Here is a 57,671-nt window from a genome sequence, read left to right as displayed (position 1 = left end):
GTTCAGTTAATTTTACCTTTACGCCAGCATCTGGTACAGCTACTACTGCTGGTCCTGTAAACATTAATCCGGGTGTTTTAAGTAGAATTATTATCACAGGATCATCTACTCAGGTAGCAGGCGCCTCTCAAACCATCACCTTAACTGCGAAAGATTCTGGTGGAAATACGATTACAAGTTATACAGGAGCTAAAAATATCACCTTTACAGGTGCCACATCCACTACCTCGCCGGTTAATAATCCAACGGTAGCTTCAGTAGCTTTTGGTACAAGTACTAGCCTTAACTTTAGCAATGGTGTGGCTACAGCTAGTATGAATTTATTCAAAGTGGAGAATGCTGTGATTACAGCTACTGATGGAAGTATTACTTCTACAGGAACCGACAGATTATCTGTCGCTGTGAATCCAGGGGCGTTTGACACATTCACTCTTGCCTTGGCAAATACTCAAGCAAGTGGAGTAGCCTTTACAGGTACTAATACTTTAACAGCGAAAGACGCATACGGTAATATTGTGACGGGATTTAATGCAGCTACCAATAATGTAACAGTTACTAGCACATTGACTGGAACGATTTCAGGTTTATCGGGCACTAATAAGCTTACCGATGCCAACGATTTTGTCAATGGAGTGGCTAATTTGACTAGTCTGGGAATGAAATTTGCTGGAACTGCAGGAACAGGTACATTTACCTTTACACCTGCCACTGGTACGGCAGTGACAAGCTCCAATGTAACCATTACCAGTGGTGCGGCTACTCGCCTAGTGATTACAGGAACCAGTACACAAACTGCGGGTGTAGCCCAAACAATTACAATAACAGCTAAAGATGATGAAGGCAACATAGTAACAGCCTATACTGGAGCGAAATCATTGACATTCTCTGGTGCCAATGCATCATCCAGCCCTACCACTTTGGCAAAAGTAAATACTACGGAATTTGGTACAGCTACTTCCATTACTTTCACGAATGGTGTAGCAACGGCTTCTATGGAACTTTATAAGGCTGAATCGGCTGTGGTGGCGGTAGGAGACGGTACCATTGCTGCTGAGGATGCAGATCGCTTAAGCGTGACAGTCAATGCGGCTAGCTTTAGTAAATTGTCAGTTAGCTTAGCAAGTCCACAAAATAGCACGGAAACCTTTAAAGGTACAAATACCTTAACGGCTCAAGACGCCTTTGGTAACGTGGTGACTGGCTTTAATGCAGCAGGTAATAACATTACCGTTAGTACTACTTTATCGGGTACAATCAGTGGTCTATCAGGTACAAATAAATTAACAGCAGCTGGTGACTTTGTGAATGGAGTAGCAAACCTGACAAGCTTAGGTATGATGTATACCGGTAGTCCAGGCACAGGAACATTTACGTTCACTCCTGCAACGGGTACCGCAATTACCAGTGGAAACGTGTTAATTAATGGTGGTGAGGCTACCAAGTTTATCATTACTTCTACGGCATCTAGCGTCAACGCTGGAGTAGCACAAAGTCTTACTATTACTGCAAAGGATTCCAATGGCAATACATCAACTATTTACACAGGTAATAAGTCATTAGTATTCTCAGGTGCTAGTGCATCTAGTAATCCTGCGTTTATTCCAATAGCTGGAAGCACTGACTTTGGTACATCTACATCGGTGAACTTTGTCAATGGTGTGGCTACCTTGAATGTGACCTTATACAAAGCAGAAACGGCATTAATTTCTGCCACAGATGGTACTATTTCTAGCACAGGCTCTGATCGCTTGAGTTTAGGAGTTACTGCTGCTGCCTTCTCTAAATTGGCGGTGAGTTTGACTTCTCCACAAAATAGTGCCATAGCCTTCACAGGTACTAATACTTTGACGGCTCAAGATGCTTATGGCAACACAGTAACGAATTTCAATGCTTCTACAAATAACATTACCGTAAGCACCAGCCTAAGCGGAACTATTTCAGGTTTATCTGGGGCTAATAAATTGACAAGTGCTTCAGACTTCGTATCTGGGGTAGCTAACTTAAGCGGATTAACGTATACAGGTGCAGCTGGTACGGGTACATTTACCTTTACACCGGCCACAGGATCAGCTATTACGAGCGCATCTATCCAAATAAGAGCAGATGTTCCAAGTGCCACTAACTCTACCTTGACGCCTATTTCTGCCAGTGTATTAGCAAGTGGATCTACACAAACTCTGACCGTGACTGCGAAAGATGCTTCTGGAAATACCATTAGTAGTGGTGGGGCTACAGTAACAATTACGAAGCTTTCAGGTGTAGGTAACGTTTCAGCTGTAACTGATAATCAAGATGGTACTTATACTGCCAATGTTAGTTCTACAGAGGTAGGTTCTGGTGTATTTGTAGCAACGATAAACGGCTCTCCTGTATTAAGTGGCGGAGCTACCCAAACGCAAGCCACAATTAACTTCACCGTGGGAGCCATTAGTGCGGCTACCTCTGCTTTAACACCAATAACAGCTAGTTTAGCAGCTGATGGTACAACACAAACATTGACAGTTACTGCTAAAGATGCCAATGGAAATATTCTAAGTACAGGTGGTGCTACAGTGGTTATTTCTAAAACTTCTGGAGTAGGAACAGTATCCGCTGTAACAGACAATAATAATGGAACTTATACTGCTACGGTAAATTCCAACATCCCTGGAACTGGGGTATTCGTAGCTACGATAAACGGTAATCCAGTGCTTGGAGGCAATGTAAGTCAGGCGACATCTACCATCACCTTTACTGCAGGAGCCGCTACTAAGTTAGTGATCACGGGAACAGGTACTCAAACAGCTGGTGGTCAACAAATTGTAAGCATTACAGCGAAAGATGCAAGCGGAAATACAGCTGTAGCATACACAGGCTCCAAGTCTTTGACCTTTACTGGAGCAGCTAGTTCCACTAGTCCAGTTACAGCCCCAAGTATCGATGGCATAGCCATGGGTATGGCAACCAATATAAGTTTCAGTGCGGGTGTAGCTACTGCTGTCTTGAGATTGTATAAAGCTGAGACAGCTACCATTAGCGTGACAGACGGAACTATCAACTCCATTGGAACTGATCGTTTGTCAGTTGTAGTAAGTTCAGGTAGCTTATCCAAATTTGAATTGAACTTAGCAAGTCCGCAGGTAGCTGGTCAAGTATTTGTAGGGGAGAACACCTTAACGGCTCAGGATGCATTTGGTAATGCGATAACGAACTTCAATGCAAGCAGTAATAATGTGACGGTGACCACCAATTTAGTAGGTGCTATCTCTGGATTATCTGGAACTAATAAATTAACGGCTGCTACTGACTTTGTAAACGGAGTAGCTAATTTGACTGCTCTTGGATTGATCTACACAGGTGAAACGGGAACGGGTACTTTTACTTTTACAGCTACTACAGGTACCACTGTGACTAGCCCAAGCATAACTATTAGTAATGGAGCTGCGGCTAAAATTAAACTTAGTACCATTAGCAACCCGGTAGCTGGAATAGCTCAAACAGTTACTGCTACCTTGGTGGATGTTGTTAATAATCCGGTGGTGGCTACAGCTAGTGGCCTGATAACCTTATCCGTGAAAACAGGTACAGGTACTCTTGGTGGTACAGTTTCGGCTACATTATTAGCTGGTTCCAGCTCAGTGGTTATCAGCGGATGGACATACAGCAAGAGTGAATCCGGTGTAGTACTGTTGGCCACAGGAACTGGATTGTCCAATTCCAATGTAAATGGTAAAACGGGTGAGTCCAATGCCTTTGGTGTAGTTCCAGGATCACCAGCAAGTTTTGTATTGTTCTCAGATCAAACCAAGACCACAGCTGGTAGCCCAGTAACTATGCAGTTGAAAATGGTAGATGCCTATGGAAATGTTGTCACTGGATACAACTCAACCTTGAATACCATATTCACTGGCGCTAGTCCAGCTCCAAATAATTCAGCCAATCCTCAAGTTACTTTAAAACAAACGTCTACCTTATCGATTCCAAGTGATAGCAAAACTCAGAGTAAGGTAGAATCTAAGAAAAGTACAAGCAACTCAACAGTTAATATTTTGAGTACGGCTACTGGTGGGGCAAGTTTAGCATCTTCCAACAACAATACTCCAACAGCCAACAAGGTGCTGGATGGGTATACTCCATTAGGTACAGCCATTACGGTGAAATTTGTGAATGGAATAGCTACCTTAGAATTGATCTTATATGCGGCAGAAAATGCAAATATTGAGGTGAAAGCAGCAGATGGAACCATTGCAACGAAACCAGAAAATAAATTACCGATTCAGGTTGAGGCAGATAAGTTCAACTACTTGGACGTAAAACTTGATACACAACAAGAGTCAGGGAAACCTATTACGGGTACCATGAAAGCGGTGGATGAGTATGGTAATGTGGTGAAAACATTTAATGCGGCTGAAAACCCTGTTAAGATTGTGGTTTCTAGCATATCTGGAACAACTACTACCAATCAAACAACCTATGTCTTGTCCAAACCAACTGACTTTACTCAGGGAGTTGCTGATTTCTCTGTATTGGGAATAATATTCAAAGAGGCTACTTCCGGTTCTGTTAAGTTGACCATTAGTCCTACAGAAGGCCAAGCTGTGGAAACACCTGAAGTGGCTATAGTTTCTCCAGATACCGATGGTGATAGTGTGACAGATGAGCAAGAGTTGAAGGACAATACTGACATGAACGACCCTTGTTCATATGTAATGAGTTCTTTTGTGATGAGCAAAACCTCAGTTACTTGGAAGGCCTTGGATTGCGACGGCGACGGTTCTCCTAACGGAACTGACGTAGAACCATCGAATGCTTGTTCAGGTGGTGTAGCTGGCTATATTCCACCAAAAGGAAGCATTGGATATGCGAAATACTTCGCTGGAGACTGCGACAATGACGGAATTTCCAATGAAATGGAATGTAACGGAGGATATTTGGGAACTGGTTCTTGCCAAGACTTTGACTCAGATGGAATTCCTAACTTCTTAGATCCAGATTCCGATAATGACGGTATTTTGGATGTAATGGAAAAGAACATCGATAGCGATGGGGATGGGGATGCCAACTACCTAGATTTAGATTCCGATAATGACGGTATTTTGGATTCACAAGAAAGATCCTATGATACTGATGGGGATGGAATCATGAACTTCCTAGATACCGATTCAGATAATGATGGCATTATGGATGCTTGGGAAGGAACTGATAATAAACGTGGTACAATTGACGACAACTATGACGGTCGAGTGGATAAAAATGGAGCCTTCCCAGATGTAAATGGTAATGGTTTGGCAGACTTCTTAGAAGCTAATCCAGCTCCAGTACCTGATACAGATAAGGATGGAATAGCTGATTACCTAGACTTAGATTCTGATGGGGATGGTATACCTGATAAAGTTGAGTTAACCAATGACCCTGATAAAGACGGATATCCAAATTATCGCGATAAAGATTCAGATGGCGACTGGTTAGGTGATAGCGATGAACGTGATACAGATAATGACGGCGATCGAATTCCAAATTACTTGGATGATGATTCAGATAATGACGGTATACCAGATGCTTGGGAAGGAAAAGATAAGTGTAGGGAATGTAATACTTTAGACGATGGAAATAACAATGGATGGGATGATCGTGGAGAGTATAAGGCGGTTATTGATACGGATAAAGATGGTTCTCCTGACTTCTTAGATTTGGATTCAGATAATGATTGTATTCCTGATGGAGTAGAGGGTGGAGCAGATTGGGATCAGGATAAATTGGCGAACTTCCGTGATACTGATTCAGACGGTGATGGAATCTTGGATATCGTAGAGGTAGGGGATTGCAAAGCACCTTGGGATACAGATAAAGATGGCTTGAAGAATTTCGAAGACACAGATTCTGATGGCGATGGTATTCCAGATAACATAGAAGCAGGTAAAGATTTATCTAAACCAGTGGATACAGATGGAGATGGTATACCAGATATGTTGGAGTTAGATGCAGACAATGATACGATTCCAGACAAGGTAGAGGTAGGTCCTGATGTATGGAAACCATTGGATTCCGATCAAGATGGAAAATATGACTTCCAGGATACAGATTCTGATAACGATACGGTGGCAGATAAGATCGAGGTTGGACCTAATCCAAATATGCCAAGAGATTCGGACAAAGATGGATTGCCAGATTACCGTGATATTGATTCTGATAATGATACCATGCCAGATGGGGTTGAGGTTGGTATTATCAACGGCGTACCGGTAGATACCGATAAGGATGGAATGCCAGATATGTTGGATACCGATTCCGATAATGATACCATCCCAGATAGTATCGAGGCAGGTAAAGTACCAGTAGTTCCTTTGGATTCTGATGGGGATTTATTACCAGATTACCGAGATATTGATTCCGACAATGACGGTATCCTAGATATTGTCGAGGTAGGAGCAGACGTAAATAATCCTCTAAATACGGATGGAGATTTATTAGGCGACGGTTCCCCTAGATACGATTATCGTGATACTGATTCGGATAATGATGGTATTCCAGATTTCATTGAAGCGGGAGCTAATCCATTGAAACCACAGGATTCAGATGGGGATGGTTTACCAGATTATCGCGAATTAGACGCAGATAACGATGCTATTCCAGATAGCGTGGAGGCAGGTAAAGATCCATTGATTCCAGTAGATACTGATAAGGATGGAAAAGCAAATTATACAGATACAGATTCTGATAATGATACCATACCGGATCGAATTGAGGCAGGAGATAATCCTAAAGTTCCGGTAGATACCGACAGGGATGGAATGCCAGATTATGTGGATTTAGATACGGATGCAGATACGATTCCGGATCGAGTAGAAGTAGGTCCAGATCCAAACAGACCATATGATACAGACAAGGATGGTATTTATGATTTCCGCGATACTGATTCGGATAATGATACTATCCCTGACAAAAAAGAAGCGGGTCCAGATCCAAATAATCCAGTGGATACAGATGGGGATGACTTGCCAGATTATCGAGATACAGACTCTGATAACAACGGAATTTCTGATCAGGAAGAAGTTGGACCAGATCCAATGAACCCAATAGATACCGATGGAGATGGAATACCAGATTACAAAGATCCAGATGATGATGGCGACGGTATCCCTGATAAATTGGAAGATGATATCAACTATGGAGCATTACCAGATTGTGACAAAGATGGTATACCAAATAGTAAGGATAAGGATATCTGTGAGCCTTTTGTCACTCAAGGATTCTCTCCCAATGGAGATGGTATCAATGATAAGTTTGTGATACCAGGTATCATGAGTATGCCAAGTCACCACTTAACGGTCTTCAACCGCTGGGGTAATGTGGTGTACGAAACCGACAATTATAAAAATGATTGGGGCGGTGAGATACCAAAAGGCTTAGGTATCGTTCAAGGTGAAGGAACTATTACCGATGGTGTTTATTTCTACGTCATCGACTTCAAAGGAGCGAAACCCAATATCCAGTCGTTCATCTACGTGAACCGCCTGGATAAATAAAGAAATTGAAGTGATGCCTTAAACATCATTTCAATAAGAGGGAAACCTCAAAAACATTAGAACACGGATTGCAGAAAGTCGGGACTTTTTAAGTTTCGACTTTTTTTTGCCCACCTACTCGAATTTGAGTACAAATTTTTGACGGATAGCCCTCAAAATATCCTTCATTCTTTTCATATTTGTGTTGGCAATGAATATTTGCCCAGATTTTAACCACTAATAGACAAACTAGACACCTCTGGGTGTAGAGTTTGGCATATAATACGATGTGTTCTAAACTTTCTCCTGAGAAGGAAAGCGTACGCTTTCACTTATTTAATGGGCTATTTTATCAAGCCCTGCTCGTCTTAGTTTTAATGCTCTTGTTTGAACCATGTTGTGTTCAGGCCAAGAAGTTTGATTCATCCATTGAACTAAAAAAAGATTTATCTGCCTTTTCAAACATTCCTCATGAGCTAAATGACCATAGGAAAGTGAGGTCTGTGGGAACAGCCACCCGAATTAAAATTGTGGGAGATACGACCCAAGTTGCAGGAACGACCCAGACCATCACTTTGCTGGCATTGGACGATAATGGAAATGTGGATATTTCCTTTAATCAAAGTTTGAATTTGATTTTTATGGGTGCAGAAGCAAACATTTTGATTGATTCCTCAGAATATGTGTCTAATTCCACTATTTATAATTATACGTTTAAACCCAAGGTTTCAGGAAATGAATTTGGTGTTTTTTTCTTTACTGATCAATTTGAAAATGGCAAACTTGATTTGAACTTGCAACTATTTAAAAGTGGTCTAAATTATATATATGTGGAAGAATTAGGAAATTCTTTGCAATGTCTTGGTACTGACAGATTACTGGTTAATGTTAAATCGGATACATACAGACAAATTTATTTGCAAGGTGATATTATTCAATTCAATAGAATTCCTTTTCAAGGGAAATATACTGCAACTGTTTATGATTCATATTTTAATGTGATAAAAGATTTTAATGCAAAATATATGCCTGTTAGTTTTAGTTTAAACGGATTAAATGGAACATTGGTATTTACTGGCAATAGAAACGTACTGAATGATTCAACAGATTTTGTTAACGGGGTGGCAGATTTATGTAAATTAGGCTTAACATATTCAGGTAAAGTAGTAAGTACTGGCGCAACTTATCTAACTTCAAGCTTTAATAGTAGCACTATATTTACTGGAAGAATATATATATACGGAGGTAAAGCTGAAAAAATCCAAATAACTAGCAATAATTCATCATCAATTTCAAGAGTTTCAAATTCAAATTTTCCTATTAAACTTAGTGTTGAAGATGTTGACAAGAATCCAGCAGCATTTTCTTTAAATGGGACATGGCAAAGTGCTACTAGAAAAGTCGTGTTTAAAGCCAATGCCAGGCAGGCAATTACAGGTCAGTTACCCAAAATTGTCTTAAGAAATATAGGAGATCAAGTCCAATGTAATATTTCCTTGTATGGAGATATTAATACCTTTGGTCAAGGTAACTTATTTTACTTTCCTGAAACCTTCCGTATTGGTGCCACCATGGAGCTTGCCGATGGTTCCTTTATATCCACCGATTCTTCCAGCGCTTATGAACTTCAGGTGACTATCACCCCAGGGGCGGTGAGTAGTTTTGAATTGAAGTTACAAAGCCCCCAAACCAGTGGAGTCCCATTTACTGGTACTAATACCCTAACGGCTTACGATGCTTTTAAAAATGTAGTGACGAATTATAATGCCTCAGTGAATAGTAATAACATCAATATGAGCATCAGCAATTTAACTGGAACAAGTTCTTTTTCAAATGGAAGGACCGTTTTGAACAGAAGTACAGATTTTGTGAATGGAGTAGCCAATTTAACTTCGCTGGGTATACAATTTTTGGGCAATGAGGGTTCGGGTACTTTTACTTTTAGTAAACAAACTGGAAATATTTCAGTTAGCGCTTCCATGGTTATTTTGTCTGGTGACCGTGATGGAGATGGATTGAATGATACTTACGAACGTGGAGGGAATCCATTGTCTTTGCAAGATATCGATAGTGATGGAGATGGTATTCCTGATTATTTGGATACAGATTCTGATAAAGATGGTATTTCCGATAAAATGGAGCTGGGGAATGATGCGGATGGAGACGGTATTCACAATTATCTAGATACAGATTCAGATAATGACGGGATATCTGATTTAGTGGAGAAAAATATAGATACGGATGGAGATGGTATTGCCAATTACCAAGATTTAGATTCAGATAATGATGGAATCTTGGATGCAATTGAAGGAGAGGGTGATTTGGATGGAGATGGAATTCCAAATTACATCGACAGCGATAGTGATGGAGATGGAATTCAGGACGTGTGGGAAGTTACGGATCGAATTAGAGGAACCTTAGATGATAATTGGGATGGTAAATTAGACAAAAATGGACTATTTCCAGACGCCAATGGAAATGGTTTAGCCGATTTTCTTGAAACTGGTTTTGGAGGCAAGGCTGCCCCAAGGACGGATACGGATGGTGATGGTGTTCCGGATTACTTGGATCTTGATTCGGATGGTGATTCCATTATGGATCAAATGGAACGGACCTCGGACCCGGATGGTGATGGCATTCCTAATTACCGTGATTTGGATTCAGATGGGGATTGGTTAGGAGATAGTGATGAGCGAGATGGTGATAATGACCTAGATGGCAAACCTAATTACTTAGATGATGATTCTGACCAGGATGGTATTCCAGATGCTTGGGAAGGAAAAAATAAATGTGCTACTTGCCAATTTTTGCAAGATGAAAAAGGCGATGGTTGGGATGACCGAGGGCAATACCGAGTAGTAATAGACACGGATGGTGATGGTCAGGCTGACTACCTCGATGGAGACTCAGATAATGATACGATTCCCGATAGTGTTGAGTTAGGCGCAGATCGAGATGGAGATGAAAAGCCCAATTTCCGGGATCTGGACTCTGATGATGATGGATTGCCGGATGAAAGAGAAGTAGGCGCTGATGTATTTATTCCTAGGGACACAGATGCAGATGGAATAGCGGATTTTGAGGATGCCGATTCAGATAATGATGGATTATTAGATCAAATTGAAATCGGTTCCAATCCACTTCAACCAAAAGATTTTGATCAAGATGGTATACCTGATTACATCGATTCGGATGCCGATGGAGATGGTATTTTGGATATTTATGAAGTGGGTAAAAATCCAATTCTCCCCTTGGATTCTGATTTTGATGGCAGTCCAGATTACTTGGATTTGGATTCAGATAATGATGGAATAAAGGATGCAATAGAAAAAGGAATGGGAATTATTCCTGTGGATAGCGATGGGGACGGAAGACCTGATTTTATCGATTTGGACTCAGATTCCGATGGGATCCCAGATCAAAAAGAAGCGGGTAAAAATACTTCAATACCCGTAGATACTGATGGGGATGGCATTGCTAATTACCTAGATCTTGACTCAGATGATGATGGTCGAGTGGATAGTTTGGAAGCTGGTTATGATCCCAACTACCCATGGGACGCGGATGGAGATGGTTTATTTGATTTTGAAGACATAGATTCAGATAATGACCTGATTTTAGACAAAATTGAATTTGGACTGAATCCTTCTATTCCATTGGATACGGATTCAGATGGTTTTTATGATTATATAGATCGGGATTCCGATAATGATGGTATTCCTGATAAGGTTGAAGTGGGTTCAAATTCAATTTTACCAAGGGACACAGATCAAGATGGCCTACCTGATTATAGAGATGTTGATTCGGATGGAGATTTGATATCGGACGCTATTGAAGCTGGGCCAGATCCCATTCATCCTACGGATACCGACAGTGATGGAATTTTCAATTATTTGGATGTGGATTCAGATAATGATGGATATAGCGATTTTCAAGAGCGAGGTAAGGGTTTAATTCCCATTGATTTTGACCTGGATGGCTTAGCAGATTACATAGACATGGATTCTGATAATGACAGAATTTCAGATAAAATAGAGACTCAACCACTTAATCAAGCGAAAGCAACTGATACGGACCAAGATGGTATGCCAGATTATCAAGATTTGGATGCTGACAATGATACGATTTTAGATTCCATCGAATTAGGACCTAATGTCAATCAACCCGTAGATACAGATCAAGATGGAATACCAGATTTTAGGGATCTGGATGCTGATGGAGATGGAATACTAGATGAAATGGAAGTGGGCCCTAATCCGATTCAACCCATAGATTCAGATAAAGATGGAAAACCTGATTACCAGGACATAGATTCAGATAATAACGGAATAAATGATCGAGATGAGGTGGGGTCTGATCCTTTAAACCCATTAGACACGGATGGAGATGGAATATATAATTTTCAAGATTCCGATGATGATGGAGACGGGCTATCGGATAAGTTAGAAAATGATGTTAATTACGGTGGTTTAGCGGATTGCGATCAGGATGGCATTCCTAATCAATTAGATAAAGATATTTGTGATACTTATTTGACAAATGGCTTTTCACCTAATGGCGATGGTATTAATGATACATTTGTTATCCCTGGCATTTTGAGCTTACCAAACCATCACTTAACTATTTTTAATCGCTGGGGAGGCATCGTTTATGAGACTGATAATTACCAAAATGATTGGGATGGTACCAATAAGTCCTTATCAAGTCTGATGGTTCAAGATGGGCGTGTTGTAGATGGGATCTATTTCTATATTATTAATTTTGTCGACGGTAGGCCCAGTATTTCTTCCTATTTGTTTGTTAATCGCCTAAGTAAATAGTACAATCGGGTTAGTAGAAAGTCATGTTATTGTACTTTCTAGATTGAATGAGTGCAGAAAGTCGGACTAGATACAGTCCGACTTTTTTGTTGGAATTAATAGGGTTATCCTACTAAATTTTTGTCAATTTATATTTGAGAACAAAGAAATACTGGGCTTACATATTTTTTTGCTTGATTTTTTGTAATTAGAGGTAAAATTCCTTGTGTTTGACAATTCCCTTTGGATGGATTGTTATTTAAAATTATAAACTGTTTCCTTGTTCATGTGTTCTAAAGCTTTTGTAAGCTCAGGCCAAGTGTGCGCTTTGTGCTCGAATTGGGCCCATTCCAAACGAAGCATGCTCCTTCTTGTAGCTACTCTCGTTTTTTTTCAAACATTTCTATCATGGAGTCTGATAGCAGGTCCTGCTGTTAAATTTAGAATAACTGGAACTTCAACTCAAGTAGCTGGAAGTACTCAAACCATTACCATTGAGGCCCTGGATTTATCCAGCACAGTTGATAACACCTATCAAGGGAATAAATCTCTTGTTTTCATTGGGGCCAATAATTCTACCTCTGGGAGTAAGCCCACCATCAATAGTAATGACGTTGGAGTATCATCCACCGTTAATTTCACCAATGGTGTAGCAACAGTCAGTATGGTTTTATACAAAGCTGAGGAGGCTAAAATCAGCGCGGCAGATGGAACCATTACCACCAGTGATGCAGATAAACTCACGGTAACGGTCAGTCCTACTACCTTTGAATACATTGACCTTGAACTTTCAAATACGCTGCAATATGCGGGAAAAAATTTTACAGGTACGTTTTTATTAAGAGCTAAAGACCGTTATCAAAACCTCATTCCGACTTTCAACGCGGCAGTCAATCCCATTGATGTGAGAGGAACCAATAATTATACGGTAGGTTCATTTGTTTTGGGTTATGGAGGCAGTAGAATTAATCGATCCACCGATTTTGTGAATGGGGTTGCTGACTTAGAGGCCTTGGGGATAAAATATACCGGAAGTGTGGGAAACAGTAGTGGATCTATCTTGTTTCAATCAGGGTCTATAATCAATGACAAATTTATCACTTTGAGAGGGGGAGATGCTTCAAAATTTAAGATAACCTCCGTGAGTACCAATCTGACAGCAGGAGTTGCCAATACCATAACGATCACTGCATTGGATCAATATGGAAATGAATCCTACACTTTTGGTGGAACAAAATCCTTGGTATTTTCAGGAGCTAGTGCCTCTCCAGATGGTACTATTTCAACCGTTGCTTCCACTAATTTTGGATCCAATACACTCATAACCTTTAATTCATCAGGTATTGCCACTGCCTCCATGAGGTTATATAAAGCAGGATCTTCTACGATCTCCGTGACCAACGGTACCATTAGTTCAACGGGAACGGATAATCTTACTGTTAACGTAGCAGCAGCTGCCTTAAGTAAATTTGGGGTTAGTATTCAAAGTCCCCAACAGTCGGAAAAGGCTTTTACTGGGACCAATACCGTGAGCGCTCAAGACCAGTATGGTAATGTAGTTTCTTCATTTAATGCCTCTACGGATAATGTCACTGCCACCACCACCTTGCCAGGTACCATTTCGGGATTACCGGGTGTGAACAAGCTGACTTTGGCCAGTAATTTCGTCAATGGAGTCGCTAATTTGACCAGTTTAGGGATGATTTATACGGGTCAAGAGGGTTCAGGTACATTTACATTTACTTCAAATACCGGTAAAACAGGTACTAGCCAGCTTGTGGAAACTTCCTCTACGGATGAAGATGGAGATGGTATTCCCAATTCCATGGAATGTTACGGTACTTCATCCTCGGCAGGAACATGTGAGGATTTTGATGGGGATGGGAAATTGAATTCAAAAGATACCGACTCAGATGGAGATGGTATAGATGATTCCATCGAAAGAAATATAGATACCGATGGTGACAGACATGCCAACTATTTGGATTTAGATTCAGATAATGATGGCATACTTGATGCGATGGAAGGAGTTCAGGATAGTGATGGAGATGGAGTTCCCAACTATTTGGATTTGGATGCTGATGGAGATGGCATATTAGATGCTTGGGAAGGAACAGATACTAACCGTGGAAATGTAGATGACAATTATGACGGCAAAATAGATGTGAAAGGGGTATTGACCGATAATAATGGGAATGGACTAGCTGATATATTGGAGACATCGATGGGAGGAAAACCTTTGCCAGTGCCAGATACAGATCGAGATGGAAAAAGAGATTATATTGATTTAGATTCAGACAATGATGGTATTTTAGATCAGGTAGAAGGTACAGTAGATACTGATAAGGATACCTATCCCAATTACCGAGATTTGGATGCTGATGGAGATTGGCTGGGAGATCAAGATGAACGAAATGTGGATAATGATGGGGATGGGATACCCAATTATCTGGATGCTGATTCAGACGGAGATACCATTCCTGATTCCTGGGAAGGGAAAAATAAATGTGCGACTTGTCTTTCATTAAAAGATGATTTTCTGGATGGTTGGGATGACCGGGGACAGTTTATGGTGGTCATAGATGCGGATAAAGATGGCACTTCAGATTTCTTAGATTTGGATTCTGACAATGATTCTATTCCTGATTCGGTGGAATTGGGGGCTGATGTAGATGGGGATGAAATCGCCAACTTTAGGGATATAGATTCCGATAATGATGGGATTTTGGACAATATTGAGGCAATTAATTATACGAATCCGATCGATAGTGATGGGGATGGAAAGGCTGATTTTGAGGACATGGATTCGGACAATGATGGAATTGGAGACAAGATTGAGGCAGGTGCTAATCCATTAAAACCCGTAGATAGCAACGGCGATGGTAAACCAGATTACTTGGATATTGACAGTGATGGAGATGGGATTTCTGATGCCATTGAAGTAGGCAAAGACTTGAATAATCCTTTGGATAGCGATGGTGATGGAATCATGGATTTTAGGGATGTGGACGCCGATAACGATACTATTTTGGATAAAATTGAGGTAGGAGCTAATGTGAACAAACCCGTAGATTCTGATGCTGATGGAGTTCCTGATTATTTGGATTTAGACTCTGACAATGATACCATATTAGACCGAATAGAAGCAGGTCCAGATCCATCTCTTCCAGTGGATACAGATTTGGATGCGAAAAGAGATTATGTGGACATGGACTCGGATGATGACTCGATTCCCGATCAAGTGGAGGTAGGAGCTAATCCTTTGATCCCCTTGGATACAGATGGAGACATGAAGGCAAATTTTCGTGATAGTGATTCAGATAATGATGGTATTTTGGACAAGATAGAAGCGGGTATAAATCCTTCAAAACCAATGGATAGTGATTTGGATGCTAAACCAGATTATTTGGATTTGGACTCAGACGATGATACCATCGGTGATTTGATAGAGGCGGGCTTAAATCCATTTAAACCATTGGACTCAGACAATGATACTAAGCCAGATTATATCGACATAGATTCCGATAATGATGGATTATTAGATGCGCTGGAAGTAGGAAATAATCCTTTCTCGCCCATTGATTCTGACCGTGATGGATTTCCTAATTACAGAGACGAGGACTCAGATAATGATGGTATATTGGACAGATTGGAGGCGGGTTCTAATTTTTCTAAACCTGTGGATACAGATAAAGATGGCTTACCAGATTACATGGATATAGATTCAGATAATGATGGTATGCCAGACCGCCTTGAGGCAGGAGCTGATTATAGTCGACCGGTTGATACAGATAAAGATCAAATTCCAGATTATAGGGACTTAGATTCAGACAATGATTTAATTCCAGATAAGATTGAGGCGGGGCCAGATTCTAGCAAGCCTCTGGATTCTGACCGTGATGGGCTGTATGATTACCAAGATTTGGATTCGGATAATAACAGCATAGCAGATCGAGATGAATTTGGAAATGACCCTAATAATCCAGTGGACACCGATAAAAATGGTGCACCTGATTACCGGGATTTGGATAATGATGGAGATGGAATCAGTGATGTATTTGAGTTGGATATTAATTATGGAGGCTTGCCTGATTGTGATCAGGATGGAATTAGTAATATGAATGACAAAGATGTCTGCGAGCCATTTGCTCCACAGGGTATTTCGCCTAATGGGGATGGGAAAAATGATAAGTTGATTATTCCAGGTTTATACAGTATGCCCAAGCATCATATTACGATCTTTAACCGAATCGGAGCCATTATTTTTGAATCGGATAATTATAAAAATGATTGGGGAGGAGAATTTAATTTTGTTAGTGGACAGCCTAGTAATGGCGAGATCGTTCCTGATGGAGTATATTATTATGTTATCGATTTTGCTGGAGTAAAGCCCGCCATTCAGTCGTTTATATATATCAATAGAATGAAGCTCAATTGATTTCAATGAAAAGGGAGCTAATGAAGCTCCCCTTTTTGTTCTATATGGATTATCAATTTCTTGGACAACATAAGTGAAATCTCATTCGTTAAACGGCTGATTAAACCTGCTTCCGCAACGCTGTCAGGGTTTCAAACCCTAACAGCGTTAGGAGTTAGTTTCTCGCATCAAAAAAAGGTTTAATCCTGGCGTTTAAAAGCTTAATTCCTCCATTTTAACTTCGGGATTCATCATATAAGTGATCAGGGTGCCGTCATTCAACAACTCACCTACCCGGTATCCTTTATAAGATGTTCCCCAGCTACCACCAATATGTGAATCAAATAAAAATGGGGTATTGTTCATCATTTTAACACCATCCTGATCATGCTCATGGCCGTGAAATGCTGCCTTCACATTGGGGTATTTCTTCAGTAATTCAAAAAATTCCGGGTGGTCTATGCCATGTTTGGTCCATTTAGCTTGGGGTATGTGTAGGAACAACAGTATTTGTTTTTTCTTTTTATTGGCCTCCAACTGTTCTTTAAGCCAGGTTAAATCTGGGCATAAATATTTGCCCTGCTCATTAGAAGTGTCTCCCAGTAAAATACCGACATTTTTATGTGCTACCTGATGATTTAGGGGAGTGCCCCATACTTCTTTCCAAAAAGCTTCATTGACTAAATCATGATTTCCGCGGGTGACGTAATAGGGCATTTTTAATCCATCTATTTTTTGTTTGGCAACAGGCATCCAAGACTTATCGTCATGGACGATATCACCATTCATGACACAAAAGTCCAATGGGTTTTCAGCATGAAATAGGTTTATTTGAGCAATGGCTTTATCTAGCATTGCCTCAAAGGGCGTATTGGGCTGACCATAGTGAATATCGGAGGCTACGATAAAACGTAATTTTACTTTCTTCCGAAAGGCTTCTACTTCAATAGGATCAAGGGCTTTAACTTCGCCAGATAAAAGGAAAATGGAGGCGAAAGATACTTGTTGAATAAAATTCCTTCGACTAAGGGCAAGCTGTTCTTTTTTCGACATACAGGTTTAGATTGATGACTCAATTTATCTTTTTTTGTCCAAAATCAAATCTTTGACCGTAAATCTTAACTTATTTTTAATAGAACATGACTGAGTTAATTTTACTTCTTTCAGCGGATTTCCCTAATTCTTAATGCCAAATAGGGCTTTTCTGGTAATCTGATTTTTTTATAGCCTTTGTCGTAAAAGCGATAATCATTTTCTTTTCCTGTTTCAAAAATTTCAGGTAGCGTTTGAATGGTCATGCCATAAGTGTCTATGATATCTACCTTGAAACGAGTTCCTGTAGTCAATTTGCCAAAGGCACCATTGTTAATCGGCAAATTAAACGTCCAAAATTCTTGAATTTGTTTACCAAAATAGACTAAATATTGTCCTTTCCCACTCGAGGATGTAACATTATCTCGCGATACATCGGACAAACTCAAGGGGCCAGCTCCGTCTTCCAAGATTTGCCTAAGAAAGCCCACTCTTTTCCAACTTTCACCTTTAAAGCGTCCACCTTTTGCCCAAAATATTGTGTCTCGGTGGTCCTCGAACATATAGGATTCTCCATGAGTCACATAAGCACCCCCCATGATTCCATTCCAAATCAAGTGCGTCAAGGTTTCAGGACTGTAGCGACCCCAGCGTGATTTCAGATTGCCTTCATAGCCAACTTCGTCCAGTATGACAGGTTTATGATAGACATTGCGTAGCATAGCTGCAGCATTTGGACTTTGAGCAGGAGATTCATCTTGAACACTTACATGGGTAAAGGCAGGTTTCCAATAATCATAGTAAGTAGCCGTGGATCCATGGATAGAACATAAATGTCGATAGGGGTCAGATTTTATAAGCGTTGCAGTTAATTCATCCCAATCATCCACTGTTTTAGATTTGACATAATCCCATTCATTGGCCATAGACCACCAAACATTTCTAAAGGAAGAAATGCGTGCAAGCAAGTATTTGATATATTTATTATTGATCTCTTGGGGCATGGCATCGAATCCCCATCTGCCTTTGTCATAAGGATGAAACAATATCAAATCCGCTTCCATTCCGATCTTTTGTAAAGCTTCTATATGTGTTTCTAATTGTTGAAAAAACTTAGGGTTAAATTGGCTATAATCCCATACTGGAATCATGTTTCCTTTGTCATCTCTTTTATTTTCTTTTAGGACAAAGGGGAAATGTTCTGGTTCTTCCTTGACTAAATCATAGTTTTTAGGAAAGACACACATCCTGATTTTATTGAATCCTGAGTTTTTCAAGGAATTCAACGTTAACGATTGCAAGGCCTCCCCCATATGGTTCCAAGCATAGGCAGTTGTACCCAAAGGATAGTAATTTTTACCATCGGAATAGCTAAAATGAAGCCCATTTGTTTTAACTGGCCCATGATTTTGAGCAGATGGAGTCACACATTCTAGCGTTCCAGTCTTTTTGGAAAGTCCTGGCACATTACTTATGGTAGTGTATTTCCATGTTCCTAATCGGGTAGGCATGAACCGAAGCTTGAAGGTTTGATTACCATCAAAAAAACCAGGTATGATTAAGGTTGTATCTGAATGGATAAATATGGCCTTAAACTCTACATCTTGATATCCATTTCCTTTAAATGATGTATTCCAAACAAATTCCACACGATTCCAGCGTTCTACTTTCTCTTGGGCCTTTAGTCCAAATGAAAGACTTATTAGAAAGCTAATACCCAAAAGAAGTAATTTTTTCATCAACTGGATTGGACTTTTATTACATTTATAAATTACAATTTAATAATTTATAATTTATAATCACTCAATGGCCCCAGCGGGAATCGAGTCGCCCGCGACCCCGGCCCATCAAACGTTTAGAAATTTAATTAAATGCAGAAGGTGGAATGGAAAACGTAGAATTAGGAAATGAATTTTTTAGCATTCACAATCCCGTAATTTACAATTTATAATTTATAAGTGGCCCCAGCGGGAATCGAGTCGCCCGAGACCCCGGCCCATCAAACGTTTAGAAATTTAATTAAATGCAGAAGGTGGAATGGAAAACGTAGAATTAGGAAATGAATTTTTTAGCATTGACATGCCATAATTTATTATTCCTTAGTGGCCCCAGCGGGAATCGAGTCGCCCGCGACCCCGGCCCATCAAACGTTTAGAAATTTAATTAAATGTAGAAGGTAGAATGGAAAACGTAGAATTAGGAAATGAATTTTTTAGCATTGACATGCCATAATTTATTATTCCTCAGTGGCCCCAGCGGGAATCGAACCCACATCTAACGTTTAGGAAACGTCTATTCTATCCGTTGAACTATGGCGCCAGAAAATATGCCTGCAAATTAATCAATTTAGAGCAAAATACTTGCTTATATTTGAATGCATCGTCGCTGTTTTTTGTTTAAAATTGGAAGTGCTATTGAAACCCTTGTGCCCGATTTTTAAATCGACATAGTAAATTCTTTATTCTACAAGAATATGAAACACACTTATCCTATAACCGGAATGACTTGCCAAGGTTGTCGCAGTCATGTGGAAAAAGCTCTCAATACCGTAACTGGAGCAAAGGCCATCGTCAGTTTAGAAAAGGCGGAGGCAACCATTGAAATGGATCATCACATTCCTTTAGAAGTATTTGAGCAAGCTTTACATGCAGGAGGAGGTAATTACCATATAGGTCAAAAGCCCGAGCCGATGCTGGCAAAGCTTAAACCAATGGCTATCCCGGGAGCATTATACTATTGCCCCATGCATTGTGAAGGTGACAAAACTTACGATAAACCTGGTGCTTGTCCCGTTTGTGGTATGGACCTAGTGGCCCAAGCAGGTAGCGCTGAGGAGGAAAATAGTTCTTATAATAAACTGCTGTTCAAGTTAAAAATAGCTATCTCTTTTACCTTGCCTATTTTCATCATTTCCATGACAGACATGATTCCTGGGAATCCATTATTTCAATGGGCTACCATGAACACATGGAATTGGGTGGAATTAATTCTGTCAATTCCAGTGGTATTTTATGCCACCTGGATGTTTTTTGAAAGAGCATGGCAATCTTTGTTGACCCGTCATTTTAATATGTTTACCCTCATTGGAATAGGTGCTGGTGCAGCTTGGCTATTTTCTGTTTTTGCCATCCTGTTTCCATCAATATTCCCTCAAGAATTTTATTCGCATCATGGTACCGTTTATGTGTATTTTGAGGCTGCCACGGTGATTTTAACTTTGGTACTGCTGGGACAAGTCTTGGAGGCTCGTGCCCACGGAAAGACCAATGCCGCCATTCGAGAATTATTGAAACTGGTGCCCAATGAGGCTACTCTTCTCATTCATGGACAAGAGAAATTAGTTCCCATCGAGCAGATTCAGAAAAATGATTTAATCCGAGTGAAGCCAGGAGATAAAATTCCAGTAGATGGACATATTTTGGAAGGCCATGCTGCCATCGATGAGTCGATGATTACCGGAGAACCTATTCCAGTCGACAAACAGTCTGGGGATTTAGTGAGGGCAGGGTCTATCAATGGAAATACCAGTTTTGTTTTACAAACGGACAAGGTAGGAGCTGAGACTTTGCTTTCTCAGATTATCGATTTGGTGCATCAAGCTAGCAGTTCCAAGGCTCCCATTCAAAAATTAGCCGATACCATTTCTTCCTATTTTGTACCGGCGGTAGTGCTTTCATCTGTATTAACTTTTATTGCCTGGGCCATTTTGGCTCCAGAGAATGCCTATATATTCGCCTTTGTCAATGCCATCGCTGTATTGATTATTGCTTGTCCATGTGCCTTGGGGCTAGCTACCCCCATGTCTGTCATGGTTGGGGTAGGCAAGGGTGCTCAAAACGGTATTTTGATTAAAAATGCGGAGGCTTTGGAAAAATTAGCCAAAGTACATGTGGTGATTATCGATAAAACGGGGACCGTAACAGAAGGGAAACCCTCCGTAGAAAAAATGCTGGTGGCTTCTGAGGAAATATTGGAGAAGGAAGTTTGGCAAAAAATCTTTTCATTAAATCAGTTGAGTGAACATCCCCTAGCCAAGGCCAGTGTGGTTTTTGCTAAAAAACTGGGAGTCGAAGCTAAGGCTGTGGAACAATTTGAGGCTTTATTGGGTAAAGGAGTTAAAGGGAGCATCGATGGAAAGACTTATGTCATTGGCAACCAGAAATTATTGGAAGAAAGAATGATTAATATTCCGGTTGAGCTTTTTCGTCAAGTTATTTCGGAGCAAAAACAAGGTAAAACGATTTCCTATTTTGCGGATGAAAAAGAGGCTCAAGTGGCCTTGGTGATTAGCGATAAGATCAAAGAATCAAGTCATCAGGCAATACGAGATTTGCAAGCGGAAGGACTGGAGGTCATCATGCTTACAGGGGATAATCAGGAAACAGCGGATGTGGTGGGTAAGCAATTGGGATTAAATGACTGGAAAGCGCAGATGTTGCCCCAATCTAAATTAGATGAAATAGTTCGCCTGCAGTCCGAAGGTAAAAAAGTAGCCATGGCAGGTGATGGCATTAATGATGCGCCTGCATTATCCCAAGCGGATATTGGGATAGCCATGGGTACAGGCACTGACGTGGCCATCGAGAGTGCAGAGATTACCTTAGTGAAAGGAGATTTAAGGGACATTGCCAAGGCCAGAAAACTCAGTCAAATGGTCATACGAAACATTAAAGAAAATTTATTCTTTGCCTTGGGCTATAACGTATTGGGCATTCCCATCGCAGCAGGAATTCTTTACCCATTCTTTGGCACGCTTTTATCTCCGATGCTCGCCGCACTAGCCATGAGCTTTAGTTCTGTTTCAGTGATTTCTAACTCCCTGAGGTTGAGAGGGAAGGGATTGTAATGGACAATGGGGAATGGGGAATTGTAAGTGGTGAATTGTAAATTGTAAATTATGAATTGTGAATGTCTTGTCCTGTTATCATTTGAGAGTTGGGGGCATAACTTCATGGCAAATTAATACCAACTACTGATCTAAGCCAGGACTTTACATTCCTATTTTTACATTCCCCGCAACCTACTCCGGCACATATTCATCACTATGTCCCAGCAAGTGATTATCGTTCATCCAGTTAGGAAATATTTGGTAATGCTTTTCTTTGATAAGCTGCATGACGGTATCCCGTAATTCGTTGAGGTTACTCTTTTGGGCTGCCGAAATGAAAACGGTTTTAGGCTGATTGGTTTGCCAATGGGTCTGCTTCAAGAATTGGGTTACTCGTTCCATTTTGCTCAGTTCGAATTCTCCATCCTCATTTAAAGCGGAGCCTTCAAAGAACACATCTTCCACTGGAAATAAATCAATTTTGTTGAATACAAGAATGGTCGGTTTATCACCAGCACCCATCTCATTTAAAATTCCTTGCACTACTTCAATTTGCTCTTCAAAATTGGGATGAGAAATATCCACTACGTGCAACAATATATCCGCTTCTCTCACTTCATCCAAGGTAGATTTGAAGGATTCAATCAATAGGGTAGGGAGTTTGCGGATAAAACCTACCGTGTCGGTCAACAGGAACGGAATTCCTTCCCAACTGACTTTACGCACAGTAGAATCTACCGTGGCGAATAATTTATTTTCTGCAAAAACATCTGCTTTGGCCAATTTCTGCATTAAAGTAGATTTACCTACGTTAGTGTAGCCAACCAATGATACTCGCACCAAACGATCACGGTGTTTTCTCTGCGTAAAGGTTTGTCGGTCGATGGCCTCTAATTTCTCCTTTAAAAATGCAATACGGTCATTGGCTATTCGTCGGTCAGTCTCTAATTCTTTCTCTCCAGGTCCACGCATACCCACACCACCTCGTTGTTTAGAAAGGTGAGACCACATTCTGGTCAAACGAGGAAGCATATATTGGTATTGGGCAAGTTCCACCTGCGTTTTGGCTTGTACCGTTTTGGCTCTTTGGGCAAAAATATTCAGGATTAACAAACTGCGATCCAATACCTTCATTTCCTTACCGCAAAGCTGTATTTCGTATTCGATATTCCTCACTTGAGAGGGTGTCAAATCATCATCAAAGATGATCATGTCCACATCTTTGTCAATGACATAGCGAATCACATCTTCCAATTTCCCTTTTCCCACATACGTGCGGTTATCAGGTTTAGGTAGGTTTTGTGTAAAACTATGTAAGGTTAACACTCCGGAGGTGGAGGCTAAAAATGCCAATTCTGCCAGATACTCAGCGGTTTGCTCTGCATTCTGCTTTTGCGTAGTCACGGCCACTAATACGGCAGTTTCTTGCTCTTTGGCGGTACTATATCCCTTTTCTTCTCCCATAATAAGCTAAAAAAAGCCTTTCCGTCAAAGAAAGGCTTTCTTCATTTAAGCGATTCTATTTTATAAGCTCTTAATTAATTTCTCATTAAGCGCTACATAATCATCATTTTTGGCGGCTTTTGCCAGTTCAATGGATTTCAAAGCAGTTGCTTTAGCTCCTACTTTATCACCCATTTTAGCCTGAATTTTGGCTTTAAGATGGAATACCCAAAAAGCTGTTGGGTTAGAAGCCGTTGCTTTTGTTGCCCATTCCAAAGCCTTATTTAAATCACGGCCCGTTTCAAAATAATACGAAGCAGATTCAAAATATGGCTTGGTATCAGCACTCATTACTTTTTCAATGGAAGCGGCAATCTTAGCATCAATTTCAGTTTCTACGGGAATAGAAACGCTTGTCTTTTCCCAAGAAATTTGAATGAACATCTTGTTAGGAGCTACCAATTCAAATTGGTAAGCTAAGGATTCTACAGGGTATTGTAAAGTGGCGGTTGGTACGCTGACCGTCACCACATTTTCTTCCGGATGATAATTAAATACACCGTCAGTCCCTTTGTTGAAGATAATTTCCCAAGATCTTTCCGAAGGAATAATCATCAATTGGTAAGCACCTGCCTTAAGCTCTTTACCCATGATTTTCACATCTTCTCCAAAAGTTACTTTGGTAGGAGCATTAGCTCCAGCACGCCATAATTTTCCGAATGGAACAATATCACCGAAAATTTTACGACCACGTAGAGCAGGACGAGAGTAAGTGATCTCTACCGAAGATAGAGAAAACTCCTGTTTGATGCTTTGCAATGGACTTGGCGTAGGCACTTTGAATGATTGCGCATGGGCAGTCATTCCAATAGCAGCTAAAAGCAAAATAATAAGTGTCTTTTTCATCTTATTTAAGCAGATAAAGCCTCAGCACCTCCCACAATCTCCAAGATTTCGTTGGTAATTGCGGCTTGACGTGAACGGTTGTATTCTAATTTCAATGCTTTCAATAATTCACCCGCATTATCCGTGGCTTTGTCCATGGCTGTCATACGAGCACCATGCTCAGAAGCATTGGACTCTAATAAAGCACGGAAAATAGATAGTTTGATAGCCTTTGGAATCAATTCATTGATGATTTCAGCCTCAGAAGGTTCAAACATATAATCTACTGCAGAGGCTTTGGAATCACTGGCACCACTGTCTTGCAAGGGTAATAACTGTTCCGTACGAATGATTTGAGTAGCCACATTTTTAAACTCATTAAAAATGATTTCTACCACATCATACTGCTTTTCAGCAAATCCATTCAATACTTCTTCTCCGATTTGACGAGCTTCCGTAAAGTTTAATTTAGTGAAGATATCTTGATGGTCAGCATTGATTTTATATCCTCTACGACCTAGATACTCTCCTCCTTTTTTGCCTAAAGTTAAAACCTCCACATGGCCAGCGCGATGTAAATCAGCATATTTCTCTTGAATTAGAGAGATAGCAGCCTTACCAATGTTGGCATTGAAAGCACCACATAAACCACGGTCCGAAGTCACCACTAAAATGAGTACATTTTTAATCTCACGAATCTCAGTGAATGGGTTTTCTTTCCCAGCATCCGTACGACCAGATACCGTAGCAATCATTTCAGATAGCTTTTTAGCATATGGTCGCATCTGTACAATGGCATCAGTCGCACGACGCAACTTAGCTGCCGAAACCATTTTCATGGCTTTGGTGATTTGCTGCGTCGAGTTAACCGAAACGATTCTATTTCTTACTTCTTTTAAGGAAGCCATACGATTCTAATTTATTTAAACTGCGTATTTAGCTGCTACTTCATTTCCAACTCGCTTCAAGGTAGCGGTTAGTGTATCATCAAACTTACCTGCTCCTAAAGCATCTAATGTTGCTTTTTCAGTGGCACGCAATACCTGAATGAAATCTTTTTCAAACTCACGAACTTTTTCTACTGGTATTTTATCCAAGTTACCAGTAGTAGCCAAGTAAATCATAGCTACTTGATCTTCCACACGCTGTGGAGAGAACTGAGGCTGCTTTAACATCTCTAAGTTACGACGACCACGGTCAATCGTTAATTTAGTAGAAGCATCCAAATCAGAACCAAACTTAGCGAAAGCTTCCAATTCACGGAACTGCGCTTGATCTAGTTTTAAAGTACCCGCTACTTTCTTCATCGACTTAATCTGAGCGTTACCACCCACACGTGATACGGAGATACCTACGTTGATCGCTGGACGAATACCTGCGTTGAATAAGTTCGACTCTAAGAAAATCTGACCGTCAGTAATGGAAATTACGTTGGTAGGGATATAAGCAGATACGTCACCCGCTTGTGTTTCAATGATCGGAAGAGCAGTTAAGCTACCGCCACCTTTTACCAAGTGCTTGATAGAATCTGGTAAGTCGTTCATCGACTGTGCAATCGCATCAGAAGCATTCACCTTAGCCGCACGCTCTAACAAACGAGAGTGAAGATAGAATACGTCTCCAGGATATGCTTCACGTCCTGGTGGGCGACGAAGCAATAAGGACACTTCGCGATAAGCTACGGCTTGCTTAGAAAGGTCATCATAAACAACCAAAGCAGCACGACCTGTATCACGGAAGAATTCACCGATGGCAGCACCCGTAAATGGAGCGTAGAACTGCATTGGAGCAGGATCAGCGGCAGAAGCCGACACAATCACTGTGTAATCCATAGCACCTGCTTTACGCAATGTTTGCTCTACTTGCTTAATAGTAGAAGCTTTCTGGCCGATGGCTACATAGATACAGAATACTGGCTCACCTTTATCGTAGAATTCTTTTTGATTAATAATGGTATCAATACAAACAGCTGTCTTACCTGTTTGACGGTCTCCAATTACCAACTCACGCTGACCACGTCCTACTGGAATCATGGCGTCTATCGCTTTAATACCTGTTTGTAATGGTTCAGTTACTGGCTGACGGAAAATTACTCCTGGAGCCTTACGCTCTAAAGGCATTTCATATAAATCTCCCGTAATAGGACCATTTCCGTCGATAGGCTCACCCAAGGTGTTCACTACACGACCTAAAATGCCATCACCCACTTTAACAGAAGCAATTAACTTGGTTCTCTTTACGGTATCGCCCTCTTTTACCAAAGTGGAATCACCTAATAATACGGCTCCCACATTGTCTTCTTCTAGGTTCAATGCCAAGGCTTTCAATCCGTTTTCAAATACGATCAACTCACCTGCTTGTACATTGGATAGCCCGTAGATACGAGCCACACCATCACCCACTTGGAGTACGGTACCTACTTCTTCTAGTTCTGCTTGGGTCTTAGCCTGAGATAATTGCTCCCTAAGGATGGCTGAAACTTCGTCTGGTCTTACTGATGCCATGTTAAAATGGAGTTTTCTGGGATGTTAAATACTTATTTTGAATAAAATTTTCGGGTGCAAAATTAGTTATGAAATTTCAATATTCCCATAACTATTGCAAAAAATGTATCAATTCATAAGACTTTTTTTAGATACTTACCGTTAGGTCAATGCTAAGTCCGTTAATTGATGTTAAAATAATTAAGAATTACCTTTTTTCTGTATCTTAGAGGCTTTGTTTGACTATATTAATAAATTCTATGAAATTTCCTTTGATTAAGATTTCCGCCATAATTTCTCTTTCAACCCTGTCCTTTGTTTCTGTAGCGCAAAACAAACCAGCCGCCAAAGCTCCTTCTTCGCCTAAGCCTGCTGTTTCTGCTAGCTCGAAAGCCAAAGCGGCTCCAGCCCAAACAGCTCATTTTGCCTCGACCATTGATTCTGTTTCTTATGCCGTGGGTGTGTTGGTAGCTCAAAATTTTAAGTCTCAAAATGTTGCTTTAAATCCTGCTACCGTCGCCAAAGGTTTTGCTGCTGCTACGCAAGGTACAGCCTTAAGCCTAAGCGAGCAGGATTGCCAGCGAATCGTGAATAATTTCATGATGCGCAATCAGGAAAAACAAATGGCAGAAAGTGCCAAGCAATTTTTGCCAAACAAAGAAGCCGGAGAAAAGTTCTTGGCTGAGAATAAGAAGAAGCCAGGAGTCCAAGTAACTGCCAGTGGTTTGCAATACGAAATTGTTAAGGTAGGAGATGGTCCCAAACCAACCGCCTCTGACAAAGTAAAGACGCATTATCATGGAACTCTTATTGACGGTACCGTGTTTGATTCTTCGGTGGATCGTGGTGAGGCTATTTCTTTTCCAGTTTCAGGAGTAATTCCTGGCTGGGTAGAAGCTTTGCAAATGATGCCAGTGGGTTCCAAATGGAAACTTTACATTCCTCAGGAATTGGCTTACGGAATTCGTGGGGGTGGAGCCACCATCAAGCCTTATTCGGCTTTAATATTTGAAGTAGAACTGATTGCGATCGAAAAATAACCTTATGTACCTTGGTAATATGAAAAAGATACTGCCTATTTTAATTCCGCTTTCCCTGCTGGTAGTTTTGTTTTTGCATGGCAAAAATCAAACAGGCCTTCCTGCTACAAAAGCCGTCGTTTATCAAGAGGGAGATTTACAACCTACTGAAACCCAGCGTAAGGTGGAGCGTTTGGTCTTTGGCATCTTAAGTAATTACCATTATCGCAAAATTCCTGTTAACGACTCTCTATCTTCCAAAATTTACGATGCTTATTTGAAAGAATTAGATCCTAATAAGGTCTTCTTTTTAGCTTCTGATATTGAAGAAATGGAGAAATACCGTTTGACGATTGATGATCAATTGAACGAAGGCGATTTAACTTCGGCCTTTGCTATCTATAATCGCTACCAACAACGAATGAAGGAGCGTTATGCCTATATCGATCAGATTTTACAGAAGTCGCCCGATTTCACCTTGGATGAAACTTATCAGCCCAACCGCGATAAAGCCACCTATGCAGCTTCCAAGGAGGCATTAAATGATTTTTGGCGTAAGGACGTGAAGCGTCAATTGTTGGATTGGAAAATTTCAGGTAAGGCCGATACCACGGCTTTGCGGGAGTTAAAAGAGCGTTACAAGCGTTCTGAAAAATACATGGCTCGCACTCGTTCAGAAGACGTATTCCAAATCTTCATGAACGCTTACACCGAAAGCATTGATCCGCATACATCCTACATGATTCCTCGAACCGCCCAGGCTTTCAATACTGACATGGCACAAAGTTTTGAGGGGATTGGAGCAACGCTTCGCTTGGAAGGAGATTATGTGACCATCATGGATTTAATTCCGGGAGGTCCTGCCTTTAGAAGTAAGCAAATCAATCCCAAGGACCGAATTGTGGGGGTAGCTCAGGGAGATGAGGGAAGTTTTGTGGATGTGATTGGTTGGTTTACCGATGACGCTGTCAAACTAATCCGTGGTCCTAAGAATACTGTGGTTCGTTTGAAATTATTACCCGCTGGTGCAGGTACTGGAGCTCCTACTACAGAAGTACGTTTAGTACGAGAGAAAATCAAATTGGAAGAGCAAACTGCCAAAAAAGAAATTTTAACCTACACGCAGGGCGACAAAAAAATGAAGTTGGGATTAATCACCATCCCAATGTTTTATCGTGATTTTGAAGGTGCCCGTAGAAAAGAGTCGGATTTTAAATCGACCTCAGCTGATGTGAAGAAGTTTTTGACTGAGTTTAAAGCTGAAGGGATTGACGGTTTGATTGTTGACTTACGTAACAATGGAGGAGGTTCCTTAATTGAAGCGGTAGATTTAACGGGTTTATTTATTCCCAAAGGTCCAGTGGTACAAAGAAAACAATCAGATGGTCGTATTTCTCAGGAAGTAGATAAAGATCCAGAACAATTCTATGATGGTCCTATGGCCGTTTTGATCAATCGGTTTTCGGCCTCTGCCTCCGAAATTTTTGCGGCTGCTATACAAGATTATAGAAGGGGAATCATTGTAGGAGAGCAATCTTATGGAAAAGGAACGGTGCAATCCGTGGTGGATCTGGATAATTACATGAACAATGAAAAGGAGCCAGTAGGTCAATTGAAAATTACTTTAGAAAAGTTCTATCGTATTAATGGGAGTTCTACACAACATAAAGGAGTAAGTCCTGATTTTGCCCTACCTTCTGCCTTCTCTGCCGAAGAGTTTGGTGAGAGTTCTCAGCCTAGTGCCTTGCCTTGGGATATGATTTCCCCGACAAACTACCAGGCCACTTCCAATGTGAACCCTGCTTTAATCAGTAAGATGCAGGCTAGTTTCCAAGCGCGGCTAAAGACCAAGCCTGATTTAATAAAATTGAAAGAAGATTTTGAACGTTGGAAGAAAATCAAGGAGCAAAATTCTATTTCCTTGCAAATAGATAAGCGTAAAAAAGAACTGGACGAGCAAAAGAAAAAGCCAGATGAGTCGCAGGCGGTAATGGATAATATTGCTGGCTCAGATGCCGATGTTCCAGATACGGAGAAGGATAAGAAAGCATCCACAGCCGATAAACATGCTAAGGACACGTATTTAAAAGAAACACAACAATTGTTGGCAGATTGGGTATTAGGACCTGCTCCAACCAAAGTGGCGGTCAAGTCACCTGTTAAAAAGTAATGGTGGATATATCAAAAATTCTAGAACAATCTCTACCCGTAGTTCGAGACACTGGCCAGTGGATTCAATCCATGGTCAATAAGATTGCCATAGAACATATTCAATACAAGGGCAAGAACGACTTAGTATCCTTTGTGGATCAAACAGCCGAGGCGAAATTGAAGGAAAGTTTATCTCTAATTTTTCCTGAAGCGGGGTTTATTGCCGAGGAAACAGCTTCCGACTTTTCCGAGGTGGGAGATGGTTTTTATTGGGTGATCGATCCCTTGGATGGTACTACTAATTTTTTGCACCAATTACCCATTTTTGCCGTTTCCGTAGGGTTGGTATATCAAAAACAACCTATTTTGGGTTTGATTTATGAGCCTAATCGGGATGAGTTGTTTTATGCCGCCAAAGGTCATGGGGCGCATTTGAATGGATTGCCTATCCAAGTTTCTTCTCAACCTACTCTCGAGAAGAGTTTATTGGCTACCGGATTTCCTTACCATGATTTTTCATACCAAGATAAATATTTGGCCCTGCTTAAAGAATTGATGCAAAAAAGCCATGGTTTAAGAAGGATGGGTGCCGCAGCGATAGACTTAGCTTATACGGCCTGTGGACGCTTTGAAGGCTTTTTTGAAGCTAATCTGAAACCTTGGGATGTGGCTGCGGGTAAGATTATCATTGAGGAAGCAGGTGGGAAGGTGACTAATTTTTCCGGAGGAAAATCTGTGATTTTCGAAGGTCAAATTATTGGAGCTGGCGCGATTTTTGAAGAATTTTTAGGAACTTTGCAGATGCATTGGAAAAACTAGGCGCACATGGAAAATGTCATCATTGGTCTCGTATTTATCGGAGCTTTAGCTTATTTGACGAAGCTGGTATATAAGATGTTTTTTACCAAGCAGTCAGGCTGCGCCAAAGGTTGTGGTACTTGTCAGGCTATCCCCACTGAAACCAACAATCCCGTATAAGCTTTGAAAGAGAAATCCAGCGGTAAAATCGTAGACTTACAAATCATTCGTCGAATTTACGGCTTTATCTTGCCTTATAAATTTCGTTTTTGGCTGCTGGTCTTCTTAATACTTTGTATGGCAGGAGTGTCTCCTGTAGTTCCCCTACTTATTCGTTACACCATCGATCATTATGTGGATGTTAACCAGGTGGAGGAACTTCTTCGTATGTTTTTCATCATGCTGGGGGTATTGTTTTTACAAACAAGCCTGCAGTTTTCAACGAGTTATTTGGCAGGCTATTTAGGACAAACCGTCATTCGAGATATTCGAGTGACTCTCTACCAAAAAATCATCAACCTTCGCTTAGCCTTTTTTGATGCCACGCCCATCGGTCGATTAGTCACCAGAACCGTTTCCGACATTGAGACCTTGAACGATGTGTTTTCGGAGGGTTTAGCCTCTATCGCAGGGGATTTATTGCAATTGTTCCTGATAGTGGGGGTGATGTTTTATACCGACTGGCGATTGACCCTCATCATTCTGGCCACCGTTCCTTTCATGGTTTTGTCGACCTATATATTTAAAGAACACATCAAAAAGTCTTTTAATGAAGTGCGTTTGGCGGTTGCCAACCTTAATTCCTTTGTACAGGAGCATATTTCAGGTATGATGATTGTGCAGTTGTTCCATGCGGAAAAAAGGGAAATGTTGAAGTTTCAGGAAATTAACAAGGAACATAGAGATGCCAACATTAAAAGTATTTGGGCCTATTCGGTGTATTTCCCAGTAGCGGATGTGATTGCTGCTGTCGGCACAGGATTAGTGGTTTGGATGGCATCGACTTATATTTTGAAGGAGCAACAAAGCGTAGGGACATTGACGGCCTTCATTATGTTTATTAACCTGTTTTTCAGGCCAATCAGAATGCTTGCTGACCGTTTCAATACCCTTCAGATGGGTATAGTTTCTACCGAACGAATTTTAACCTTGTTGGATTCTACGGATTACATCCAAAATAACGGTACGCATCAGGCTGATAAATTGGAGGGGAAAGTGGAATTTAAAGAAGTGACATTTGCCTATAACGAGCCAGAATGGGTAGTTAGAAATGTAAGTTTTAAAGTGGAGGCTGGTAAAACTTTGGCCATCGTAGGAGCTACCGGAGCGGGCAAATCTTCCATTATTGGTTTGTTGAGTCGAATGTATGATTGTCAATCGGGTCAAATTTTGATTGATGGAATTGCCTTGACAGATTATGAAATTACCAGTTTAAGGAAAAACATCGCGGTGGTGTTGCAGGATGTCTTTTTGTTTAGCTCTACTATAGCTTATAACATTCATTTAGGTGATCCTAGCATAAGTCAGGAGAAAATGGAGGAAGCGGCTAAAGCAGTAGGAGTTCATGATTTTATCATGTCACTTCCTGGAGGATATCGATACCAAGTGATGGAAAGAGGTGCTACGCTCAGCGTAGGTCAGAGGCAATTGATTTCCTTTGTCAGGGCTTTGGTACATGATCCCAAAATTATCATTTTGGATGAGGCTACCTCTTCGGTGGATACGGAAACAGAATTAATGATTCAGGGGGCCATTGCCACCTTAATGAAGGGCAGAACTGCCGTGGTGATTGCTCACCGTTTATCTACAATTCGTAACGCCGACCAAATTTTAGTGATGGAAAAAGGAGAAATTAAGGAAAGGGGAAATCACGATGATTTAATCAAACAAGAGGGTTTGTATGCTCAATTATATCATTTACAATTTAGTAAAGCAGTATAATTCGGAGGTACGCACAATTATGATTATCTTTACGCTCTTATGAAGTTGAAAAATATAGTATTGATTCTTTCGGTGGCCTTGATTGGCTTAAGTTCTTGTGGAAAATTTGAGAAATTTCGCAAGAGTGCTAGTGTACCTGCCAAGTATAAAGCAGCCGTTGAATATTATAAAAAGAAGGATTATGCCAAGGCAGGAATTCTATTTGATGAGATATTACCCTTGCTGAAGGGCGATTCTACTCAAGAATTGGCTACATTTTACCAAGCCTATTGTGATTTTAATACTGGTAATTATACTTTGGCTAATTCTCATTTCAAGAAATTTGCTGAAGTATTTTCACGGAGTGAGTATGCTGAGGAGGCTATTTATATGTCGGCGTTTTCCTTGTACAAGGATTCTCCCAATTACAATCTAGATCAAACAGGAACTTTGTCGGCTATTAACGAGATTCAAAGTTATTTGAATAATTATCCAGATACCAAGTTTAAGGAAGAGTGTACCAACATTATCAAAGAGTTACGTAAAAAGTTAGAGAGAAAAGCCTATGCCAAGGCCAAACTATATCATAAAACTTCTCCGTTTAATATCGCGACCTTAAAATCGGCAGTGATCGAGATCACTAATTTCCAAAAGGATTTCCCTGATTCCGATTATAATGAGGAAATGGCCTATTTGAAAGTAGTAGCACAATTTGAATTAGCCAATAGTACCATTGAAATTAAACAAAAAGAACGTTATTCAGATGCTACCAAGTTTTATTTGGAGTTAGTGGATAAGTTCCCGAATAGTAATTATTTGAAATTGGCCGAAAAGATGTACACCAAGAGTGTGGATGAGGTGGCTCGTTTAACCAAATTGGAAGATGAGTACAAAGCCAGTGTAGAAAAGGAGAAGGCTAAGACTTCTAAATTGGCTACCAGTCCTCAGTAGTTTTTACCAAAAAAATAGTCTAAATTTGCAATCTTAAATTTATAGAGATGTCTAAGATCCAAACAAATCCATCCATCATCACTCGTGATGTAGATAAAATTGCCGCTAAGACGGGAAATGTATACGAATCAATTTCGATTATTTCACAAAGGGCACGTCAAATCTCTAGCAAGATGAAAGAGGAATTATCAGGTAAATTATCTGAGTTTGCCTCTTCTGTGGATAATTTAGAAGAGATATTCGAGAACCGTGAGCAAATTGAAATTTCAAAATATTATGAGCGTATGCCTAAGCCTTCAGCTTTGGCCATTGACGACTTTATGGCAGGTAAAGTTGACTACCGAGTACGCGAAGAGGGTGCAGACGAAAAATAGTTTTATTTCGTTTGATTTCTAACCATGAAATCTACTTCCTTTTTTCTGACCTTATTTTTGTTGCTAACTTCCTGGGGACTATGTGCCCAGGAGTTACAGGCAACAGTGACCATTAATACGGAGCAATTACAGCTCGATCAACAACGCGGAAGCAATCAGATTTATCCCGATTTACAGAGAACCATGCAGGACTTCCTCAATGGAAGGCGCTGGTCCAATGATAATTTTGCTCCAGAAGAAAAAATCAAAGTCAATATCAATTTATTGTTAACCAAAGCCACCTCACAGGGAGACTTTGAAGCCAATGCCCGCGTACAAGTTTTGCGCCCGGTATTTGGTACTTCTTATGAGACCATCGTCTTAAATATCATTGATAAGAACTTTAATTTCAAGTACTTATTGGGTATGCCTTTGACGTACAATGATAATTCCTACATCGATAATTTAGGGTCAATGCTGGCCTATTATGCTTATTTAGCCTGCGCCTATCAATACGATTCATTTGGTAAAATGGGAGGGGATATATTTACGCAGAAACTGTTTAACTTAACCAATTTAGCCCAAACTTCGGGCTCAGGCTGGGGCATCGTGAGTGATGTTCGGAGCCGGGTGGCCATCGCTGAAAGCTTGATGAATCAGCAATTACAGGGAATCAGGGAAGTTAATTATACCTACCATCGTCTTTTGCTGGATACCTTCAAGGATCAACCAGATGAGACTAGAAAAGGTATTTTGGAATTATTGAATCAAATCAGACAAATCAATCAAATCAGGCCTGGGGCAGCCAGTATACGCATATTTTTTGATGCCAAAGCTGATGAAATTTTCTCCATCATGGATGAAGCCTCCCCAACGGAAAGACAGCAAGCCTTTGCCTACTTAAGTTTATTGGACCCTATCCGAACAGAGACTTATCGTAAATTGATTCGATAGGTTTTTATGGCTTCGTTTTATTCTCCAGTGTCAAAATACAAAGTCCCTCCGTTTTGTCAGTTACCTTATTCCTGTTGTCAATTCTGTAACCCATTACCCATACCACTGAGCCTTTGCTTAAGACTAATTGTACGTTTTTCTTTAAGTTTAATGGTACTTTTTTATCAGTTAGGAAATCAGATATCAGCTTCTTTTGATTCATCCCCAAAGGGCAAAACCAATCACCTTCTTGATATTTTCTGATTTCTAGTGGGAAGGTCAAGGTGTCGGCATCTAAGCAGGCAATATGTGCTCCCGTAGGTAATTCAAAACCATTCTCATTTTCACCAAAATCGATATGAAGTAATTGATTGCCAAGGTCTACCGTTTCGTATTCCTCTTGTACTAAAATAGGTTTGAATTCCGATTGATCTTTTGGGCTTAGTACCCATTGTTGACGGTCTATATTCAACACATGACTAGCTGATTCAAAAATTTTTCCAATTTGCTTGTCGTCTGCGTCTAAAATATGGGCCATGGTGTCGCTGTTGAAATGAAAGGCCAATAAGAATTGCTGGCGCATAACCATTTCTTTAACAGCTAATGGAGTATCAAATAATTTCACAAATACATTGCCTGATTCATCGTTCTTGCATCTTTCCTCTTTCCAAAGGTTTAATTCCGCTTGCATCCATTGCTCAATCAGGGCGACGTTCGTACTGCTTTGAGCAACATTTTGTACAAAATGGGGGTTTAATTCCAATAATTTGGGCATTACCTCATGACGAATAAAATTTCTTTGGTATTGGGTGGAGGTGTTGGAAGAATCTTCCCTCCACGTTAATTTATAACTTACTACAAAATCAAAGATTTGTTCTTGGGTAGCAAAGGCCATAGGGCGTATGATATGCCCATTTTTAACAGGAATTCCATGGAAACCTGCAATTCCACTTCCTCTGCTTAAATTGATCAAGACCGTTTCAGCACTATCCATCTGATGATGTGCGGTGGCGATATAATCGTATGATTCTTTTTTACGGATTTCTTCGAACCAATCGTATCTCAATATCCTGGCAGCCATTTGTGTGGAGAGTTTTTCCTTCTCTGAAAAAGCCTTGGTATCAAAGCAAATGGTGTGGTAATTGACTTTATACGTTTTGGCTAATTTTTTGACGAATACCTCATCTGCCAAGGATTCTTCTCCACGCAAGCTGAAGTTGACATGCGCAATCCCAAAATTGAATTTGGCTAGGGAAAACAGTTTAGCCATCACCACAGAGTCTATTCCACCGCTGACAGCTAGCAAAATTTTTTGATCAGCTTGGAATAAATTCTCTTTTCGGACAAATTGGATGAAATCTTCCAGCATAAAAATGGTAAATTGCGTGATAAAGCCACGAAATTAACGATTCGCTTGTAAGATGCGCTATATATTACTCATTTTCCTGAGTATTCTCCTGTTTTTACCTGTTTTGACTCATGGTCAAAGTCAGGTACAAGTGATCTCTGCTGATAGCCTGAATGGTATTCAAATGGAATCGGCGATGATCAAAAAACTGGTAGGTAAGGTGGTATTGAAACAAGGAACAACCACCTTGTTTTGTGATCAAGCTATTTTGAATAGTACTACCAATAACGTGGAAGCTTATGGCAGGGTGAAAATCATTCAAGCAGATACGGTGACGATTACGGGTGACTCAGCGCTTTATAATGGAGACCTTCGGCAAGCTTACATGCTTGGACGAGTGAAATTGGATGATCATACCATTGTATTAAATACCAATAAATTAGACTATGATTTGAACAGTAAAATGGCTGTCTATCATACGGGGGCTAAGATTTTGGATAAAAAAACAACTCTGACAAGTAAGGAAGGATTTTATAATACGGTCACTAAAAACTTTTTATTCAAAGAAAAGGTGAAGGTAGTGGATAAAGAAGGGGGAGCCTTGAAAGCTGATTCCTTACGGTACAATACGGCCTCCAAAGAGGCATTTTTCATTTGTCCTACGGAGATTATCAATAAAAAGGATACGGTTTACACGAAATCGGGTTTTTACAATACTCAGACCAAGGTTTCCAATTTTACTGGTCGGTCCACGGCTAAGATGGAAGATTATACTTTAACTGCCGATACCCTATTTTATGATAGCCCGACTAAGATTGGGGTAGCGAAGGGAAATGTAGAGTTTTTTAGTCAAAAAGATAAGGTCTTATTAACTGGAAAAAATGGTCGATATAATGGCCATACCGGTATCACACGCGTTTATGGAGGAGCGTTGATGCGGAATATCATGGAAAAGGATACCCTTTATCTGACGGCGGACACGCTCGTTTCATTTGATAACAAACAAGATTCTGTTAGAAAATTATATGCCTACAAGCATGTTCAGATTTATAAGTCTGATTTATCTGCAAGATGCGATTCTTTGGGTTATGATATGAGGGATTCGGTTATACATTTTTATCAAAAACCCATCATTTGGACGCAGGATTCACAATCAACCGCTGATTCCATTTCTTTATTTATGGTTAATCAGAAATTAAAGGAAATGCGTTTAAGAGGACATTCTTTTGTTATTTCAGCTGATTCTGCCTCACATTTTAACCAGATTAAAGGTCGAAAGGTTTGGGTGTTTTTTAATACAGAATCTCAAGTTCGGCGAGTGAATGTGGAAGGGAATGGAGAAAGTATTTATTATGTGGTTGATGATAAAAAAGTAACAACAGGTTTGAATCGCGTCGAATGTAGTCGGATGAATTTATTTTTTGATGAAAATAAGGTCAAGAAAATTACTTTCATTACCAAGCCGGAAGCCCGATTTGTTCCCCCAAAAGAATGGAATGAAGACCTACAAATGTTAGATGGGTATCGTTGGCGTATCAAAGAAAAAGTGACCTTGAAAATGTTGATGGATGCGGTGAATGCCCCGGATATGTTAAGTCCAATTGTTAAAAATCCTTAAAATTGGGCCTTTGGTCATGTAATTTGTACCATTTGACCGATTTCAATTTTGCCTTGATTATTGCCTGCTTATTTTTGTATTACTATTTTTAATCAGATGAATCGATTTATACCTGTGTTTGTTTTCTGTTTCCTAGTATTTCTCTTAATCGAGAATTCTTGGAACGTAAATGCACAGGGGGAATCTAAATCAAGATCCCGTTTGGAAATAAAATCGAAACCTGGTCCGGTACATTTGCCAATTCTTTTGGCCAAGAGAAGTTTTAAGGTAAATCCTCAATTGCAGACGAGTTTGAATATTCACGAAAATACGTATATCAGTCAATTTTTGAAGAATAATTTTGCTCAAGCTAGTACGACTCGCTTAGCAGAGTCGGTCAGTATGGATAGAAAAGTGGGGGAGGAAAATGTAGCAGGAGATGCCTATTTGTTTCAATCAGACCGTTTAGTAGTTTCCAATTTATATCCCAATCCTGCTAGTGAATATGCTGATGTGGACTTTCAGATATTAGGAGCTAATATTGAAGTCAAAGTGGTGATTTATAATATTTTAGGTCAGGAAATTAAAGATTTAGTCTTGGATAAAGATCAACGTACCGCTCGGATTTCCTTGAAGGACCTAAACAGCGGCATGTACATGTATCAACTCATGATGGATGGTCGCTCGATAGTTACCAAGAAGTTGATAGTCAGAAAGCAATAAGTGTATTAAGTGTTTCGTTCCTTTTGAACAAGGTCGTCAAGGTTTAAAACCTTGACGACCTTGTTTTTGAGGGCTTGAAACAGCTATTAAAATCCGTTTACGGTTCGCTTGATAAAGGCGGTTAAATCCGCTCCTGTCAAGAGATTCTGCGATAATAAGGCCAAATCTGTGATTTGTTTAGCCAGATTTTTCTTTTCCTCCTCGGTTGGTAATTCCACTAACTTGCTGATTAATGGGTGGTTAGCATTGATGGAAATTTGATAGGTCATCGGCATATTGCCAAACATACCCATACCACCACCGGTTTTGGACATATCACTCATGCGTCGCATGAATTCATTTTGTGTAATGATGGCGGGTAGCTCATCTGGTGACATAGCTTCAACCTGAACTTGTTTTTGCTTGTCATTGATGGTTGCCTCGAAAATTTCTTTCACGGCAGTCTTTTGCTCCTCTGTTAAAACGGCCTCTAATTGGATCCCCGTATCAATCAGTTTGTCAATGGAATCAGCGTCCACGCGTTTCCATTGAGTTTTCTCAATTTTGGATTCCATTTGATTGATGAAATGTGGGTCAATCATGGAGTCCATTTTTAAAACAGAATATCCTTTTTGAATGGCAGATTGAATAAAGGCATCTTGCTGTTGGGCATCGGTGGTGTATAAATAGACCCTTTGACCATCCTTATCGGTTTGTAATGCCTGAACTTCCTCCGCGTATTCGTCTAGGGTATATAGTTTATTAGACGTGGTTTCCAATAAACAAAACTCCTTGGCCTTGTCAAAGAACTTATCATCAGATATCATACCATATTTGATGAATAAGCCGATATTGCTAAATTTCTCTTCGAATCCTGGACGATCCGCTTTGAATAATTCCTGTAACTTATCGGCTACTTTTTTGGTTATGTAGCTATTGATTTTCTTGACATTGGAGTCGGCTTGCAGGAAGCTACGAGAAACATTTAAAGGAATATCTGGAGAATCTATTACTCCGTGCAGCAGCATTAAAAACTCAGGGACAATGTCTTTGACCTCGTCAGTGATAAATACTTGTCTGCTATACAATTGGATTTTCTCTCGTTGCAACTGGAACTCGTTTTTCACTTTAGGGAAATACAGTATACCCGTCAAATTGAATGGGTAATCCACATTCAAATGAATCCAGAAGAGTGGTTTTTCTTGGAATGGATATAATTCCTCATAGAACTTCAAGTAATCTTCGTCGCTTAATTCAGCTGGGGATTTGGCCCAAAGTGGAGTAGGGTTATTGATGATTTTATCTTGGAATTCAATCGGGATAGGAAGGAATTTGCCATACTTTTCCAAAATTGATTTCAATCGGAATTCATCCAAAAATTCTTCTGAATCTTCTGCGATGTGTAAAATGATGTCAGTACCGCGTTCATCTTTTTCAGCGGTACTTATGCTGTATTCTGTGGAGCCATCGCAAGTCCAACGTGCTGCCTCGGCACCTTCTTGGTATGATTTTGAGATGATTTCCACTTCAGAAGCTACCATAAATGCCGAGTAGAAACCCAGTCCAAAGTGGCCAATGATTCCCTTATCGTCACCTTTGTCCTTGTATTTTTCCACGAATTCGGTAGCGCCAGAAAAGGCGATTTGATTGATGTATTTCTTGATTTCTTCAGCAGTCATACCAATACCATTGTCAGAAATGGTGATAGTCTTCGCCTCCTTGTCAAAACTTACTTTGACTTTCAACTCTCCCAATTCGCCATTGAATTCTCCAATGGAGCTTAATCTTTTGATTTTTTGGCTGGCATCTACTGCATTGGAAACTAATTCACGAAGAAAAATTTCATGGTCTGAGTAGAGGAATTTTTTGATGATCGGAAAAATGTTCTCGGTGTGAATGGAGATATTACCTGATTCTTTCATAATATTAATTCGGAGTGATTAAAAATCTTTTATTTGATGCAGGAATAACAAATTCGAAACCAATTTTATTGGGGATGTCATATTGTCAGTAAATGTGTCCAAGTGGTATTTTACAAGAAATTCAAGTGGCTAGTCATTTAGGATGCTCATATTTCAAGCTCTGATTCGAGTCAAATGAAAAATTTTATGACAGATTTTTAAAAATGCATACCTTGCGCCGGCTATGTAGCGTTTGTTGATGGGTGTGATTTTTACAAGTCCGAACACCTATTGTATTACAGTATAATGATTCTTATGCGGCAAATTTTAGTCACTATTTTTTCTTGTTTGGCATTGACGGTAATGGCCCAACAAGAATCCTTGCGCATGGTATATCCATTCATCCCGCTATCTATCAATCCTGCTGAAGCAGGAAATAAGGGAGTAGCGTCTGTTACAGGTATTTTTAGGCGAAAACCTTTGTTTCAGCAAACGGGTGGAGCGACTTCCTCTCAACAGTACTTTAGTTTTGATATGCCTATTCAGCAGGAGAAGTGGGGGATAGGTTTTTTAGCTTACAATACGGATCAATCATATAGTTTAATGGGTGGTGGAGTAGCAGCTAACCTAGGATTGGCAGGGATTTTGTCCAAAAGGTTTGTCGTGGCTAAAGGACAAAATTTACAATTGGGACTCAATCTGGGCTTGAACCAATATCCTATTTTAGGTAGAAATGGGACCTCTGAATTTGGGGGTAGCTTGGGTTTTGGTGTGGCTTATCAATTTGACAAATTAGAAATAGGGCTAAGTAGGCCCACACAAAGTTTACGCAATTTGGAATGGTCCAATCCTAACCCCATTTATGCTAGAATGGCTTATACTTTACCTGCTGGTCAGGGCAATTGGTTGAAGTTTGGGGCCTTGATGCGTCATCAAATTGCGGATACTCGGGTGGATTTACATGGGACATTTTGGTGGCAGGAAAAGTTGGGCTTGGGACTTTGGTGGCAAAATACTGGTTCTGAATTTTCTAATGAGGCCTTATTAGGTAGTATTGAAGTTCCCCTTGGAAGAAATTTTCGGGTGGGATATGCTTATGATTTTTTAGGAAGAAATTCCGTGTACTTTACTCCTGGTACTAGCAATACAGGAACCAGCTCCGTTCAAACCGCTGCTTCAGGTTACCATCAAATTTTTATACGCTATGAGATTGATTTAGGAAATGGCAAGATTGCTAATTTTAGGCTTTAGGTGAATTGCTGAATTATTTCATTTTCTGTAGATATAATTAGAATTTATAAAGATTTTTTTGGGCTTATTTCGATAGATACTAAATCCTTAGAAATTTGTGCGCTAAACGGGAAAAAACCCCAATTTTTTTGGGGATAATTATAATCCCCTTTGTAAATTGCGAAGATTTTTTTTGACAAGAATAATTAATTTTACTCAATCAATAACGTTTGAAACTTTTCTGGATTTAGGCCAGATTTAACATTATGGATTCATTTTCCTACGTTGCGAATGCCGATACTCAAGTTATTTCTGACTTGTTTGATGCCTATCGATTAGACCCCAATTCAGTAGACAGTTCATGGAGGGATTTTTTCAAGGGATTTGAGTTTGCTCAAACCTGGCAAGAAGGAGGTTCTTCCGCCGCTGGTGTTGCTGTAGATCAGTCGCACATTCAGAAAGAAATGTCGGTCATCAGTTTGATTAAAGCATTCCGTTCTCGTGGACATTTATTAGCGAAAACTAATCCTGTTCGTCAGAGGAAAGATCGCCAGCCTCGTTTAGAAATCAAGGATTATTCCTTGTCTGAATCAGACTTAGATACGGTTTTTCAAGCGGGAAGTTTTTTGGGAATTGGTCCAGCTACCTTACGCAAGATAGTGGAGGTGTTACAAACTATTTATGCGGGTTCTATCGGATTTGAGTATTCCTATATTCGTGAAGTTCGTGTAAAGGAGTGGTTGAGGAATAAGATAGAAAAGGAGGCCTTATCGTTTAGCCCTTCCATTGAAGAGAAAAAACAAATCCTACAGAAGCTGAATGAGGCAGTAGTTTTTGAGAATTTCCTAGGTACAAAATATTTAGGACAGAAGCGATTCGGGTTAGAAGGGGGTGAAAGTACAATCGCGGGATTGGATGCAATCATTAATCGGGCAGCGGATTTTGGAGTAAAACAAGCCATGATTGGTATGGCTCACCGTGGACGTTTGAATGTCTTGGCCAACATCATGCATAAGTCATACGAGGCCATTTTTGATGGATTTGAAGGTAATGTGCCAGATCAAATTCATGGAGATGGTGATGTGAAATACCACTTAGGTTATTCTAGCCAACATATTAGTCCAAATGGGAATGAAATTTCTTTGAAATTAGCCCCCAATCCATCTCACTTAGAAGCGGTTAACCCTTTGGTAGAAGGTTTTTGTAGAGCTAGTGCTGACGCCCATTACGATGGAGATAATTCCAAAGTATTGCCTATTTTAATTCATGGCGATGCGGCCTTAGCGGGTCAGGGTATTGTGTATGAGGTAACACAAATGGCTAAATTGAAAGGTTATTCCACGGGAGGAACCATTCACTTTGTGATAAACAATCAGGTTGGATTTACCACTGATTTTGAAGATGCGCGCTCGGCCATTTATTGTACTGACGTAGCTAAAATTATTGATGCACCGGTATTCCACGTGAATGGAGATGATCCAGAGGCAGTTGTATTTGTGTCCAGAATGGCTGCTGAGTTTCGTCAGGAGTTTGGACGTGATGTGTTTGTGGACATGGTTTGTTACCGAAGAAATGGGCACAATGAGTCCGATGAACCGCGTTTTACGCAACCAACTTTGTATGCCAACATAACCAATCACCCTAATCCAAGGGAGATTTATACACAGACTTTAATTAAGCGTGGCGATATTGATGCCAAATTAGCAAGTCAAATGGATTCTGAATTTAAAGCGGAATTACAAGCCAGACTTGATATGGTGAAACAAAAAGTAAAGCCTCCTTATGTGCCATTGAAATTGGATAACAAGTGGTCTTCGCTTCGTTTCTCCCAAGCAAGTGATTTTGATTCCTCACCAAATACATCCATTCCCAAAGAAACCATAGATTTGGTAGCCAATGCTATCACAGCTCTACCAAAAGGATTTGTGGCATTGAAGCAAATTGAAAAGGTTATTTCCGATAGAAAAGGATATTTTGAGAAAGGCGAATTGAACTGGGCTACGGCAGAGTTATTGGCCTATGGTTCCATTTTGGCTGAGGGAAAAACAGTACGTTTATCTGGACAAGATGTACAGAGAGGTACATTCTCTCACCGTCATGCGGTATTACATGATGCCAATACCAATAACAATTATTGCAATTTAGACCACATTAAGGAGGGGCAAGAAAAGATGCAAATCTTTAACTCTTTGCTTTCCGAATATGGGGTGTTAGGTTTTGAATTTGGATATGCATTAGCGAATCCAGATGCGCTGGTGATTTGGGAAGCCCAATTTGGAGACTTTGCCAATGGAGCGCAGACCATGATCGACCAGTTTGTAAGTTCACATGAATCCAAGTGGGGAACGCAGAATGGTTTGGTGATGCTTTTGCCTCATGGCTATGAAGGTCAGGGTCCTGAGCACTCGAATGCACGTCCTGAACGTTTCTTGCAATTAGCATCAGAAAACAATATGGTTGTGGCAAATTTGACCACACCCGCTAATATTTTCCACGCCTTGCGCCGTCAATTGACTTGGGAATTCCGTAAGCCTTTAGTGGTGATGTCGCCAAAATCCATTTTCCGTCATCCAAAGGTGGTTTCACCGATTGATGCTTTTACTTCCGGTAAATTCCAGGAGGTAATTGGGGATAGTTATGTTGATAAGGCCAAAGTGAAAAAGGTGTTACTATGTAGTGGTAAAGTGTATTTCGACTTGTTGGAAAAACAAGAGAAGGATGCTCGTAAAGATGTGGCCATTATCAGGATTGAACAATTGCATCCACTTCCAGTGGCTCAAATAGAGAAGGAGTTAGCTAAGTACAAGAATGCGGATGTGTATTTTGTACAAGAAGAGCCGGAAAATATGGGTTATTGGTCCTATATCATACGTGAATATGGTTGGACTAAATTTAAAGGTTTGGTAGCACGTAAAAAGAGTGCTTCTCCGGCTACAGGTTTCTTGAAAGTACATGCTGAAGAACAAGCAGCCTTGATTAATAAAGCGTTTGAATAATTTAAAAATAAGCCGAACAACATGGCCATAGAAATGAAAGTGCCCGCTGTGGGTGAATCGATTACGGAAGTGACCGTAGCTACTTGGAACAAGAAAGAAGGAGATGTAGTGAAGTTGGATGAGGTTCTTTGTGAATTAGAATCAGATAAGGCGACTTTTGAATTGCCTGCTGAGGCTGAGGGTGTGTTGCATATCGTTGCGAAAGAAGGGGATGTTTTGCCGATTGGTGCAGTTATTTGTACTATTGAGGTGAAAGGGGCACAATCATCCGCTGCACCAGCACCAGCTATAGAAAGTGCGGCACCTACTGCTCCTGTGGCTGCTTCTGCTCCAGTTAGTTCAGCAGATGCTAAAGTTATTGAAGTAAAAGTACCACCAGTAGGAGAGTCTATTTCAGAAGTGACTGTTTCCGTTTGGAACAAGAAATCCGGAGACTCGGTGGCCTTAGATGAAGTTTTATGTGAATTAGAGTCGGATAAAGCAACCTTTGAATTACCAGCCGAGTCGGCAGGAATTTTACAAATTGTGGCTGACTCAGGAGCCGTAGTTCCTATTGGTGGTGTTTTAGCGACAATCACGGTAGGAGCGGGTGCAGTGCAGGCTAGTGCTCCTGCTGCTTCGGCACCAGCTGCTGCTGCACCATCAGCGCCCGTAGCTAATGCATCCTATGCCGCAGGGCATCCTTCACCTGCTGCTGCCAAAATATTAGATGAAAAAGGAATATCTCCTGCTCAAGTAGCGGGTTCTGGTGTAGGTGGAAGAATTACCAAAGAAGATGCCCAAAATGCACAAGCTTCATCATCAGCAGCAGCTCCTACAGCAGCATCTACTGTAGCTGCAGCCCCATCTGCTCCAACTAACAACGATGCCAGAGCTTTACGAAGAGAAAAAATGAGTTCTTTGCGTAAGACCGTAGCGCGTAGATTGGTAGCTGTGAAGAATGAAACGGCCATGTTAACCACTTTTAATGAAGTGGACATGAAGCCAGTAATGGATTTAAGAGGGAAGTATAAAGATAAGTTTAAAGAAAAGCACGGAGTAGGTTTAGGCTTTATGTCTTTCTTTACTAAGGCTGTTTGTGTGGCTTTGAAAGAGTTCCCGTCTGTGAATGCCAAGATTGATGGAGATGAAATAGTTTTTCATGATTTTTGTGATATTTCTATTGCCGTTTCCGCCCCTAAAGGATTGGTTGTTCCGGTTATTCGGAATGCGGAGAACTTAAGCTTAGCTGGAATTGAATCTGAGGTGGTTCGATTAGCTGGTAAAGCCCGAGATAATAAATTGAGTTTAGAAGAAATGTCAGGCGGAACCTTTACCATTACCAATGGGGGTGTTTTTGGTTCAATGATGTCTACTCCAATCATCAATGCCCCTCAAGTAGCCATCTTAGGTATGCATAATATTGTGGAACGCCCTGTGGTGGTGGAAGGTCAAATCGTGATTAGACCTATGATGTATTTGGCTTTATCGTATGATCATCGCATCATTGATGGTCGTGAGTCGGTAAGCTTCCTAGTACGTGTCAAGCAGTTGTTGGAAGATCCTGCTCGTTTATTATTAGATATTTAATAACATGAATAGGCCTTTAGGGGCCTATTCCTTTTTTCCTTGCCTTATGTTAGAATTTGATGTTGTCGTTATTGGTTCCGGTCCTGGTGGTTATGTTGCTGCAATTCGTGCGGCACAGTTGGGATTCAAAACTGCTATAATTGAAAAATATGCTGTGATGGGAGGTACCTGCTTGAATGTAGGTTGTATTCCTTCTAAGGCACTTTTAGACTCTTCAGAGCATTTTTATAATGCTGTCCACCATTTTGAGGAACATGGAATCGTGGGTGGAAAACCAAAGGTAGATTTGGAAAAAATGATTGCCAGGAAAGCTGGTGTGGTGGAAAAAATGAATGGGGGGATTTCCTTTTTAATGAAAAAAAATAAGGTAACCGTCTTTCATGGTTTAGGTTCTTTTGAAAGCGCTAAGGTGGTTAAAGTGACTCAAACAGATGGTAAGGCGGAATTATTGGCTGCTAAAAACATCATAGTGGCAACAGGTTCTAAGCCAACCATCCTACCTTTTATCCCAGTAGATAAAACACGTATCATTACCTCTACAGAGGCATTGAAGTTAAAAGAAATTCCTAAACATTTAATTGTGATTGGAGCGGGAGTGATTGGAGCGGAATTAGGTTCTGTGTATGCTCGTTTAGGCTCAAAAGTTAGTTTTGTAGAGTTTGCTGATGGTATGATTCCTACCATGGATAGAACGATGGGTAAGGAATTGCAGAAATCAATAGCCAAACTTGGTGCTAATTTTTATTTTTCGCATCAAGTTACTTCAGCAGAAAATAAAGGAAAAGAAGTGGTAGTGAAAGCAAAAAATGCAGCTGGTGAAGAGGTAGAGATTAAAGGAGATTATTGCTTGGTATGTATTGGCCGTAAACCCTATACTGAAGGCTTAAATTTGGAGGCCGCTGGCTTAAAAACAGATGAGCGAGGAAGGATCCCAGTAGATGAGCATACCTTACAAACTTCAGTTCCTGGTATTTATGCCATTGGTGATTTGATTCGTGGAGCCATGTTGGCTCATAAGGCAGAAGAGGAAGGGGTATTTGTAGCCGAAACGATCGCGGGTCAAAAGCCACATATTAATTATAACTTAATTCCAGGTGTAGTATATACTTGGCCAGAAGTTGCTTCCGTGGGTAAGACGGAACAAGAACTAAAGGCCGCGGGTATTGCCTATAAAGATGGTTCTTTTCCATTCAAAGCCTTGGGTCGCGCTGTTGCCTCCATGGATGTGGATGGATTAGTGAAGGTTTTAGCTGACGCTACTACCGATGAAATCTTAGGTGTTCACATCATTGGTGCTCGTGCGGCAGACATGATTGCTGAAGCAGTAGTAGCCATGGAATTCAGAGCCAGTGCAGAAGATGTGGCCCGCATGTCACATGCCCATCCTACTTACACGGAAGCTATGAAGGAAGCTTGTTTAGCTGCTACTAGTAAGCGAGCTATTCACGCCTAATTTATTCGCCTGCTTTATCATCTCCAGCTTTAAAGCGGTTAGTCATTTTGATGAGTAAAAACATGACGAAAGCGACCAATATAAAGTCGATGAAAATCGTGATAAAGTTACCATATTGAATAGCATTTTCCGGGCTGATTATCTTTCCAGTAGTGTCATATTGTGCTTCTCGTAAGACATATTTCATGGCTTTGAAATCTACTCCGGTGGTTAATTCTCCTACAATAGGCATAATGACCCCATCGATAAATGCGGTGGTTACTTTGCCAAAGGCAGCCCCCATGATGAAAGCTACCGAGATTTCAATCAAGCTGCCTTTCATGGCAAATTCTTTGAATTCTTTGATGATACTCATAGTGAATGATTGGGTTTAAAAGGATGAATAGCTAGGTTAAAAGATAAAATTTTGAATGTAGAAAAGGGTTCGATATTTCGTTAAAACAAGGAATAGGATTGTTTAAGCTCAAATATATCTTAAATATTATATTTTTTTACATTTCAATCGCTTCGTTGGTTTAGTTTATCATGATATTCCCACCAATAAATGACTAAATTTGAATTTAATGGTTATTGGCATGAAAAGATTACTCATATTTACGATTCTGATTTTATTTTCGATTTCCCTTTTAGCTCAAAAATCAGATAGAGTTTCTGTTTTTCAGTCTGGAAAGGATGGTTATGCAAGCTACCGTATTCCTGCTATCATCAAATTACCTCATGGTGAATTATTGGCCTTTGCGGAGGGGCGCAAGAAGAATGCTGCAGATTTTGGTGATATTGATATCGTTTCTAAATTGAGTAAAGATGGGGGCAAAACCTGGTCGGAGTTGAAAAAAGTGGTCGATGTTGATTCTTTGCAAGCGGGTAATCCAGCTCCTGTTGTAGATTATTGGGATCCAGAGTTTCCACAGGGAAGAATATTTTTGTTTTATAATACTGGCAATAATCATGAGAATTTAGTTCGACAAGGGAAAGGTTTACGGGAAGTTTGGTACATTACTTCCACTGATGATGGCCGAACTTGGTCGACGCCAGTTAATATCACGAGATCGGTGCATAGACCTGGTCAAGATCCTTATAAATTTTCGGAAGATTGGCGTTCTTATGCCAATACTCCTGGACATGCCATGCAAATCTCAGCAGGGAGGTACCGTGGTAGGATATATGTTGCCGCAAATCATTCGAGTGGAGCACCTCAAGCTAAATTCACGGACTATGTTTCACATGGTTTCTACACGGATAATCATGGTCAGAGTTTTCAACTGAGTCAATCTTTGAGTTTGCAAGGCAGCAATGAAGCCTCGGCAGCTGAGTTGTCTGACAATCGATTGTTGTTGAATGCTCGAAATCAAAAGGGTGATGTTCGCACGAGGATTGCTGCCATCAGCGCAGATGGAGGTAATACCTGGGAAAAAAACTATTATGAAACATCCTTGCCTGATCCAGTTTGTCAAGGCTCTTTGCTTTCCTTAGGATATCGACAAGGAAAAAGTGTATTAGCTTTTTCTAATCCGGCAGATCAGGAGCATCGTAATCATTTGACGCTTCGAATTAGTTTTGATGAAGGTCTAACTTGGCCTATTAGCCATGAAATAGACGGGACAAATGATCCCAAATTAATCTCAGATTTTACCGCTTATTCTGATATTGTTAAGTTGGAGGAAGATAAAATTGGTGTTTTGTACGAGCGCAATGACTATGCTGAGATTGTTTTTGTCAATATCAAATGGGAGTAGAAAATGCTAATTTTTGGCTAAGTTCAGCAACGCTGTTAAGGTTTCAAACCTTGACAGCGTTAGCAATGGTAATTGCGACTTTTTAGGAAAGCCTCCTTAGCCAAACGTTTGAAAACTTAAAAAAAATATATGGATGAGAAAATGATCAATTAATTGATTAATTAATCTTCCACTTTCAGGGAATTGAAATCAATGACCTTGGTAAGGGAATAAAATCTCCATGATAGTAATGTTGCAGAGCAGATTAAGCTACATGTGAGACCTATCCAAATACCTACTGCTCCAAAGTCACCATAAATTCCTAATAGGTAGCTCAAAGGTATTCCAACTCCCCAATAAGAAAAAACGGTAATAGCTGTAGGTATTTTCACATCCTGCAAACCCCTTAATAAACCTAATGATACGGCTTGTATCCCATCAAAAAGTTGGAAAATAGCACCCCAAGTAACTAGTTGCACTGCGATGGCAATAACCTCAGCTTCCTGTGTATAACCACGAACTAACCAAGGTTTTAGGGTAAACATGATAATCGCACATATGCCCATGAAAATGATAGAAAGTAATAGAGCGGCATTGCCAGATACGTATATGCCCGACCTGTTTTTTTCGCCAATATCCGTACCCACATGAATTCCGCCGGCCGCGGCTATTCCCGTAGCCATCATGTAGGTGAGCGACGCCATGTTAATAGCCACAATATGGGCGGCTTGCGCGGTAGACGAAATCCAACCCATCATGACCACTGCCATACCAAAGGTGGCAATCTCAAAAAAACCTTGGAATCCCGCTGGAATCCCCACTGTTAAAATATTTTTTTCTAATATCCAAGTATGATGTTCGGAGCCATGTCGACTAAGATAGGTTGAAAAAGAGGGAGATTTCCATATATACATTCCCAAACTGGCCGCCATGAAAATGCGACATACCAGTGTGGAAATTCCCGCACCAAACAAACCCATGGCAGGAATAGGACCTAGGCCATTGATACAAATATGATTACCGATGACATTCAGTACTAGAGCGATGATGGTTACATTCATGGCTACACGGGTTCTTTTTAATCCATCCGTAAAGCTTTTAAATGCAGCGAACAAAAATGTAGGGATCACTGAAATGGCAATCAACGCTAGGTAGGGAAGGGTTAATTGCTTGTTGACTTCACTTTGTTGGAATAAATCATAATTCCATCCAATGATACCAATCAATAAAATGGTAATCACGGAGAGAAGTAGAGCCACACGAATACTCGCACGCAACAGATTGCCACATTCAACCGGATTTTCTTCTGCTACAGATTTTGAAATCATGGGTGAGGTAATCTGTAGGCAGATTAAACCAATGATGGCAATGGTGAAAAAAATGGAACCTGCCATACCTGAAGCTCCTAAGCTTTCAGCAGCAAGTGATTCCATTTGGCCAACTTGCACGGTATCAGCCAATCCCATCAGCATGACGCCCAATTGTCCAATGACAATGGGTAAAGCTAGTTGGATGGTACTCTTAATTTTAGTACCCAGACTTATATGCTGCATTCCTTAAATTCGAACGATTTCAGCCCCTAGGGCATTTAATCGGGTATCAATGTTTTGATATCCACGATCTATTTGCTCAATGTTGTCGATGATCGAAGTCCCTGTCGCCGACATGGCTGCAATCAATAGAGAAACACCCGCACGAATATCCGGTGAAGACATGCGTATACCTTTCAAATTTTGTTTGCGGTCAAAACCCACAACAGTTGCCCGGTGCGGATCACATAAAATGATTTGAGCCCCCATCTCGATTAATCTATCCACGAAGAACAAACGACTTTCAAACATCTTTTGATGAATCAGCACGGTTCCTTTGGCTTGAATGGCAGTCACCAAAATAATAGAAAGTAAATCGGGAGTGAATCCTGGCCAAGGATGGTCAGAAATGGTCAGCATAGAGCCATCGATGAAGTTTTCTAATTCATAATGCTCTTGAGCAGGTACATAAATATCATCTCCTCTAAACTCTAATTTGATACCCAATTTTCTGAAAACATCTGGAATGATGCCTAATTCAGGGATTTTACAATTTTTAATGGTAATCTCTGATTGAGTCATGGCTGCCATACCAATGAAGGAACCAATTTCGATCATATCGGGCAACATGGTATGTTCTGTGCCCTTCAATTCTTCTACCCCTTCAATGGTTAGAAGGTTGGAACCAATACCCGATATTTTGGCACCCATACGATTCAACATTTTACACAATTGTTGAATATATGGCTCACAAGCCGCATGATAGATGGTTGTGGTACCTTTTGCTAAAACCGCCGCCATTAAAATATTGGCTGTTCCTGTTACGGAGGCCTCATCTAACAACATATAAGCTCCTGTTAAGTGGGAAGCATCTACCTCGTAAAAACCACCATCCTCAGCACTATAATTAAATTTAGCGCCTAGTTTAATGAAACCAGCAAAGTGAGTATCTAATCTTCTACGACCAATTTTATCTCCTCCTGGAGAAGGAATACGACCTTTTTTGAAGCGAGCCAAAGTAGGTCCCAAAAGCATTACCGAGCCACGTAAAGCTGCTGCTTTTGCTTTATAGGTTTCTGATTCTAAATAATCTATATTCACTTGAGAAGCATCAAACTCAATGCTTGATTCACTTAGTCTACGGATCTTTACCCCCATATCGCCCAATAAGTCAATTAATTGGTTGACATCACGAATGTTGGGAATATTATGTATGGTGACAGGTTCAGCGGTTAAAACTACGGCACAAAGAATTTGTAAAGCTTCGTTTTTAGCTCCTTGAGGAGTAATTTCTCCTGACAATTTTCTTCCACCGGTTACTTTAAATGATGCCATAAGGGTCAATTATTTTTTATGATTTCTGGAATTAAAATTCCTGTTGTTTCTGAAGTTTTTTCTGTAATTATTTCCACCTCGGTTATTAGAACCGTTCGGGTATTCTGGGGCATTGTAGGCATTTCTGGCGTTATTGGCTACTTTGGCATGGCCAAGTCCTTCCTGTGATAATTCATCGACGATGTTGGCTAACAAGTTTTCCGACATTTCTTTGATGTTTTGCCAAATTACCTGGTCATCTACTGAGTCCTTATTCCAAGTCACATAGAAGCCTTTCATCAATCGAGCTATGTAGGCTACCAAAATCTTTTTGTCCTCCAATTTTTCCTCTGCAATAGCGCGAAGAATCAACAACTCCACATTGCGACCATAGTGCTTGAATTTTAAATGGTGCTGGTTATAATTCACCTTTTTGGGTGCTTTACCAACAGATTCAGGCGAGGGTGGAGGGTAGGGACCTTGCACGTCTAATTGGAAATTGGACATGATGTACAAGTCGTCCCAAAGTTTTTTGGAATAATCTTGACTATTATCCTTCATACCTGGATGGATCTGTTTCATCAGTTCCACCATGAGAAAAGCGTATTTGGTTCTTTTATCTCGATCCTGAACGGTCAATATATAATCAACCAATTTTTGTACACTAGATCCGTATTCTTTCATAATGCTGTGTCAATCTTAATTACTAAATACCAATCGCATCCAAAGATGAGGAAAGGAAATAAGACAAAATACAAAGGCCGCCCAAATGGCCATGACCAAAACTGCCCCTGCTGCAAAATCCTTAGCTTTTTTGGCTAATGGATGATATTCTGGAGCTACCAAGTCGGTTATTTTTTCCAAGGCCGAATTGAATAATTCGGCAACCCAAACACCGGCAATGGCCAAACTGATCCAAAGCCATTCGATTGCCATGAAACCTATATTTAAGCCCACAATAATCACTAGGATGGTTGAGGCCGCATGGATTTTGGCGTTATTTTCTTCCTTGATCAAGGATATGATACCCGACCAGGCAGTGGAAATACTTTGAAAGGCTTTAGAAAAGTTAATCATATCTTAAAATTCAGCCGATTTAGGTGTTCTTGGGAAAGGGATAACATCACGAATATTACTCATGCCTGTCACAAACAAAACCAATCGCTCAAATCCCAATCCAAATCCAGCATGGGGAGCTGAACCGAATTGACGGGTTTGTAAATACCACCAAATGGATTCTTCTTCTATACCTACTTCTTTGGTTCTTTGTAATAATTTCTCGTAATCATCTTCTCTCTGGGAGCCACCAATGATTTCCCCAATTCCTGGGAACAATACATCCATTGCACGAACTGTTTTGCCATCGTCTTCTAGCTTCATATAGAAGGCCTTGATGTCTTTCGGGTAATGAGTTAAAATTACAGGTTTTTTGAAGTGTTTTTCTACTAAATAGCGCTCATGCTCACTTTGTAAATCAATTCCCCAGGCTACTGGATAATTGAATTTACCTTGCTTATGTGGCTTAGATTGCAAAAGGATGTCGATAGCTTCAGTATAGGTAATTCTTTCAAATGTATTTTCAGAAACAAAACGCAATTTCTCTGTCAGCGTCATTTCGGATTGCTCCTCTTTCTTTTTCGTTTTTTCTTCATCCAACAAACGTTTCTCCAAGAAGGCAATATCATCAGCACAATGCTCTAGCGCATATTTAATCAGGCTTTTGGTAAAGTCCTCCGCTAAATTCATGTTGTCAGTCAACTCAAAAAAGGCCATTTCTGGCTCCACCATCCAAAACTCAGCCAAGTGTCTAGTAGTATTGGAGTTTTCGGCACGGAAAGTAGGTCCGAAAGTGTAAATTTTAGATAAGGCCAAAGCGCCCAATTCACCCTCTAATTGGCCTGAAACTGTCAAATTAGTTTCTTTTCCAAAAAAGTCTTCTTTGTAGTCCACCTTTCCATCTTCAGTCAATGGAGGCTGAATGGCTGGTAGGGTAGTCACTCGGAACATTTCTCCCGCACCCTCTGCGTCAGAACCGGTAATGATAGGTGTATGCAAATAGAAAAAGCCATGTTCATTGAAATATTGATGAATGGCGAAGGCTAAGGCATGACGGATTCGTAAGATGGCCGAAAAGGTATTGGTTCTAGGTCTTAGGTGACCAATCTCTCTAAGAAACTCTAATGAGTGTTTCTTAGGCTGCAAAGGGTATTTTTCTGGATCAGCTGAACCATAAACCAAGATATCGCTGACCTGTACTTCTACGGATTGGCCTTGTCCTTGTGAAGGAATCAAGCTGCCTGTAACTGCAATACAAGCACCAGTAGTGACTAATTTTAAGGTTTCTTCAGCTACGGCGCCATCGGCTACCACAGCCTGAATATTATGAATAGTGGATCCATCATTGATGGCAATGAATGCTACGGAAGAGGATACACGTTTGGTACGCACCCAACCCTTCACCATAACTGTTTGTTGGTTCGGAGTTTGGAGAAGTAATTCTTTTATTTGCATATAAATTGATGGTCAATTTGATGGTCAATTTGGCCCTCCTTTAGGGCAAACTAGTCCCAAAATTACGTACAAAAAACGGAATAATTGTATTTATTTATGAATTACAAGTATTTTTAAAAACCGCCCATCAAATCCATGTATATTTGTACATTAGATTCAATATATGCAGGGATTATCACTAAAAATTTCTCAGCAACAGCGGCTTTCTCCTCAACAAATTCAATTTGTGAAATTGCTTCAAATACCTACTGCCGAATTGGCGGCCAGGATTGAAGAGGAATTGGAGGAAAATCCGGCATTAGAGGAAGGCCTAGAAATAAATGATTCCGATGAGTTGGATGAGCAAGAAAGAGAGACAGTGGATGATTGGGAGCGAGAAGAATTGGAAGTGGGGGATTATTTGCAGGATGATTATGCAGGGTACAAAATGGCGGGTGATTCTTATGATCCTAATGAAGAGAGTCCAGAAAGACCCATGGCGACGGTTTCCAGTGCGGAAGAATATTTACTGATGCAAATTGGATTTGTGGTCAAAGATGAGCGGGAAGAGCTGATTGCTCAGCAACTCATTGGTTCTTTGGAAGAGGATGGTTATTTGAGAAGAAATATTGAAAGTATTGTCAATGATTTAGCTTTTACTCAGGGTTTTATTACGGATGCCCAGGAAGTGGAGGTGGTTTTAAAGAAAATTCAAACCCTAGATCCCGCAGGGATTGGTGCGAGAGACCTGCAAGAATGTCTATCGATTCAATTGCACCGAAGGGAGTCTGATAATCCTACCTGTTTATTGGCTATACGCTTGATTGATGAGTTTTTTGAGGAATTTTCAAAAATGCACTTTGCTCAATTGCAACAGAAATTGGGCGTAGATGAAGCTGATTTGAAGAAGGCTGTTCAGTTGATTAAGCGTTTAAATCCCAAGCCAGGAGGGTCTGAAGGAGGTAATTGGGTGCCTTATTTACAGCCAGATTTTGTGGTTACAAACCAATCAGGCAAATTGGATATTAAGTTAAATGGTAAAAACGCTCCTGAATTGCGGGTAAGTAAATCCTTTCAGGAAATGCTTCAGACCTACAATCAGGGGAACAAACAGCAGAAGGAAGTTAAAGAGGCAGTTACTTTTATCAAGCATAAATTAGATGCTGCTTCTTGGTTTATTCAAGCTATACAGCAGCGACAGGGTACCTTGTTGAAAACCATGCAAAGTATTGTTTCTCAGCAATATGACTTTTTTCTGACGGGAGATGATGCAAGCTTGAAACCCATGAAGATGAAGGATGTGGCAGCCTTAATTGATATGGACGTGTCTACTGTTTCTCGGGTGGTTTCAGCCAAATCGGTACAGACAGATTTCGGTATTTATCCTTTGAAATACTTTTTCTCAGAGGGGATTAGCCATGAATCAGGAGAGGATGTTTCTACCCGTGAAGTGAAAAATATTTTGAGAGAAATCATCGAACAAGAGCCTAGTCAAGAACCATATCCCGATGAAATATTAGAAAATCTCTTAGCTGAGCGGGGTTTTGTCGTTAAAAGAAGAACAGTTGCCAAATACCGAGAGCAATTAGGAATCCCTGTGGCGAGGTTGAGGAGGAAATTATAATTAAATGGTAAATGGTAAATGGTGAATGTAGGAGGAATTCGAAATGAAATGTTAAACAATTATTTGATAAACTAATGGGTTGCATGATATTGCATGGGTAGAAATGTAGATTTGGTAAAATAAATTTATCAGGTGGGACATAAAAATGTAATCAAATCAAAATCATTTTATTTCGCAATTCAAATATGGAATTTGTATCAATTTCTTGTCAAAGAGAGAAATGAGTTTGTTTTATCCAAGCAAATATTAAGAAGCGGAACAGCAGTTGGCGCAATAATTAGAGAAGCGGAACATGCAGAATCAAAAGCTGATTTTAAACATAAAATGTCAATTGCTCAAAAGGAAATAAATGAAACCATATATGGGTTGGAATTATTGAATGAAATTGGTTATTTAGAGGACAGTCGATTTGCTAAATTAATGTCTGAAAGTGATGAGATTTTAAGAATTATATCTCGAATTATTATAACAGTTAAACATAATTTGTCAGCTTACAAATAGGCATTCATAATTCACCATTCATAATTTCCAATTCACCATTTAACCTTTCCCCATGTCTTCCTACCATTTTCTCAACCTCAGTCAACACCAGGGAATTTGGACTATTCGTTTGAATCGTCCGGAGGTGTATAATGCCCTAAATGCGGGATTAATTCATGAAATCAGGTATGTCGCGGAGAGGGCCAAAATATCTGATGAAGTTCGTG

36 protein-coding genes and 1 tRNA gene (2 of these 37 cut by a window edge) are annotated in these 57,671 nt (G+C 40.3%); 22 read left to right on the top strand and 15 right to left on the bottom strand.

What is annotated here, in order from left to right; all coding sequences use genetic code 11:
* From ESB04_RS03015 to ESB04_RS03005, 3 genes are all read left to right on the top strand, one after another.
* A protein-coding gene (locus ESB04_RS03015; RefSeq protein ID WP_205749457.1) for an invasin domain 3-containing protein crosses the window boundary here: on the top strand, positions 1-7,505 show its 3' portion. It extends 1,684 nt beyond the left edge of the window; 7,505 of the gene's 9,189 nt are visible here — the last part of the coding sequence; the start codon falls outside the window, past its left edge; it ends in the stop codon at positions 7,503-7,505.
* A gap of 266 nt (positions 7,506-7,771) precedes the next feature.
* Positions 7,772-12,304 carry a T9SS type B sorting domain-containing protein gene (locus ESB04_RS03010; RefSeq protein WP_129026104.1) on the top strand — a complete coding sequence of 1,511 codons (4,533 nt, stop codon included), beginning with the start codon at positions 7,772-7,774 and terminating at the stop codon, positions 12,302-12,304.
* Between the two features lie 340 nt (positions 12,305-12,644).
* On the top strand, positions 12,645-16,721 hold the full coding sequence (locus tag ESB04_RS03005) for a T9SS type B sorting domain-containing protein (protein ID WP_164969575.1): 4,077 nt from the start codon (positions 12,645-12,647) through the stop codon (positions 16,719-16,721).
* Between the two features lie 192 nt (positions 16,722-16,913).
* On the opposite strand, the gene ESB04_RS03000 is transcribed toward ESB04_RS03005, so the two are convergent.
* The 3 genes from ESB04_RS03000 to ESB04_RS02990 all read right to left on the bottom strand — a co-directional run bounded on the left by ESB04_RS03000 (position 16,914) and on the right by ESB04_RS02990 (position 20,051).
* Entirely contained in the window at positions 16,914-17,753 is an 840-nt protein-coding gene (locus ESB04_RS03000; protein WP_129026100.1) for a metallophosphoesterase family protein, read from the bottom strand.
* A 110-nt stretch (positions 17,754-17,863) separates the two neighbouring features.
* Positions 17,864-19,471 carry a DUF5060 domain-containing protein gene (locus ESB04_RS02995; protein WP_129026099.1) on the bottom strand — a complete coding sequence of 536 codons (1,608 nt, stop codon included), beginning with the start codon at positions 19,469-19,471 and terminating at the stop codon, positions 17,864-17,866.
* Between the two features lie 508 nt (positions 19,472-19,979).
* A tRNA-Arg gene (locus ESB04_RS02990) sits at positions 19,980-20,051 on the bottom strand.
* Positions 20,052-20,205: 154 nt separating this feature from the next.
* On the opposite strand from ESB04_RS02990, the gene ESB04_RS02985 reads away from it, so the two are divergent.
* Positions 20,206-22,578 carry a heavy metal translocating P-type ATPase gene (locus ESB04_RS02985; RefSeq protein WP_129026097.1) on the top strand — a complete coding sequence of 791 codons (2,373 nt, stop codon included), beginning with the start codon at positions 20,206-20,208 and terminating at the stop codon, positions 22,576-22,578.
* A 174-nt stretch (positions 22,579-22,752) separates the two neighbouring features.
* Here the strand turns inward: ESB04_RS02985 and hflX are convergent, their stop codons facing one another.
* The 4 genes from hflX to atpA are packed head-to-tail and all read right to left on the bottom strand — an operon-like array spanning position 22,753 to position 27,392.
* Positions 22,753-24,024, bottom strand: coding sequence for a GTPase HflX (gene hflX, locus ESB04_RS02980; RefSeq protein WP_129026095.1), 1,272 nt, complete (start codon positions 24,022-24,024; stop codon positions 22,753-22,755).
* Between the two features lie 60 nt (positions 24,025-24,084).
* Complete coding sequence (locus ESB04_RS02975; RefSeq protein ID WP_129026093.1) at positions 24,085-24,909, bottom strand: DUF2911 domain-containing protein; 825 nt, start codon at positions 24,907-24,909, stop codon at positions 24,085-24,087.
* Positions 24,910-24,914: 5 nt separating this feature from the next.
* On the bottom strand, positions 24,915-25,796 hold the full coding sequence (gene atpG, locus ESB04_RS02970) for an ATP synthase F1 subunit gamma (protein ID WP_129026091.1): 882 nt from the start codon (positions 25,794-25,796) through the stop codon (positions 24,915-24,917).
* Positions 25,797-25,811: 15 nt separating this feature from the next.
* On the bottom strand, positions 25,812-27,392 hold the full coding sequence (gene atpA, locus ESB04_RS02965) for a F0F1 ATP synthase subunit alpha (RefSeq protein WP_129026089.1): 1,581 nt from the start codon (positions 27,390-27,392) through the stop codon (positions 25,812-25,814).
* A gap of 239 nt (positions 27,393-27,631) precedes the next feature.
* On the opposite strand from atpA, the gene ESB04_RS02960 reads away from it, so the two are divergent.
* From ESB04_RS02960 to porD, 8 genes are read left to right on the top strand one after another with little or no spacing between them, the layout of a single operon-like run.
* Complete coding sequence (locus ESB04_RS02960) at positions 27,632-28,411, top strand: FKBP-type peptidyl-prolyl cis-trans isomerase (RefSeq protein WP_129026087.1); 780 nt, start codon at positions 27,632-27,634, stop codon at positions 28,409-28,411.
* A gap of 19 nt (positions 28,412-28,430) precedes the next feature.
* Entirely contained in the window at positions 28,431-30,560 is a 2,130-nt protein-coding gene (locus ESB04_RS02955) for a carboxy terminal-processing peptidase (RefSeq protein WP_129026086.1), read from the top strand.
* Entirely contained in the window at positions 30,560-31,360 is an 801-nt protein-coding gene (locus tag ESB04_RS02950) for an inositol monophosphatase family protein (RefSeq protein ID WP_129026084.1), read from the top strand. The genes ESB04_RS02955 and ESB04_RS02950 overlap by 1 nt, the downstream gene beginning before the upstream one ends.
* Before the next feature lie 6 nt (positions 31,361-31,366).
* Complete coding sequence (locus ESB04_RS02945; protein WP_129026082.1) at positions 31,367-31,519, top strand: FeoB-associated Cys-rich membrane protein; 153 nt, start codon at positions 31,367-31,369, stop codon at positions 31,517-31,519.
* A gap of 3 nt (positions 31,520-31,522) precedes the next feature.
* On the top strand, positions 31,523-33,280 hold the full coding sequence (locus ESB04_RS02940) for an ABC transporter ATP-binding protein (RefSeq protein ID WP_129026079.1): 1,758 nt from the start codon (positions 31,523-31,525) through the stop codon (positions 33,278-33,280).
* Between the two features lie 39 nt (positions 33,281-33,319).
* Positions 33,320-34,210, top strand: a complete 891-nt coding sequence (locus ESB04_RS02935; RefSeq protein ID WP_129026077.1) for an outer membrane protein assembly factor BamD — start codon at positions 33,320-33,322, stop codon at positions 34,208-34,210.
* Between the two features lie 56 nt (positions 34,211-34,266).
* Positions 34,267-34,584, top strand: a complete 318-nt coding sequence (locus tag ESB04_RS02930; protein WP_129026153.1) for a DNA-directed RNA polymerase subunit omega — start codon at positions 34,267-34,269, stop codon at positions 34,582-34,584.
* A gap of 24 nt (positions 34,585-34,608) precedes the next feature.
* On the top strand, positions 34,609-35,517 hold the full coding sequence (gene porD / locus ESB04_RS02925; RefSeq protein WP_129026075.1) for a type IX secretion system protein PorD: 909 nt from the start codon (positions 34,609-34,611) through the stop codon (positions 35,515-35,517).
* A gap of 4 nt (positions 35,518-35,521) precedes the next feature.
* On the opposite strand, the gene tilS is transcribed toward porD, so the two are convergent.
* Positions 35,522-36,865: a tRNA lysidine(34) synthetase TilS gene (gene tilS / locus ESB04_RS02920; RefSeq protein WP_129026073.1), complete on the bottom strand. Its 1,344-nt coding sequence runs from the start codon at positions 36,863-36,865 to the stop codon at positions 35,522-35,524.
* Between the two features lie 52 nt (positions 36,866-36,917).
* Between tilS and ESB04_RS02915 the strand changes: the two genes are divergently transcribed.
* Together ESB04_RS02915 and ESB04_RS02910 are read left to right on the top strand one after the other, a co-directional pair.
* Positions 36,918-38,462, top strand: coding sequence for an OstA-like protein (locus tag ESB04_RS02915; protein WP_129026071.1), 1,545 nt, complete (start codon positions 36,918-36,920; stop codon positions 38,460-38,462).
* 96 nt (positions 38,463-38,558) lie between these two features.
* Positions 38,559-39,164: a T9SS type A sorting domain-containing protein gene (locus tag ESB04_RS02910; protein WP_129026069.1), complete on the top strand. Its 606-nt coding sequence runs from the start codon at positions 38,559-38,561 to the stop codon at positions 39,162-39,164.
* Between the two features lie 86 nt (positions 39,165-39,250).
* On the opposite strand, the gene htpG is transcribed toward ESB04_RS02910, so the two are convergent.
* Positions 39,251-41,065, bottom strand: coding sequence for a molecular chaperone HtpG (gene htpG, locus ESB04_RS02905; RefSeq protein WP_129026067.1), 1,815 nt, complete (start codon positions 41,063-41,065; stop codon positions 39,251-39,253).
* A gap of 294 nt (positions 41,066-41,359) precedes the next feature.
* Here htpG and ESB04_RS02900 point away from each other — a divergent pair, with 294 nt between their 5' ends.
* From ESB04_RS02900 to lpdA, 4 genes are all read left to right on the top strand, one after another.
* Positions 41,360-42,295 carry a type IX secretion system membrane protein PorP/SprF gene (locus ESB04_RS02900; protein WP_164969574.1) on the top strand — a complete coding sequence of 312 codons (936 nt, stop codon included), beginning with the start codon at positions 41,360-41,362 and terminating at the stop codon, positions 42,293-42,295.
* A 245-nt stretch (positions 42,296-42,540) separates the two neighbouring features.
* Positions 42,541-45,270, top strand: coding sequence for a 2-oxoglutarate dehydrogenase E1 component (locus ESB04_RS02895; protein ID WP_129026063.1), 2,730 nt, complete (start codon positions 42,541-42,543; stop codon positions 45,268-45,270).
* A 21-nt stretch (positions 45,271-45,291) separates the two neighbouring features.
* Positions 45,292-46,839, top strand: coding sequence for a 2-oxoglutarate dehydrogenase complex dihydrolipoyllysine-residue succinyltransferase (odhB, locus tag ESB04_RS02890; RefSeq protein WP_129026061.1), 1,548 nt, complete (start codon positions 45,292-45,294; stop codon positions 46,837-46,839).
* A 46-nt stretch (positions 46,840-46,885) separates the two neighbouring features.
* On the top strand, positions 46,886-48,292 hold the full coding sequence (gene lpdA, locus ESB04_RS02885) for a dihydrolipoyl dehydrogenase (RefSeq protein WP_129026151.1): 1,407 nt from the start codon (positions 46,886-46,888) through the stop codon (positions 48,290-48,292).
* A 1-nt stretch (position 48,293) separates the two neighbouring features.
* Here lpdA and mscL read toward each other — a convergent pair whose 3' ends face one another.
* On the bottom strand, positions 48,294-48,647 hold the full coding sequence (mscL, locus tag ESB04_RS02880) for a large conductance mechanosensitive channel protein MscL (RefSeq protein ID WP_129026059.1): 354 nt from the start codon (positions 48,645-48,647) through the stop codon (positions 48,294-48,296).
* Between the two features lie 220 nt (positions 48,648-48,867).
* On the opposite strand from mscL, the gene ESB04_RS02875 reads away from it, so the two are divergent.
* Positions 48,868-50,028: a sialidase family protein gene (locus tag ESB04_RS02875; RefSeq protein WP_129026057.1), complete on the top strand. Its 1,161-nt coding sequence runs from the start codon at positions 48,868-48,870 to the stop codon at positions 50,026-50,028.
* 161 nt (positions 50,029-50,189) lie between these two features.
* On the opposite strand, the gene ESB04_RS02870 is transcribed toward ESB04_RS02875, so the two are convergent.
* The 5 genes from ESB04_RS02870 to asnS are packed head-to-tail and all read right to left on the bottom strand — an operon-like array spanning position 50,190 to position 55,361.
* Entirely contained in the window at positions 50,190-51,560 is a 1,371-nt protein-coding gene (locus ESB04_RS02870) for an MATE family efflux transporter (protein ID WP_129026056.1), read from the bottom strand.
* Positions 51,561-51,563: 3 nt separating this feature from the next.
* Positions 51,564-52,871: a UDP-N-acetylglucosamine 1-carboxyvinyltransferase gene (gene murA, locus ESB04_RS02865; RefSeq protein WP_129026054.1), complete on the bottom strand. Its 1,308-nt coding sequence runs from the start codon at positions 52,869-52,871 to the stop codon at positions 51,564-51,566.
* A 9-nt stretch (positions 52,872-52,880) separates the two neighbouring features.
* Positions 52,881-53,534, bottom strand: coding sequence for a DUF4290 domain-containing protein (locus tag ESB04_RS02860; RefSeq protein ID WP_129026052.1), 654 nt, complete (start codon positions 53,532-53,534; stop codon positions 52,881-52,883).
* A gap of 15 nt (positions 53,535-53,549) precedes the next feature.
* Positions 53,550-53,927, bottom strand: coding sequence for a diacylglycerol kinase family protein (locus ESB04_RS02855; RefSeq protein ID WP_129026050.1), 378 nt, complete (start codon positions 53,925-53,927; stop codon positions 53,550-53,552).
* Positions 53,928-53,930: 3 nt separating this feature from the next.
* On the bottom strand, positions 53,931-55,361 hold the full coding sequence (gene asnS, locus ESB04_RS02850; RefSeq protein ID WP_129026048.1) for an asparagine--tRNA ligase: 1,431 nt from the start codon (positions 55,359-55,361) through the stop codon (positions 53,931-53,933).
* Between the two features lie 163 nt (positions 55,362-55,524).
* Between asnS and rpoN the strand changes: the two genes are divergently transcribed.
* The 3 genes from rpoN to ESB04_RS02835 form a co-directional block, all read left to right on the top strand.
* Entirely contained in the window at positions 55,525-56,964 is a 1,440-nt protein-coding gene (gene rpoN, locus ESB04_RS02845; protein ID WP_129026046.1) for an RNA polymerase factor sigma-54, read from the top strand.
* Positions 56,965-57,096: 132 nt separating this feature from the next.
* Entirely contained in the window at positions 57,097-57,465 is a 369-nt protein-coding gene (locus ESB04_RS02840; protein WP_129026044.1) for a four helix bundle protein, read from the top strand.
* A gap of 52 nt (positions 57,466-57,517) precedes the next feature.
* A protein-coding gene (locus ESB04_RS02835; protein ID WP_129026042.1) for an enoyl-CoA hydratase/isomerase family protein crosses the window boundary here: on the top strand, positions 57,518-57,671 show its 5' portion. It continues 626 nt past the right edge of the window; only the first 154 of its 780 coding nucleotides appear in the window; it begins with the start codon at positions 57,518-57,520; the stop codon falls past the right edge of the window.

Origin of the sequence: Aquirufa rosea (assembly GCF_004118285.1) — a bacterium.
In the GTDB taxonomy this organism is placed as follows: domain Bacteria; phylum Bacteroidota; class Bacteroidia; order Cytophagales; family Spirosomataceae; genus Aquirufa; species Aquirufa rosea.
Note: the sequence above shows the minus strand (reverse complement) of the source record. Positions and strands in the feature narration are given on the sequence as shown.

Bases quoted from the DNA above. Each gene is read 5' to 3' on its own strand.
- ESB04_RS03010 (WP_129026104.1), top strand. From the start codon at position 7,772: ATGTGTTCTAAACTTTCTCCTGAGAAGGAAAGCGTACGCTTTCACTTA.
- ESB04_RS03005 (WP_164969575.1), top strand. From the start codon at position 12,645: ATGCTCCTTCTTGTAGCTACTCTCGTTTTTTTTCAAACATTTCTATCA.
- ESB04_RS03000 (WP_129026100.1), bottom strand. From the start codon at position 17,753: ATGTCGAAAAAAGAACAGCTTGCCCTTAGTCGAAGGAATTTTATTCAA.
- ESB04_RS02995 (WP_129026099.1), bottom strand. From the start codon at position 19,471: ATGAAAAAATTACTTCTTTTGGGTATTAGCTTTCTAATAAGTCTTTCA.
- ESB04_RS02985 (WP_129026097.1), top strand. From the start codon at position 20,206: ATGAAACACACTTATCCTATAACCGGAATGACTTGCCAAGGTTGTCGC.
- hflX (WP_129026095.1), bottom strand. From the start codon at position 24,024: ATGGGAGAAGAAAAGGGATATAGTACCGCCAAAGAGCAAGAAACTGCC.
- ESB04_RS02975 (WP_129026093.1), bottom strand. From the start codon at position 24,909: ATGAAAAAGACACTTATTATTTTGCTTTTAGCTGCTATTGGAATGACT.
- atpG (WP_129026091.1), bottom strand. From the start codon at position 25,796: ATGGCTTCCTTAAAAGAAGTAAGAAATAGAATCGTTTCGGTTAACTCG.
- atpA (WP_129026089.1), bottom strand. From the start codon at position 27,392: ATGGCATCAGTAAGACCAGACGAAGTTTCAGCCATCCTTAGGGAGCAA.
- ESB04_RS02960 (WP_129026087.1), top strand. From the start codon at position 27,632: ATGAAATTTCCTTTGATTAAGATTTCCGCCATAATTTCTCTTTCAACC.
- ESB04_RS02955 (WP_129026086.1), top strand. From the start codon at position 28,431: ATGAAAAAGATACTGCCTATTTTAATTCCGCTTTCCCTGCTGGTAGTT.
- ESB04_RS02950 (WP_129026084.1), top strand. From the start codon at position 30,560: ATGGTGGATATATCAAAAATTCTAGAACAATCTCTACCCGTAGTTCGA.
- ESB04_RS02945 (WP_129026082.1), top strand. From the start codon at position 31,367: ATGGAAAATGTCATCATTGGTCTCGTATTTATCGGAGCTTTAGCTTAT.
- ESB04_RS02935 (WP_129026077.1), top strand. From the start codon at position 33,320: ATGAAGTTGAAAAATATAGTATTGATTCTTTCGGTGGCCTTGATTGGC.
- porD (WP_129026075.1), top strand. From the start codon at position 34,609: ATGAAATCTACTTCCTTTTTTCTGACCTTATTTTTGTTGCTAACTTCC.
- tilS (WP_129026073.1), bottom strand. From the start codon at position 36,865: ATGCTGGAAGATTTCATCCAATTTGTCCGAAAAGAGAATTTATTCCAA.
- ESB04_RS02915 (WP_129026071.1), top strand. From the start codon at position 36,918: ATGCGCTATATATTACTCATTTTCCTGAGTATTCTCCTGTTTTTACCT.
- ESB04_RS02910 (WP_129026069.1), top strand. From the start codon at position 38,559: ATGAATCGATTTATACCTGTGTTTGTTTTCTGTTTCCTAGTATTTCTC.
- htpG (WP_129026067.1), bottom strand. From the start codon at position 41,065: ATGAAAGAATCAGGTAATATCTCCATTCACACCGAGAACATTTTTCCG.
- ESB04_RS02900 (WP_164969574.1), top strand. From the start codon at position 41,360: ATGCGGCAAATTTTAGTCACTATTTTTTCTTGTTTGGCATTGACGGTA.
- ESB04_RS02895 (WP_129026063.1), top strand. From the start codon at position 42,541: ATGGATTCATTTTCCTACGTTGCGAATGCCGATACTCAAGTTATTTCT.
- odhB (WP_129026061.1), top strand. From the start codon at position 45,292: ATGGCCATAGAAATGAAAGTGCCCGCTGTGGGTGAATCGATTACGGAA.
- lpdA (WP_129026151.1), top strand. From the start codon at position 46,886: ATGTTAGAATTTGATGTTGTCGTTATTGGTTCCGGTCCTGGTGGTTAT.
- mscL (WP_129026059.1), bottom strand. From the start codon at position 48,647: ATGAGTATCATCAAAGAATTCAAAGAATTTGCCATGAAAGGCAGCTTG.
- ESB04_RS02875 (WP_129026057.1), top strand. From the start codon at position 48,868: ATGAAAAGATTACTCATATTTACGATTCTGATTTTATTTTCGATTTCC.
- ESB04_RS02870 (WP_129026056.1), bottom strand. From the start codon at position 51,560: ATGCAGCATATAAGTCTGGGTACTAAAATTAAGAGTACCATCCAACTA.
- murA (WP_129026054.1), bottom strand. From the start codon at position 52,871: ATGGCATCATTTAAAGTAACCGGTGGAAGAAAATTGTCAGGAGAAATT.
- ESB04_RS02860 (WP_129026052.1), bottom strand. From the start codon at position 53,534: ATGAAAGAATACGGATCTAGTGTACAAAAATTGGTTGATTATATATTG.
- ESB04_RS02855 (WP_129026050.1), bottom strand. From the start codon at position 53,927: ATGATTAACTTTTCTAAAGCCTTTCAAAGTATTTCCACTGCCTGGTCG.
- asnS (WP_129026048.1), bottom strand. From the start codon at position 55,361: ATGCAAATAAAAGAATTACTTCTCCAAACTCCGAACCAACAAACAGTT.
- rpoN (WP_129026046.1), top strand. From the start codon at position 55,525: ATGCAGGGATTATCACTAAAAATTTCTCAGCAACAGCGGCTTTCTCCT.